Below are 57,671 nucleotides of genomic sequence, written 5' to 3' on the forward strand. Positions count from 1 at the left end.
TATGGGGTAATGAAAACTGGTTGGTTAACAGTAAGTGGCAAGAAGTATTACTTAAACAGTGATGGATCAAGATTTAGCAATGGCTGGAAATCAATCAGCGGTAAATACTACTACTTCGATAAAAACGGTGTAGTAAAAACTGGTTGGTTAACAGTAAGTGGTAAAAAGTACTACTTAAACGGCGATGGATCAAGATTTAACAATGGCTGGAAAAAAATAAGTGGTAAATACTATTACTTTAACAAATCTGGTGTAATGGCTGTAAATACGAAAATCGGTAAATATAAAGTTGGTAAAGACGGAGCAAGAAAGTAAGCTTTGAGCTTTTAAAAATCGATTAAAGCATAGGAAATCATGGGCATGTATTCGATACAAAATCGGATACATGCTTTTTGTTAGGATAGGATTAATGGATGAAAAGCAAAAAAACAAGGAAAAATTTCCTTGTTTTTTTAAAATACCAATTTAGCCTATTTTAGTTTTATGATTATTGTTCGTCGTCTCAAGCGCACTTCTTTTCTTACCATATAATATATAAACAACAAGTCCAATAGCCATCCATGCAATAAAACGAATAAATGTAATACCTGGAAGACTAGCAATTAAGTAAACTGAAAATCCAATCCCGATTAATGGAATAAGTGGAACCAAAGGTGTTTTGAATCCTCTTTTTAATTCAGGACGTTTTACACGTAATACAATGATAGAAGAACAAATTAAAATAAATGCAGTTAACGTTCCAATATTAACTAATTCTGCAACTTCGTTAATCGGTGTAACACCTGCTACAAATGCAGTAATTAAACCAATTAATAAAGTAGGACGATAAGGTGTTTTATATTTAGGATGTAATTTTGTAAACCACTTTGGTAATAGACCATCTCGGCTCATTGAGAACCAAATACGTGATCCTGCAAGCATGAATGAGAACAATACTGATAAAATCCCTGTAATTGCAGCGGCAGAAATGATTAAAGTAATCCACTTCATTCCAATATTACTAAAAGCCTTTGCTACAGGTGCTGCATTATTAAGTGTTTCATATGGAGCCATACCCGTAATAATAAGTGACATTGCAACATACAAGCATAAAGCAACGCCTAACGATATGATGACTGCAAGAGGTAAATCACGTTGTGGTCTTTTTGCTTCTTCTGCTGCTGTAGTTAGCGTGTCATAACCGAAAACAGCAAAGAATACTAGAGCTGCTCCACTCATTACTCCGTGGAAACCAAAAGGCATGAAAGGATGCCAGTTAGCTGTATCAATATGAAAACTTCCAACGCCAATAACTAATAGAATAATACCTAATTTAATTATAACCATTAAAGAGTTAAATTTAGAACCCATTTCAGTTCCAAATGTAAGTAAGCCTGCAATTCCCAGACTAACTAAAACTGCAATTAAGTCAACTTTATGACCTGCACCAGTACCAGGCGCGCCTTGAGCCCAAACAGGAAGGTGTACACCCATTTGTAGTAAAAATTCTTGCATATAGCCAGACCATCCAATAGCGACTACCGCAACTACTAATGCATACTCAAGTAACAAATCCCATCCAATTAACCAAGCAGTACCTTCTCCTAATACAGCATAACTGTAAGTATAGGCACTTCCAGCTACCGGTATTAAACCAGCAAACTCTGCATAACACAAGGCTGCAGCTGCACTAGCTAATCCGGCGATTATAAATGATAAGAGAACTGCAGGACCAGCGTGCTCTGCTGCTGCCACACCAGTTAATACAAAGATACCAACACCTATAATGCCTCCTAAACCAATGGCAGTCAGTTGCCATAAACCTAGAACACGATTAAGCCCGGTATTTTTAGCTCCATCCATTTGAAGCTGTTCAATAGACTTTTTTCTGAAGAAAGCATTCATCTAAGACTCCCCCTTTTTTATGAATAATCTGTATTTTTAATAAATAACTACACACAAACTAAAATTGAGTGTAGAGTAATTAATTAGTTTGCAACGGGAGAGGTGTACTAATTCCCAGATTCTTTGAAAAAAAACAGTAATAAAATGAAAGATATGATTTTTTTCCAAATATTACCGTAAGCGTTTTCTAATGTAAATAAAAAAAATAATAGAATAGAATGATATATTGGAAAAATTATCCTATACTACTATCATATTTTTTGTATTGTAACATAGTTCAATAATACTAGGCAATAATAGTATGAATGTTTTTAATATTATATTTTAATCAAAAAGTATTTAATTTCTAACTAAATTTAGTGAAAGAATATGAGAAAATACATAGGTTTATCAAAGGGTTCTAAGACTTTTTCAGTAGATTTTTTTCATCTAGTTTTTTGTTGAAGAGAAAAACATAAAATTAAAAATTATTTTTTTGATGTTGAAATTAGAATATTCAGAAATAATAAAATTTTAATTAATAAATTGCAAAAGAGCGCATAAAAAGGACTATTTTAAAAAACATAACAAATATTTCTCATTTTCTAAAAAATATCCTTGAAAGACTTTTTAAAACAATAGACAATAGATATAGAGGAGTCGAATTAACTGTTTTTTGCATGATAAGGAAGGGGTATATTGATGGAATCGGCGAAAAGAATTGATGAGGAAAAAGAACAGGCAAAAGCAATAACGCCACGTCAGAAAAAATTTATTATAATAGGGATCATTATTCTTTTAATCGTTTCTGTGATTCTTAGTTTAGTAGTACTTGAAATTAAAAAAAGTAAATCTAAAACATTACAGTTTGTCAGTCCAACAGTAAAAAGTTTTACTAAAACTGAAACTGTATCTGGTCGTGTTGTACAAAGTCATACTGATACAATTTATGTAAATCCAGGTAAAGGATCAATAAACGAGATCTTTGTTAAAGAAGGAGATACTGTCACAAAAGGACAAAAACTTTTTTCCTACGAGGATCCAACGATAGCGGCTGAACTTGGACAAGCAGAAGTAAATAAGAAGCTAGCAGAAACAACTGTTACACAGAAGAAAGAGCAAGTTGAATCTTTAGAGCAGGATATTCAAAACGCTAATTTAGAGACGACATCCGATCCAACTGATAAAACGAAAACAGATACAACTAAAACAAAAACAAAAACAGATACTACTGCAACGGATACATCAGTGATTCAATCACTGCAAATCGAACTAAATAAAGTAAAAGAAGAACTAAATGCAGCTGAGCTAAAGGTAGAACAATATACACTTGAGGCTGAAAAACTAAAAGCTCAACAAGAATCACTAACTGTAAATAGCAAAAATGATGGTGTAATACTGAACTTGAACCAAAAAATTGGTCAAGGTTTTAAAGCAACAGACAAACAGCAAATTTCAATTATGCAAATTGCTTCAAATGAACCATTCCAAATTGAAGGAAAGCTAACAGAAGAAGAGAAAGCAAAAATTGAACCTGGCCAAGCAATTAAGGTTACATCAAAGGTTGTTGCCAATAAGAGCTGGAAAGGAAGTATTTCAGAAGTTAGCAACTTTCCAATGAATAATACATCCTCTAATCAAGAAAAGAATACAAAACAAGCGACTGTTCCATATTACTCTTTTAGAGCAACACTAGATTCTCAAGAGACCTTATACCCTGGTTATGAAACAAAGCTTACTGTTGTCGTAGAGTCAAAGGATTTATTAGCCGTACCTGAAACGAGTATCAAAGGATCAGGAAAATCGACTTACGTGTATACACTAAAAAAAGGCAAAATCTATAAACAAACTGTCAAAACTGGCCAAAAATCTGGAAAATACGTTGCAATTCTAAAAGGATTAAAGGAAGGGGATAAAGTAGGAAAGAATCCTAGCTGGACTGTCCGACCTGGTACTAAGATTGATTTAAATAAGAAATAGAAGAGACGATCACTGAAGTAAATTTATTTTACTAAAGTGATCGTCTATTTATTTTCATGAAATCATAGGCAATAAAAAGAGAGAACTTTAGAAGTTCCCTCTTACTTTATTATGATATAAAAGCGTTTACAAAAAATTATGCATTTATTTTTTGCGGAGGAAATGGAACAGCACGCAGTTCAGACGCTTCTTCTTTAATAGCAAATAAATACGCGATCAATCCTAGTAAAGCAGTAATAATTAACATGAAAATTGAAGTAGTAAAGCTGCCTCCCGATGAGTCGCGTAACCAACCCATGATATAGCTAGAAAAGCCACCCATTAGGTTTGTAAATCCGATTAAACCTGCTGCGCGACCAGCAGTTTCTTGAGTTGAATATTTTACTAAAAACATATTACTTAGATGGAAGACACCACCTTGACATCCCATTGCAAGTCCCATGCAAACCCCTGCTAATATTGGGTTTGGAACAAAAACTGCTGTAGTTAAAAAGATAATCGTTAGTGAAAATAAGATAGTTGCCATTAAACTCGGACGTCTTGTTTTATCTGCTAGAAAGCCACATGCAAGAACAAACCCAAGTGCAAATAACCACGATAAGGAAGTGATGCTCGTCATACCTTCTTTCGCAAACCCTTTTGCCTCGATTAAGTAAGTTGGCAACCAAATGCTTATTCCAAAGAAGAGGAAAGAACAGACTAACATACCAAACCAGACAATCCAGAAACGATAATCCTGTATGAAATTTTTATTTCCATTTGAACTTCTTGCATGTTCTTTTGAATCAACTGGACGATGGATGAAAGCCAGCTCTTCTTTACTAACCCACGGATGCTCTGCAGGTGTGTTTCTTGTAAGAAAAATAAACATTGGAATATTAATTACTAGGTTAAATCCAGCTAGCATAAAGAAAGCTGCTTGCCAATGAAGTGATGAAATAACAAGTACTAATATAACTGCCCCAATTGCTGGTCCTAAATAGTTACCCGTAAGCCAAGAGGCTTGAGCACGACCTAATTCTCGTTTGTTGAACCAAGCGGAAATAAATTTTCCTGAAACAGGAATCATCATTCCTTCTCCAAAACCGAGAATAATTCGACTTATTAAAAATGCTTCATATGTAGTGGAGAGACCTGATGAAAACATAGTAAGAGTCCAAACAAATAATCCAGCTATAGCCGTTTTTCTCGCGCCAAATTTATCAATAATGAATCCCCAAAAAAGATTCGAAACGCCATAAGCAATCGTAAAAACAAATGAAAGAAGACCAATTTTTGCATTTTTGTCAATACCTGTCATACCAAGTGCTTTTAAGAATTCTGGATCTGTTTGTATGACTGAAATGCCTACTTTATCAATTTGTCCGAAGAACCAAAAGAAAAAGATTGGTAAAGCAATTAAAAACCATCTTTTTTGTCTATGTAGCATTAAAGTTCTCTCTCCTTTAAAATCAATTAATTTCGTTAAACATTTGGGAGGAAAAAGCAGAATCTACGATACCTAACAAATATGAAGTTCAAACAGACTTCACGTATTATTTTGGCTAAACCTTTATTATCAACTCCTTTTATTTTTTTGTTTTAAATATAAAACAGTGTTTCAATATTACTATATGAAACTCTTTTAAAGATAAAATAATTAGAAAAGTTTGTCAATTGAGAAATTATTGAAAAAATTTTCCAATTTCACGTTCAAATAGCATTAATCCAGCGTTTTTCTAAGTCTTAAAAAATAGAATTATTGACAATAAATTCTGACAAATCTATAATTCAAATTGAAAAAATGTTTTTTATATGAAACAAATTAGTTTTAATACCCCTAGGGGTTACATAATTTAGTAGAATTAGCGGAGGTACTGTGGATGCCAATTAGTCATTTAAAAGATTTATCGATTCATTATCAAGAGTCAGGTAAAGGACAAGCATTAGTTATTCTACATGGTTTGGGAAACAATTCTCAGTCATGGAAGCATCAATTAAGTGAACTGAATGAGCATTATCGAGTGATTGTTTGGGATGCTCCAGGTTATGGGTTGAGTTCCGATTTAAAAGAGGAGTTTCATGAATTTTCTCAGTTTGCGAATGTACTAAAAGAATTTTTGGATAGTCTAGGGCTAGATTCTATTAATTTACTTGGTCATTCAATGGGATCTGCTATTGCAATCGATTTTACAAGCCGTTTTCCGCATATGGTCAATTCACTTATTATTTCAGACGCAACACGGGGAGCAGCAGGACTAACTAAAGAGGATAACGAACAAAAACTACAAAATAGATTAAATTCGATTGATCATCTAGAACCAAGTGAACTTGCTAGAAAAAGAGTAAAAGCATTACTGTCTCCGAATGCATCGTCTGAAATAGTCAAAGAGGCAGAACGCATCATGTCACAAGTACGTCCATCTGGTTATCGTTCTGTTTCATACTCTTTATCAAACTTAAACCAAATGGAGATTCTATCTTCAATATCTGTCCCAACTCTTGTTATGTGTGGGGAATTAGATCAAGTAACACCAGTAAGTGAATCACAAATATTTCACGAGTTGATTCCGAATTCAGAATTTGTTATTGTTCCAAATACAGGGCATTTATGCTATCAAGAAGACCCTAAACTATTTAACCAATTCGTGGTAAACTTTTTAAAGAAACAACCAATAGGTCATAAATAATAAAAATAGTTTTTCAAGCTGCGACAATATGTATTAGGAGAGGTTTGCTCAATGGATAATGTAGAGAAAGAAAAATATAGCGCAAATTCATTAGTAAGAGGTTTAGAAATTATTAAGCTTTTTAATGAGGAACATCCTAGTTTGTCACTTTCTGAGATTGCAAAAAAGCTAGGTGTAAGCAGAACAGTACCTTATCGTTTACTTTACACACTTCAGTCAATCGGATACTTAACACAGGACGAAAATACGAAGCAATATTCGCTAACTCCAAAGGTTCTAGAATTAGGGTTCAGTTATATAAATAGCTTGAAAATACCTGAAATTGCACAACCATATATGGAGTCATTACGTGATGAAATCGGTGCATCTTGTCATTTATCAATCCTAGACGGACATGAAGTTGTTTATGTGGGTAGCGCTCCTGTTAGAGGTGTATCAGCAGTCAATGTGAACATTGGTTTAAGACTACCGGCTCATGCAACAGCAAATGGAAAGCTACTTCTTGCATACGAACCAAAAGAAAGTCTTATGCAGCTGTTCCAAGTTACAAATTTAACCCCATATACAGATAAGACTTTGACAACTCCTGGTGAGTTTATGGAGCAATTAGATAATATACGTCAAAATGGCTACTCTATAACGAGTGGAGAGTTTCATCAAGGTATTCATTCGATCGCTGCTCCAATTTACGGTAGAACAGGGAAGGTTTTAGCGGCATTGAATATTGTAGCTACTGAATTATCCTATCAGGAAGATTTTATGAATAAAGTTGCATTGCCTAAACTTCTGGATGTCTCTGTTTTACTATCAAACTATATGGGCTACAATGGCAGAGTTACAACTTAGGTAATATCGTTAAAATGATAAATATGGATTCCTACACAATGGGAATCCATATTTTTTTTGCTCAAAAAACTAGTTATAAACCTTGTAAATACAATATTTTAGTAGTGTTTTACTTTTGTGACATATCGAAATTTTCTAAAAACTATATTGACACAAATACTAATTCATTCTAGAATTATTTTATAGATAAAACACTGTTTTGTATTTGAAACAAAAAGGCAATTAAATACAAAACATTTTGTTTAAAAAAAGAACAAACAATACAGGGAGGATTTTTAAAATGACAAATGAAACTTTTTCAGTTAAAGAATTTGAAAAAAAATACGTGGCCCGCTTAGAAGACCGTACGCTTGATTGGAATGTATTAAAGTTTCAAGAGGAAATTGATCCTAGGTATAAACGTGCTCAAATGCGTTATATTGGACGCGGTGCGACAGCGAATAATGACTCAAATGTAGTTGCAGCTGAACATTTTACATTAAGTACAATGGTTCTACCTCCTGGCTGCATTGGACCTTTACACCTACACGATGATGTAGAAGAAGTGTTCTTCATTCTTGAGGGAGAAGTTACAGCTTTAATTCAAGAAGTTGGTAAAGATGAAGTTCATGAAATTAAATTAAATGCTAGAGATTGTATCAGTTCACCTCCTGGAGTTCATCGCGGCATTCGAAATGACGGAGATACTGAAGCACGTATGTTAGTTATGCTTGGCGCAGTGAAACCAAATCTTCCAACATATCCAGAAGGAAGCGCTCTTGAAGAACTTCGCAAACAACGCGCTAAAGAAAGAGAAGCAATCATCAAAGGTTAATTAAAAAAATTGAAAAGGGACAGCTGCATTTTGGATAATTTTTGCAGCTGCCTTTTTCAATAGAGTTAATAAAAGAAAGGCTTAATATAGATCGTTATCAAATTATTGGGAGGGATTATTGATGCTAGGAATTACTCATTTAAGACATATCAGTTTGATCACACCAAACTTTGAGGAACAAGTAAATTTTTATGAAAAGGTTTGGGGGTTAGATCGTGTAGATGTTTCAGATGACAATCATATTGCTTATTTTCGAGGAGCAGGTCCTGAACATCATATTCTAAGCCTTCGAAAAGGAGAAAGAGCCGGTTTACATCATATCGCATTTGGAATGGTTGATAAAAATGCAGTCGATCGTGCAGCGGAAATATTACATTCTAAAGGTATACATATCATCGAAGAGCCAGGTTATTTGGACGAAGCTGGTGGAGGATACGGACTTCGATTTGTTGATCCAGAAAATCGCGTAATCGAGCTTTCTGCTTGGGTGGAGGTTCAAACGTCCATTTGGAACAATAAAAACGTGGACCCGGTGAAATTAAACCATGTAGTCATGAACACAAAGGATTTAGATATGATCGTCGAGTTTTATACAGACGTGCTTGGCTTTAAAGTAACAGATTGGAGCGAGCACCAAATGTCTTTCTTAAGATGCAATCGAAAACATCACTCTATTGCATTCAACCAAGATGCACACGCTTCAGTGAATCATATTGCTTACGAAGTTGATTCGGTAGATGAACTAATGCGTGGCATTAGTAATGTTAGGAAGGCCGGACTAAGTGAGCTATGGGGTCCAGGTCGACATGGTCCTGGTAATAATATCTTCTGTTATTTTCAAGATCTTGGTGGGTTTGTCATGGAATACACATGCTATCTTGAAACGATTGAAGATGAGTCCGAGTGGAGAGCACGCGTATGGAAACGTGTGCCACATTTAATGGATCAATGGGGAATTGCTGGCCCACCAAAGCCAGAAGCTCGTAAAGCGATGGGCGGAGAACCAGACACCGGTTGGGTCGATACAGAAGTTAAAGTACGTTCATAATTTTAAAATAAACATTCGGAACTAAAAGTATAAAATGATCGGCTATGAAAAGGGGTGACGAGAATGGATTTAGGTTTAAAAGGAAAAGTTGCAGTCATTATGGGTGGAACTTCTGGTGTTGGACTAAAGACAGCGGAATTATTTTTAGGAGAAGGTGCTAAAGTAGCAATTTGCGGTAGAAGCAAAGAGCGCGCAGATAAAGCATTAAATCATTTACTCTCATATGGTGACCGAGAAGATCTATTTGCTTCGACTTGTGATGTTACATCAAAAGAGGAAGTTAATGCATTTATACAACAAACAGCAGAAAAGTTTGGCGGAATTGATACGTTAGTAAACGCAGCTGGTCAAAGTGTAATGGGGTATTTTTTCGATATTACAGATGAGCAGTGGCAGGAACAAATTCAGTTGAAATATTTTGCAATTATTTATGCAGTACGTGCAGCTCACCCTCATTTAGTGAAAAGAGGAGGAGGACGAATTATTAATATAAATGCCACTCTTGCAAAAGAGCCTGAGCGTCATATGGTCGCAACAGCAGCCACTCGTGCGGGACTTTTAAATTTAAGTAAAACATTGTCTCAAGAATTAGCATCAGACAATATTTTAGTAAATTCAGTAAGTCTTGGTTTAATTCGAACAGATCAATGGGAGCGAAGAAGATTGAAAAATGCTCCTGATATGGATCCTGAAGAATATTATAGAGATCTTGCGATAAAACGAAATATTCCACTAGGTCGTGTTGGCGAAGCAGAAGAAGTTGCAAGTGTAATAGTCTTTCTTGCTTCAGACAAAGCAAGCTATGTAGCCGGTTCTACAATTGAAACTGCAGGTGCGATCGGTAAAGCACTTTAAATAAATTATTAGACAAAGGTAGGATACCAAGATGAAAAAACAAGAGGAAATCGTATTTACAACTGCGGATGCCGTTGTAAAAGAGCTAGTTCAAGCTGGAGTAGAAGTCGCTTTTGGGATCGTAAGTATTCATAATATGCCAATCTATGACGCGATCCTTAGGGATGGGAGTATAAAATTAATTTGTTCACGTGGTGAAAGCGGAGCAGTAAACATGGCAGACGGTTATGCACGCGCGACTGGAAAATTAGGTGTTGTTATTACTAGCACAGGTACAGGAGCAGGAAATGCAGCTGGTTCATTAGTAGAAGCTTGGGCGGCTGGCGTACCACTTCTTCATCTGACTGGAGAAGTAGCATCACCTTATCTTGGAACTGGTAAAGGATATATACATGAATGTAAAGACCAATTATCAATGATGAGCGGTGCATGTAAAAATGCTGTAAGACTAAGAAGACCAGATCAAACAGCAGGAGTAGTAAGAAAAGCAATTGAAGAAGCATTAACTGCTCCAACAGGACCTGTTTCATTAGAAATTCCAATCGACTTTCAATCAGCAATAATCGAGGATGTTTCGATCGATAAAGTGCAAATAGATGTTTATAAACAGCAATTAACAACTGTCATACCGGAAACAGCAATCTCAAAAATTATGGAAGCACGTCGTCCAGTTATTTGGGCTGGTGGCGGTGTAATTTCTGCTAATGCATCAAAAGAATTAACAAATTTAGCAGAAATTATTGGTGCAGCTGTTATAACTAGTCAGTCAGGAAAAGGCTCGATACCAGAAGATCACGAGCAATGTATCGGTCATTTTGCAGCCAATGGGTCTACTAAAGAGTTTTTGAAAAATGCAGATTTATTAATTAGTGTCGGAGTACGCTTCAGAGGAAATGAGACTTCAAACTGGAAAGTAACTGTCCCTGAAGAACATATTTCGATTGATGCAGATTTTAATGCAATTAATCGCAACTATAAAGCAACATTTGGGTTAGTTGGAGATGCAAAGGATATATTATCAGCTCTAATTAATAAAATCGATGGAAAATCCGTTTCAGTTTTACCTTCTTATATAGAAGAAGTACGCAACTTAAGAAATGAAGTACGAGGACAACTTCGTAAAACACTTGGTCCATTTGAACAATTCGTAGATGGAATGAGAGAGATTTTACCGAGAGATACAATTTTAGTTCGAGATGTAACGGTTCAAGCAAATGTATGGGGAAGTAGAATATTCGATATTTACGAACCTAGAACATCTATTCACGCATCTGGTGGGGGAATCGGTCAAGGTCTTCCTACTGCTATTGGTGCACAAGTAGGTCGTCCACATCAAACAGTCGTACTAATGGCTGGTGATGGCGGATTTATGGTTAACGTAGGTGAAATGGTGACTGCAGCTGAAGAAAATCTGCCAATTATTATCGTGTTATTTGATGATTCCGGTTATGGAGTACTTCGAAATATTCAAGAAGCAGCATACGGACGCCAAGTAGCAGTAAATTTATTGAGTCCAGATTTTGTAAAACTAGCAGAGTCAATGCATTTTGAAGCTACACGTATTGGTTCAGGAGACGAATTTGTTAGAGAAATAAAGAAGGCAACTGAAAGAAGAAGACCAACAATGATCGTTGTCGATATGGAAGCAGTCGGACCTATGGCAATACCATTCGGTGGACCTCCAGGAGCAGCAGAAAGCTTTAAGCCAAAAAAATTATAAAGGAGGATTCCATATGATTTCGATATATCCAGTTGTATCAGGAAGATATCTCATAAATGGTGAATGGAAAGAAATAAATGAAACAGCTAATATTATTAATCCCGCAAATAAATCAGAAGTAATCGGCAAAGTTGCGTTATGTACAGAGGAAATCGTAAACGAAGCTATTGATGCAGCATCAAAAGCATTTGAATCTTGGTCGCAAAGTGAAGTTCAAGATCGTGTAGAAAGAATGAAGACAGCAGCTTATGAACTTTCTAAAATTATTGAAGAAAATGTTTCGTTATTTGTACGTGAAAATGGAAAAACACTTGTAGAAGCAAAGAAAGACTTATTACGCTGTGTTGAAGTGATGAATGGTGGAGCAGATGAACTACTTAAATGGTGGAATCCGGAGTTACTTCCAGGCAATCAAAAAGTTCAAGTAAGAAGAAGAGCAAGAGGGGTTGCAGCAGTCATTACACCTTGGAATTCACCAATGATTTTAACATTTAAGCGAGTAATCCCAGCAGTTTTAGCAGGGAATACAGTTGTTGTAAAACCAGCGACAAATTGCCCACTAACAATTATGACTTGTTTAAAAGTAGTGGCGGAACATTTTCCACCTGGCGTTATTAATATTGTAACAGGTTCAGGAAAAGTAATTGGTGACAAACTATGTTCTGATTCACGAGTTCGTACGGTTGCCTTCGTTGGAAGTACACAGACAGGTAAAGATATTATGAAGAAGTCTGCTGGAAATCTTCAAAAAGTATATATGGAGCTTGGTGGGAATGACCCGGCGATTATTTTAGAGGATGCTAACTTAGATGACGAAGCAATTACAAGATTAAGAATGAGTATTTTACGGGCGGCTGGCCAAGTATGCTCAGCTATTAAACGCGTATATGTACATGAATCTAGATATGTTGAAGTAGTAAAAAAATTAAAGAAAGAATTTGAGCGAATTGTTGTAGGTGATGGTATTCAACCTGATGTAACGATGGGTCCATTAAATAATAAAGCTCAATATGACTATGTGAATGCATTAATTGAACGTACTGAAAAAGCGGGTGCAAATGTAATAACAGCTGGAATTCAACTGAACCCTGAAATGTGGGAACAAGGATATTACATCTTACCAACAATCGTAACAGGCATTGACCAGCAAAGTGAAATCGTTCGTGCAGAACAATTTGGTCCAGTCATTCCTATTTTACCTTTTTCAACAATTGACGAAGCGATCAAACTAGCAAATGATAGTGAATTTGGTTTAAGGGCATCTGTTTGGACTGAGAATGAAGAATTGGCAATTGAAATGGCAGATCGTTTAGAAGCAGGCGCTGTTTTTCATAATAACCATACAATCTTTAGCGATTTAGCACTGGATTTCCCTGGGTTAAAAGAAAGTGGTGTATCAAGAGAAACAAGACACTGTGGATTGGAATTCTTTGCAGATTCATACGGATTTGCAAATTGAGGAAGGTGAATAGACATGAAACTAGGTCTAATCGGGTGTGGTAATATTGGTCAATTCCTACTTCAAGCAATTAATAAAGATGGCATGTTACCCGGCGGAAAGATTGTTTCAATTTATACACGCTGCGAAGAATCAGCAGTTCAATTGGCGAAAGATTTTGAAACAGAATCATATACAGATGTGGAAGCGCTCCTTCATTCTGATGTAGATTTAGTCATTGAAGCTGCAACAGTTGAAGCAGCAGAGATGTACGCTATAAAAGTTCTTGAGTCTGGAAAAGACCTTTTGTTAAGTAGTATTGGGGTAATGGCTGATTCTTCTTTTGAAGACAGAGTTCGAGAGGTTTGTATTAGGAAAGGTGTAAACGTTTACCTACCTTCAGGAGCAATCGGCGGTTTAGATATTTTAAAGTCAGCAAAAGCTGTAAATGGTTTAAACGCGGTTTCAATTACAACTAGAAAACCACCTGGAGCATTATCCGGGGAGGCATTAGAAAAAGAAATGGTTTTGTTTGAAGGTTCTGCAGCAGAAGCAATTAAGCTATACCCAAGAAATATAAATGTAGCAATCGTATTATCATTAGCGGGACTAGGCTCTAACAAAACGAAAGTAAAAATTATTGCTGATCCGAGTGTGATAAAAAATAGCCATACAATTGAAGCTTCTGGTGCGTTCGGGAAACTAAAACTTGAGATCGAAAATGATCCGATGCCAAATAATCCTAAAACAAGTTATTTAGCAGCATTAAGCGTATTGGCGAAATTACAAAACAAAGATAACTATGTACAAGTCGGGTAATCGAAATATGAAGGGAGAGTGCGAGCGTGATTATAACAGAGAAAACTTTAGATGAATTGTCAAAAGAGCAACTAGTAAATTACTTATCCGATACGGTCAAACCAGATGAAGGAAGCATCCCTGCATATCTTCTAGGAGACAAGGCGGTTTACGAGTTAGAGCATGAAAAAGTATTTTTAAAAACATGGGTTTTTCTTGGTCATGAATCTGAAGTTCCAAATTCCGGTGATTTTATGACACGTGAACTGGCAGGCTACTCGATCATTATCTCACGAGATAGTAATGGAGAAATCAATGCATTTTACAATATGTGTACTCACCGTGGTATGAAGTTATGTAGAGCTGACAAAGGAAACAAGACTTTATTTACATGTCCATATCATGGATTTAACTTTAAAAATACAGGTGAACTAGTTGGTGTTCCACTTCAAAAAGATATTTATGGAGATCGACTTGACCGATCTAAAATGGGCCTTCACCAAGTAAAGCTAGAATCATACAAAGGGTTATTATTCGGAAATTGGGATGAAAATGCAGAACCTCTTGAAGAATTTCTTGGCGATTTTAAGTGGTATTTAGATATTGTAGTAGGTCGTGCTGAGATGGAAGTAATTGGAGCGCCACAACGTTTTATTGTGAAATCAAATTGGAAGGTCGGTTCTGATAACTTTGTAGGTGATTCCTATCATACAATGGTGACTCACGGTTCAATTGCTAAATTAGGAATGGTACCAAATGCAACATACTCAAAGCGCGGTTTCCAAATCCATACTGAAAACGGACATGGATTAAACCTTGGTACACCAAACCCGGACTTTGCTTTCCCTGAAGAATTGAAAGATGAATATAAAAGTAATTTATCAGAGGAACAATATGAAGTTCTATCAAACTTGAAAAATATGATTGGTAATGCTTTTCCAAACATGTCATTTTTAATATCTCACACAAAAATTAAGGGCGAATTAATTTCGAATACTTCAATTAGAATGTGGAGACCTATTAGTCACAATAAAATGGAAGTCATTGCGTGGTTGCTAGTAGAGAAAAATGCTTCTCAGGAATGGAAGAATCGATCAAGAGATTCTTTTATCTTAACATTTAGTCCATCTGGTATTTTTGAACAAGATGATACTGAAGTATTTACGGACATCACAGAAGCAGCCCAAGGTACAATGCCATTTCAAAAGAATTTGACTTATAACTATACAATGGGACTACATCGTGAGCCTGTCGATTTTATCGGCCCAGGTGTAGTTTATGACGATAAATTTACAGAAGCAAGTCAACGTAATTTCTATAAGTACTGGCTTGAATTAATGACAAAGTAATAAAGGGGGGATGAAGGAAATGAATACCGAAAAATTATTAGCAAAATTAGAGTTTGAACAGTGGCTAATTGATGAAGCACAATTACTTGATGATATTGAATTTGAAGATTGGTTTAGCTTAATGCACTCAAATTTAATCTATCAAATGCCTGTACGCGTCAATAAAGAAGGAACTGAGCGCCCGGATTATTCAACTGAGATGTTTACGTTTAATGATGATATTGAACTATTAAAGCTTCGAGTGGATCGATTGAAAACTGATTATGCATGGGCGGAAATTCCTCCTTCAAGAACCCGCCGTTTTGTAAGCAATGTGAGCGTAAAAGAGCTAGTTAAAGAAGAAAAGGCAGTAGTTAAGAGCTATTTACTTATTTATCGAAGTCGTAGCACAGATATTCACCACGATTTAATTTCAGGAGAACGCAATGACGAGTTTACATACGAGGATGGGCAATGGAAGCTTTCCAAGCGAGTATTTATTGTAGACCAAACAACAATTAATACTAGAAATCTTGCAATCTTTGTTTAATAGAGGAGGCTAAAAACAGGTAATATTATTTTATAAAAATTTATAAAAATATCACAATTTGTTCTAATTGAATTTCACCCATTGTGTTTAAATGTACATGAGGTGAGTAAGTTGATATTTGATTCAATCGGTGTAACTGAACAAACGATTAAAAATTGGCATAAAAAAATGATTCTTGCGAGGAGAATCAGATTAAGACCAACTACAGAACAAGAAATAATATTATGGAAATCAGTTGGTACAGCTCGGTGGGCATATAACTGGGCATTGACTAAGCAAGAAGAAAATTATAAAACTGGTGGAAAATATATTCCTGATGGCATATTAAGAAAAGAATTAACTGTATTAAAAAAAACCGACGAATTTGCTTGGTTGTATGAAGTATCGAATAATATTACAAAACAAGCAATAAAAGACCTTTGTGAAGCGTATAAAAAGTTCTTTAAAGGGTTATCTGATAAACCACGATTCAAAAGTAGAAGAAAATCAAAATCATCTTTTTATAACGATAATGCTAAGTTGAAAGTAGAAGGAAAGAAAGTATTGATTGAGAAAGTTGGTTGGGTTGTAGTTTCTGAATCTATACCAGATGAAAAATACTATAATCCTAGAATCAGTCACGACGGAAAATACTGGTATCTTTCTGTTGGAATTGAAGAATCAAAACCAATAGTTGAACTGACGAATGTCTCACTTGGAATTGATGTTGGAATTAAAGAATTAGCCGTTTGTTCAGATGGTACTAGGAAGAAAAATAGTAACAAAACGAGAACTGTTAGAAGGACAGAGAAACGACTACGTAGGTTGCAACGTCAAGTTTCTCGTAAATATGAAATGAATAAGGAGGGAAACCGTTTCGCCAAAACAAGCAACATACTAAAAATCGAAAAGAAGATACAACACCTCCATAGAAGATTGACAAATATCAGACTAAATCATCTTCATCAATCCACGAGCGAAATCGTGAAAACCAAACCTTATCGCATCGTAATGGAAACTTTAAATATCAAGGGAATGATGAAGAATAAGCACTTGTCAAAAGCTATTGCGAAGCAGTGTTTATGTAAATTCAAACGCCAAATTCAATACAAATGTGAAAAATATGGCATTGAATTTGTTGAAGCTGATAGGTGGTTTCCATCTTCTAAAACGTGTTCAAGTTGTGGATATATAAAAAACGATTTAAAACTATCCGACCGAGTATTTAAATGTGAATGTGGTCATGAAATCGATCGAGATTTTAATGCAGCAATCAACTTGTCACGATATAATTTAGTAATTTGACACATAGACGTCACTACTGATATGTAGGATTCGTTGTATCCGAATTTACGCCCTTGGAGTGTTAAATTAAACGAAAGTAGTTTCAGCAAAATCGGGCACGTAGAACAGGGAAGTAAACAAAATCTATAGAAATAATAGGTTTTTATTGGTTTTTATAAGTTTTTGGCAACGGCTAAGTTATGTTATTAAAAGATAAAGTAGTGTTAATTACAGGCGGCGCATCAGGAATAGGTGCAGCTGTTACAAGACGTTTTATTCAAGAAGGAGCAAAGGTAAGTATTATTGGTCGCTCACTTGAAACACTCGAGCAAATGAAAGAAGAATTTAATGACAATCTCCTAATCATTCAAGGTGATGTAAGTAAATATGAAGACAATGAACGAGCTGTAAAAGCTACTGTTGAACAGTTTGGTAAACTAGATGTCTTTATTGCAAATGCTGGCGTTTTTGATGGATTTGCTAAATTTGCTGACGTGACACCTGAGGCTCTTTCAGAAGCATACGATTTTCTTTTAAATATAAATGTAAAAGGATCATTTTTTGGTGCAAAAGCAGCGCTAGAAGAATTACAAAAAACAAATGGTAATATTATTTTTACGGTATCAGGTGCAAGCTTCTACCCAGATGGGGGTGGGGTTTGGTACACAGCTAGTAAACATGCTCAAATCGGTTTAATGCGTCAGCTTGCATTTGAACTAGCACCAGATATTCGCGTAAATGCAGTAGCACCAGGAGGGACTTTAACCGCACTAACAGTGATCCCGCCTTTACGAAATTTTACGAAATCCGTAGACAATGAAACGAAAGCAAGCAATATAAAAAGACGAAATCCACTACAACTAGCACAAATGCCTGAAGATCATGTTGCAGCATATGTACTTTTAGCTTCTGATCAGTCGCGTGCTATTACAGGAGAAGTGATTTCTAGTGATGGTGGATTATCAGTTCGTGGACTTGGCTAAGGAAGAGTTTTGAGATTGAAAACTACTTATAGATGAGGCCCCCAAAAAGGTAATTAAATTTCCTTAAGGGGGTTTATTTTAGTTCTGGAAAAGAAAATAAAGAGAATAATAAATATATTAAAAGACCCTCACAGGCTAATTAATACCACTCTAAAACCGATCTCTTTTTTTGTGGTTTCCTTTTATTTAACTTATTATGGTCACTTTTTAACGATCAAGATGCGAAAAAAAGCAAACGGTTCAAACTCATTATGACCATTTGCTTTTTTGTTTTTAAATTTATTAATTATTTTTTTATAATAGCAAGTTAAGAATTTTTCTTAGGTAGCACAGCCATCATCGGATAAAATTCTGTTGTCATAATACCAGCAATTACGGCTGGATCTTCTTTTATCAGTTTTGGGACTTGGTTCTCATTTTCTACTTCAATTATAGCAATACCATGTGGTGCTGAAGGATTGCGGACAGGTCCAAAGACTAAAGCGATCCCCTGGGTTTGCTTTTCCGTCCAATAAGCAATATGCTGCGCCATGATATCTCGTTCTTCAACAGTCATATCCATTGGAAAAGTTGTTCTAGGGGGAGTAGACTTTAGCATAAAGTGCATTTTAACTGAATCATTAATTGTGGTGTTGTCTGACATTTTTTAATGACCTCCATTAAATGTGAATTTCTATTACGACACTGAGCTTCAATTATTTCACAAGTTAAGTTTGAACACAATGAACAAGCTTTAGAGTATGTGAAAGAAATACGAACAAAATATGTACTTTTTTCATAAAGTTGTGAATTTTGCTTAATTATTGCTAGAACTGGCTTAATTATTCCCAAAACTGGCACAATTATTGTTAAAACCAGCTCAATTATTCCCAATACAGGCACAATTACTCCTAATACCAGCTCAATTTCATCATATCTCGCTCAAATATCAACAAATTTGGTCGATCCACCGCTTAATTTTGTTAAAAACTATGTTCAAACTAATAGGAATCTTGATAAACACACCCACTTCTAAAAAAACACTAAAAAACTACTAAGACTACAAAGTTCCTCGCAGGTTTTCACAAGTTTTATGGGATAACCTCTTTTTTAAATCTATTCTTCCACTACTTCCCACTCATCATCAAGGACAAGTTCATCATTTTCATCACGAATGTAAGCTGTACCCGGTGCAGAGTTAAGTAATGGAATGATATCATGATCGAAATTACATATAGTGTTTAATTGATATACTGAATGATTATCAGAATTAATCATATATTCATCACTTTCATCACCTGCCAAAAATCTCCAACCACTATCTGGATTACCATTTTGGTATGGTTCTTCTCTATACATAAATCCTACCTTACATCCATCTACTGTTATTCGATCAGATGCAATACATCCTTCATTTGAATTAATTAATCTTTTAATCTTATCTTTTGATATGTAGAAGTTCTTTTCAATCTTTTTGAACCCAGCCATGTTATCCCCCATATAAAAATACATTTATTCTTTCAGCTAACTAAATAATAGCATATAGTCGCAATAGCATTTTTGTTTAGTTAAATGGGGGCATTCAAATGCATAAAAGCCTACAAAATTCCCCTCATTTCTAACTCGAAAGAGAAATTTCATAAGCTTCTTTATAAAAAAATATTAAAAATTACCGTCTACAATTCATTAAAACCAAGAACGTCTTTTACAGCTCTTAATTAGATTCCACATTTCTCTTTGATGAGAAGGATTTTTTGGATCTACGTTACAATTCATTAACCACTCACAAGCGTTCTCGCGTTCTTCTTCAGTTATTGATACTTTACAACACTCCGATAGTCTGTCAATCATACTGCATGCACCTTCTCGGGATTTTAAATCATTACAACGAAATGAACGACAAATATTAAAAATACGTGGAAAATGACGAGGATCACAAACTTTACTACAAAATTCTCTCATTAAAACTGGGTCAAGATTTCCCATAAAGACACTCCTTTATTGTTTAAACCATTAACTATAATGACATACGCTCATATATTTTTTTAAAGAAACAGTGTATTATATGCAGTCAGGGAAAATAAGGACAAGGCGTTTAACTAGAAAATGTAAATTAGTCACTTGTCTTATATTTTTTTAGATAATGGCTTAAAGTCAATAAGGGCCAAATTGATTGGTAACTATGATAATTTATATAGAAATGACCTGGTAAACCGCCACCAGTTGGGTAGGTCAATCGCTTGTCATGGATCTTTAACCAGTTTAAAATATTTGCTATTCCATCTTCAATTTCCTTAGTAGGGTAATCGTTGATCGAGATGAGGGTGTCGACTACCCATGATGTATGCACAACGGTAGAAAATGATAGTGGTATATACATTCTCTCTATATCGCTTTTACAAGATTCTCCCCAACCACCGTCATCCTTTTTAATAGTAAGTAACCAGTTATTAGCTTTTTGAATACTAGGGTGATTTGAAGGGATTCCGACTGCCTTCATACCAGTAATGGCGGCCCATGTTCCGTAAATATATGAAATTCCCCATCGACCGTACCAGGAACCATCCTCGTTTTGATTATTGATTAACCAATTAACTCCGTCTTCAATTCTTGGATGATTCATATTTAATTTTAATTTTGAACCTAAAAATTCGATTGTTCGACCAGTTAAATCTGCCGTTGATGGATCAATAGCAGTATCAACAAAGTTTTGAATAGGGAAGAAGAGTTTTAAGTATTTACTACTGTTTTTTTCAAATGATGCCCATCCACCATCTTTATTCTGCATTTCAAATAACCATTTCACGCCAGCGTTCCACGAATTTCTATAATCATCATCGATCAAGGATAGATTTGTTGTCGCTCTTAGGACTGCTTGTGTATCATCTACATCTGGATTTTGGGTATTACTATCTGAAAATCCCCATCCTCCTAAACCAATTGTATGTTCATTCTCGACAATCTTAAGTTGTAGAGAAAGTAAGTAGTTAGAAGAGGAACGAATTGCTTCATCATTTAATGTCACATCTGCCTCTTGTAAAGCGTAACTAGTGAGTGCTGTATCCCATATAGTAGAAGGGGAATTTTGGATATGATGGGAATTATCCAACTCAAATAGAAATGATTTTATGCCTAAAACAGCATTTTGAATTATGGGCGAAGTAACTTCATAACCTAACGAAAGAAGTGCATAAATAGCAATAAACGTCGCGCTAGCATAACTAGACAGTGTCCCATCCTTTTCGATATTTTGAATAATATATTGTTCGGCCTTTTTAATTCCTATTTTTGAAAATGTCTTAATAAAAGGAGTTTTAAAGGCAGGGAACCTCCGTTTTTTGCTAATCTTTTTAAATTTATTGTTTGTAAACAAATGTTGTATAGTAGGTGTCCATTTATTTTTCGTCGTAAACTTTTTATGCCCTAATATTAAAAGTGGGGCAAAGTGAAATCGAACGTAAGAACTAAATTTAAAGAAGGACAAAGGGAAAGATTTAGGTAAGTTCATTAAAAGAAGAGGAAATGGAAAAAAACTGGGCCATGGGTACAATTCATGTAAAGCAAGCATAAATTTTGTTGAGACGTGTACACTTTCTAATCCTCCATTTTGACGAATAAACTCTTCTGCTTTCCCCATTTTTTCATTCGAAATTTCGATATAACCTGAAAATAGTAGGGCTGTGTAAGCCTCCACCGTTACAGATAAATTTCCTGAATCATCATCAAAAAGCTTCCAAGCACCGCTTGAGTCTTGTTTTATTAATAAACGATTTACTAGTTTCATAATTAAATCTTCATCGTTATATTCGATTGTTCTTAAAATAATAATCATGTAGGCATCTGTCATAGGACCACTTTCGAAACAATATCTCCACGAACCATCATCGCACTGATCCAACTTAATCTTATCTATTAGACCGTCTATTTCAGCTCTAATCTTCTCTGATAAAACCATTTTCAATCTTCACCGCCAACTGATCTTACTACAAATTTTTTATATAAATATGTATATGGTTATCAGTTAAAGCCGGTAACTGATGGTATAAATCTTTTGTTAAGAAACTAATGCGGCCAACTAGTTTTTTTAAACAGATGTTTAAGTTTAAAAAAAATAAAAAGGAAGTATTTCAGAAAGCAAGAATACTAAAAAATAGCCTCTATTTAAATTTCCAATATTTAGTAGATAGGCCTTTTAGTTTTTATATAAAAAAGGGGTGGGGATAAGATGGATCGAGATTATTTAATTAAACCATTGCTTGGTAAGCATTACCCTATGATTTCTCATGGGGAGGGTGTGTACTTATTTGATAAAGATGGAAATCGGTATATCGATGGTTCATCTGGTGCAATTACCGTAGGGATTGGTCATGGTGTTGAAGAGATTATTAATGTGATGACTGAACAAGCAAAACAAGTATCATTCGTCTACCGTTCACAATTTACAAGTGAACCTGCTGAGAAGCTAGCAAAGAAGCTAAGTGAAATTACTCAAGGTGATTTAAACTGGACGTTCTTTGTGAATAGCGGGACGGAAGCAACAGAAACTGCTATGAAACTAGCAATACAGCATTACCAGGAGAAAGGAAAAAAAGGTAAGAATAAAATCCTTTCACGATGGATGAGTTACCATGGCATAACAATTGGTGCTTTATCTATGTCGGGGCACCCTTTACGTCGTCAGCGATTTGTTCCAATATTGGAAGATTATCCATCAGTTTCACCACCATATTGCTATCGTTGTCCGCACGGCTTAGAACACCCATCTTGTGATTTAGCATGTGCATCTGAACTAGAAACAGCCATCGATCGAATTGGTCCTGAGCATATTGCAGCATTTATTGCTGAGCCAATAATCGGTGCTGCAGGTGGTGCAATCGTACCATCTAAAGGTTACTACCAAAGAATAAAAGCCATTTGTGAAAAATATGATATTTTACTAATTTCAGACGAGGTTATGACTGGCCTTGGTCGTACTGGAAAAATGTTTGCAATGGAGCACTGGGGTGTCCAGCCTGATATCGTGACACTTGGAAAAGGGTTAACTTCTGGGTACACACCAATGGCTGCAACGATTGCGAGCGATCGAGTGATTGAACCCATTATGCAAGGCTCAAAACTTGTAATGAGTGGGCATACATTTAGTGCAAACCCATTATCAGCTGCAGTTTCTTTAGCTGTTATCGAATATGTTGAGAAACATAATTTAGTACAAGCTGCAGAAGAAAAAGGTAATTATTTAATGAATAAACTCCAAGGATTAAAAGAGAAATTTTCAATCATTGGGGATGTTCGAGGAAAAGGTTTATTAATCGGCATCGAATTTATAAGTAACATAAAATCAAGTGCGTTTATTCAAAAAGTAATGAATAAAGGTTTGCTATTATACCCTTCTGTTGCGGGAAAAAACGGAAAAGAAGATTCAGCCTTCATGATTGCGCCACCTTTAACCATTACTTATGGAGAACTGGATGAATTACTTCAAATTCTTACGGAAAGTTTAACAGAATTGGAAATGGAACAATCCCAATTAACGTATACAGCTAAGGGGGAAAGTGTATGAATCTAGTTGAAAATACTTATAAAAAAATAGCAACAATGGAACAAATTCTTCCTTTTTTTCATGATGAAATGACACTAATGGTTGGAGGTTTTGGAGGAGTCGGTTCACCGCCAACTTTACTTCAAGCATTATTGGAAAGTGAAATAAAGGATATTGACTTAATTTGCAATGATACTGGATTTCCGGATATTGGCATCGGAAGGATGGTAAGAAATGAAAGAGTTAGATCAATCGTTACTTCTCATATTGGATCAAATCCGTTTGCAGGAAAGTTAATGACAGAAGGTAAGCTCAAAGTTGAATTTTCTCCACAAGGTACTCTAGCGGAGCGTATCCGTGCAGGCGGTATGGGACTTGGAGGAGTGCTAGTCGATGTAGGTCTTGATAGTATGGCAGAAGAAGGCAAAGAAAAAGTATTTGTAAAAGGTAAACAATTTCTAGTTGAAGAAGCTCTTAATGCAGAAGTCAGTATTATTTTTGCAAAGAAAGCTGATTCATTTGGAAATTTGGTTTTTGACAAGAGTGCAAGGAATATGAATCCTCATATGGCTATGGCCGGGGATATTACGATTGTTGAGGCAGAAGAAATTGTTCCACTTGGCGCGCTGAATCCAGAGGAAATTGTAACTCCAGGTGTGTTTGTTGATTACATAATTTCATCAGAAGGAGTGAACTGGAAATGGGCATGGGAATAGACTTTCGTCAAAAAATTGCGAAACGAGCTGCAAAGGAAATTAAAAACGGAATGATTGTAAATTTAGGGATTGGAATTCCATCCATCGTTCCTGATTACTTACCGGAAGATGTTCATGTTATGTTCCATGCTGAAAATGGAGTTATGGGAATCGGGCCGAGTCCTGAAAAAGGAAAAGAAGATGAAAATTTATGTAATGCAGGTGGTTTCCCAATTACTGCCATAAAAGGTGCTAGTTATTTCGATAGTGCTACAGCATTTGGAATTATACGCAGAGGTTTACTAGATTTAACTGTTTTAGGTGCGCTACAAGTAAGCGAAAATGGAGACTTGGCAAACTGGATTGTACCTGGAAAACGTGTACCGGGAATTGGTGGAGCAATGGATTTAGCTCAAAAGGCTAAAAGAGTAATTGTCGTGATGAATCATACGGATAAAGCTGGGAATCCAAAAATCGTGAAAGAGTGTAGTTTACCATTAACTTCTAAATCTTGTGTGGATTTAATCATAACGGAAATGGCTGTTATTGAAGTTGTTAATAATTCATTAGTGCTTAAAGAATTAATGAGTCCATATACTGTAGAGGATGTAATCAAACACACTGGTGCTGATCTAAAAATCAGTAAAGATTTAAAAATGTTTATATAGAAAAGAGTGAAGAGGATGAGTCATTACAAAAAAGTTATTCAAGACTATATTAGCGAACATAAAGATAAAACAATTGAACTACTTAGACAACTAGTAATGGAAAACAGCGTCTCTGGTAATGAGAGTAAGGCACAAGCAATTGTCCTTGAAAAATTAAGAGAGCTTGAATTAGATTTAGACGTTTGGGAACCCGATTTAAAGGAAATGAAAGAGCATCCGTATTTTATTTCTACAAGAGACAGTTTTGCTGGTAGCCCTAATATTGTTGCTACGCTTAAAGGAACGAGCGGAGGAAGGTCTATGATCTTAAATGGTCATATTGATGTCGTTCCAGAAGGGAATATTCAGCAATGGACTTACCCACCTTACAGTGCAACTATAGTAGATAACAAGCTTTATGGCCGTGGAGCAACTGATATGAAGGGCGGAAATGTCGCGTTAATTTTAGCGGTTGAAGCGATAAAAAGAAGTGGAATTACATTAAAAGGTAATGTTTATTTTCAAAGCGTAATTGAAGAAGAAAGTGGAGGTGCTGGAACACTTGCAACAATCTTGCGAGGATATTCAGCTGATGGTGTTATTATCCCTGAACCAACAAATATGAAGTTCTTCATTAAGCAACAAGGTTCTATGTGGTTCCGTCTGAAAGTGAAAGGGAAAGTAGCACACGGAGGTACTCGTTACGAAGGTGTAAGCGCTATCGAAAAAAGCATGTTAATCGTTCAACAAATTCAAAAACTAGAGCAACTACGTAATGAACGAATAGCTGATCCTTTATACGATGGAGTACCAATTCCAATTCCTATTAATATAGGAACAATTCATGGTGGAACATGGCCATCTTCTGTATCAGATTTAGTTACTTTAGAAGGAAGATTTGGCGTGGCACCAAATGAAAAATTAGAAGATGCGAGAGAAGAATTTGAGAATTGGATTTATAATATTAAAAACCTTGATGATTGGTTCGTTGAAAATCCTGTAGAAGTAGAATGGTTTGGAGCAAGATGGGTCCCAGGTTCTGTTGAAGCTGATAGTGAATTAGTGCAAACTTTGCAACAAAACTATCGCGAAACAATGAATCAAAGTCCAATAGTGGAAGCTGCGCCTTGGGGAACAGATGGAGGATTATTTACACAAATTTTAAATATTCCAATGATCGTTTTTGGACCAGGTGAGACAAAAGTAGCTCACTATCCAGATGAGTTTATTGATTTAGATCAACTGTTTTTAACAGCAGAGATCATTGCTTGTACATTAATTGATTGGTGTGGAGTAGAGGACCAACATGAAAGTGAGGGAGCATATGAAAACGAAAAAGTATTATGAAACAGTAAAAATTAAACAGGAAAACTATTATTTTGAAGGTGCTTTAGATCACTTTAATGAGCGAATTCGAGTTGATTACTATTTAGGTAATGTATCGTTATTAATAGAGAGAGTAGAAAAACTAGCAAAAGAATATAAATATACAAAGTTAATTATTAAAGCAAGAAGTGAACACTTATATTCCTTCTTACAATCGGGGTATATGATTGAATCTGCACTGAAGGGATATTTTCAAGGAAGTGATGGCTTCTTTGTTACGAAATATGCTAGCCAGGAAAGAAGAAATAGTCTTTATTGGGCTGCTGGGGATGACATTTTAGATGCTGTCTTAAAAAGTGATCGATCAAAAGAAAAAGTAATTCCTGATGAGTATGTTATACGAAGAGCTGAAAAAAATGACTCAAAAAAACTAGCAAAATTATATGGTCAAGTTTTTAAAGTATATCCAACTCCTTTAAATGAGCCTACTTATGTAGAAAAGTCGATGGATGAAGGGACTATTTATTGGATTTACGAAATGGATGGAAATATTGTAAGTGCAGCTTCAGCTGAAATTGACTTCGGACAAAGAAATGCCGAGCTTACAAATTGTGCAACGCTAGAGGAGCATCGTAAGCATGGGCTAATGAAGGAACTGATGAAGAAGCTAGAACAGGACTTAGTAAGCGAAGCTATTTATTGTTCATATACGATTGCGAGATCATTATCGTATGGAATGAATGCAGCCTTTCATCAATTAGGCTATATGTATACTGGAAGAATGGCAAACAACTGCTATATTTTTGATAAATTAGAAGATATGAACGTTTGGGTGAAAGATCTTTCGAAAGTAGTCTCTTAATGTCAAACTGCCGAAAATTGAGCGATGAATTGCTAAGTTTTCGGCAGTGAAAGGAAGGGTAGAAAATGAACGCAACAATTCCAACTAATCAAATGATTAGTGCCATATTAAATAGTATCGATGAATCAATTCACGCAGTCGACAATAATGGAATGACGATATTTTATAATCAAGTTGCGGCTGACCACGATGGAGTTTCAGTTGAAGAGGTTCTAGGAAAGCATGTGCTAGAAGCTTTCCCTTCTTTAACGAAAGAAACCAGCACCCTACTGAAGGTACTAGAAACAAGGCAAGCTATTATTAGGCAGCCCCAACGTTATGAAAATATAAAGGGCCAATTCATTGACACAGTTAACACGACTATTCCGATCATTTTAGATGATCAGCTTATAGGTGCGGTTGAAATTGCAAAGGATTATTCCACCATTAAATCGCTCGGCGAAAAGGTTTTAGATTTACAAGCGAGAATAAAACCGCAAGTTAAACAAGGCAAAACAAAACAAATCCATTCTTATACAATCTCAGATATATTAACGGATGATCCTGCTTTAATAGCTGTTAAAAATCAAGTTGAGAAGGTAGCGAATGCTGATTCTGCGGTACTTGTAGTTGGTGAAACTGGAACTGGTAAAGAACTTTTTGTCCAGTCAATTCACCATTGCTCAAGTAGAAGTGAAGCCCCTTTTATAGCTCAAAACTGTGCTGCGCTACCAGAATCATTACTAGAAAGTATTTTATTTGGTACGACAAAAGGCAGTTATACGGGCGCAATCGATCGAGCTGGATTATTTGAACTAGCCGATGGCGGAAGTTTATTTTTAGATGAACTTAATTCAATGCCTTTGGAGCTCCAAGCCAAATTACTAAGAGTTCTTGAGGATGGTGTAGTTCGCCGAATAGGTGATCAAAAGACTCGGAAAGTGAATGTGAGAGTAATTGCTGCAATTAATGAATCACCGTTAGATTGCGTTCAAAATGGCATTATGCGACCGGATTTATATTATCGTTTGAATGTATTTTCATTGTTCATCCCACCTTTAAGAGAAAGGAATTATGATATAGAATTGCTGACTTCCCATTTTGTCGAGCAATTTAATGAACGCTTTTCGAAGAATGTTCGTAATGTAGAGCATACGGTGTTTGAGTTATTTCACCAGTATAATTGGCCAGGGAATGTCCGAGAACTAAAGCATACGATTGAGCATGCTATGATTATGGCAGAAGGGCATACGCTTACTGTTAAACATCTTCCTATTCAATTGCAACAAATTAAGAAAAGTACTGAAACAAAAGGAGGAGTTCAGCCATTACGTTCTGCAATGCAGGAAATGGAAATTTCACTAATAAAACAAGCATTGCTACAAACAAACGCTAATATTCAACAAGCTGCTGCACTTCTAGAAATACCTAGGCAGACTCTTCAATATAAGATTCAAAAGTTAAATATCTTAGTATAAATCCTATTTCAACCATCTGAAAATGATCGTTTTATATAGCCAAGCCGCCTAAATTTAGGCGGTTTTACTATTGCTGCTACATATTTCGAATAATACTAGCTTTAAGTTTTAACATAAAAAAATAAAATAACAGGCTGAATAGTGTGAATTTTCTATATTTCGAGTGGGTTTATTAAAAAAATGTAAATTTTTGGCACGGCTCTTGCTATATATTAAAACAAACAGTTTGAAAGGGGATGTAAGTATGGTAAATGCAGTCTATGCTCCAAAAAGACACTGGAAAGAAATCGAATTGTGGAAAGATGTAACAGATGAACAATGGAATGATTGGGTTTGGCAACTTACAAATACCATCAAATCATTGGATGAGTTAAAGCAAGTAATTAACCTCACGCCAGAAGAAGAAGATGGAGTAAGAATTGCGACAAAGACAATTCCACTAAATATTACTCCATATTATGCGTCATTAATGAATCCGGATGACCCACGTTGTCCTGTTCGTATGCAATCAGTTCCAATCTCTGCGGAGATTCATAAAACGAAGTATGATTTAGAGGATCCTCTTCATGAGGATGAAGATTCACCAGTACCAGGTTTAACACATCGTTATCCTGATCGTGTGCTATTTTTAGTAACAAATCAGTGTTCAATGTATTGTCGCTATTGTACTAGACGTCGTTTTTCAGGACAAATTGGAATGGGAGTACCAAAAAAACAACTAGATGCTGCTATTAATTACATTAGCAAAAATCCTGAAGTACGAGATGTTCTAATTTCAGGTGGAGACGGTCTTTTAATTAACGATAATATTTTAGAGTACATCTTAAAAAATTTACGAGAGATTCCACATGTGGAAATTATCCGTATTGGTACTAGAGCACCTGTAGTATTCCCGCAACGTATTACTGAAAACCTTTGTAACATCTTAAAAAAATATCATCCAGTTTGGCTAAATACGCACTTTAATACATCAATTGAAATTACAGAGGAATCGAAACGAGCTTGCGAAATGCTTGCAAATGCTGGTGTACCGTTAGGAAATCAAGCTGTAATCTTGGCTGGTATTAACGACAGTGTACCAATCATGAAAAAGCTAATGCATGATTTAGTTAAAATCCGTGTAAGACCATATTATATTTATCAATGTGATTTATCAGAAGGAATTGGACACTTCCGTGCACCTGTATCAAAAGGTTTAGAAATCATGGAAGGACTAAGAGGCCATACTTCAGGATATGCAGTACCAACATTTGTAGTAGACGCTCCAGGTGGCGGAGGGAAAATTGCTCTCCAACCGAATTACTTAATTTCACAAAGTGCTGATAAAGTAGTACTTCGTAATTTTGAAGGTGTAATTACTACTTATCCAGAGCCACAAAATTATGTACCAGGTAGAGCTGAAGCATACTTTAAAGAAATTTATCCTAATATGGAAGAAAAGCGTTCCAATGCAGGAATTGCAGGATTAATGAATGAAACAAAATTCAATCTTGTTCCTGAAGGATTACAACGTATGGAAGCTCGTAAAACATATTCGACAAACCCAGAGCATGCTTCTTTAAAGGATAAGCGTGAAAAACGTGATGAATTGAAAGAAAAGAAATTCCAAGCACAGCTTACAAAAATTCAAGTTAGCGAAAAGCTAGTAGCGAGTGCACCATCAAATGGTGATGCAAAATGACGACATGTCAGTGGTGTGAATCAGCTAACATAGTCGAATCAACAAATACGGTCTACTGGGAACTTCCTGATGGAACAAAGGCAATTGAGATTAAAGAAACACCATGTGTTGTATGCCAGAATTGTAATATAACTTATCAAACAGATGATACAGTTGGTGCAATTGAGGAGCAATTATTTTTAATTAATACAAAGCTTATAGGAAAAACAGTTTCTTATAATGAGTTGATCGAGCAACCGAGGTTGTTAAAGAGAAATTACTTTGATTTTTCCAAATAAAAAAATGAGAAGCGACCATTCGCTTCTCATTTTCTCTAATCATTAAACATTTCTTCCTTAATCCCTGCAGATGGACGTTTGGAAAAAGCTAAGAAGCATAAAATCATCTAATCAAAAAACGACTGAAAAGGAGTATTTTAATGAAAAATACGGTCAATACAATAACAGTCATTGATTCCGAGGATCATATTTCTTCTATGCCTCAAGAGTTAAAGCGTGGATTAAAACCACGTCATATTACAATGATTTCGCTAGGTGGAACAATTGGAACAGGTCTATTTTTGGCGAGTGGGGGTGCTATCCATAATGCGGGACCAGGTGGTGTTCTCTTAGCCTACGTGGCAATTGGTATAATGGTGTACTTTTTAATGACAAGTCTTGCTGAGATGGCTACATACATGCCAGTTGCAGGTTCTTTTAGTACATACGCAACTAAATTCGTAGATCCCGCACTTGGTTTTGCACTTGGTTGGAATTACTGGTATAACTGGGCAATTACAATAGCGGCTGAATTAGCTGCCGTTACGATGATTATGAAGTTCTGGCTACCACACACATCATCGCTATTATGGAGTTCATTATTTTTAGCTATTATCTTCCTATTAAACTATTTGTCTGTTAAAGGATTTGGAGAGTCAGAGTATTGGTTTTCTTTAATAAAAGTAGTTACGGTTATCATTTTTTTAGTTGCAGGATGTTTAATGATTTTTGGCATTATTGGTGGACAAGCAGTAGGATTTAAAAATTTTACAGTTGGAGATGCTCCTTTTCATGGAGGCTTTATGGCAACACTCGGGATTTTTATGGCTGCCGGCTTCTCCTTTCAAGGTACAGAGTTATTAGGAGTAGCAGCTGGGGAGAGTGAAGAACCTCAGAAAAACATTCCTCGTGCAGCTCGTCAAATATTTTGGCGTATTTTATTATTTTACGTGTTGTCTGTTTTTGTAATAGGTTTACTTATTCCATACACTAATCAAAATTTAGCAAGCGGTGACGTTACTGTTAGCCCATTTACGCTAGTCTTCGATAAAGCTGGCATAGCCTTTGCCGCATCCGTAATGAATGCAGTTATACTAACGGCGGTTTTATCAGCTGGGAATTCAGGAATGTATGCTTCGGCTCGAATGCTATGGGATATGGCGCGCCAAGGAAAAGCTCCAAAAGCATTAGGTAAGTTAAACAAAAGAGGTGTACCTGTTAATGCATTAATCATTACAGCAGCAGTTGGTACATTAGCATTTTTAGCATCCTTATATGGTGACGGAGTTGTTTATATCTGGTTACTTAATGCTTCAGGTATGTCCGGTTTTATTGCTTGGCTCGGTATAGCCATTTGTCATTATCGATTCCGCAAAGCTTATGTAGCACAAGGTAAGAATTTAAATGATCTTCCATTTAAAGCAAAGTGGTTCCCATTTGGTCCAATATTTGCATTTGTACTCTGTGGAATCGTTATTCTAGGTCAAAACTATTCAGCATTTATGGGGAAAGCGATTGACTGGAACGGTGTACTAGTTTCATATATTGGTTTGCCGCTTTTCCTTATTTTATGGATCGGTTATAAACTAATTAAAAGGACAAAAATTGTTCGACTTGAAGAGTGTGATTTGGAGAATTGACCTTTCACATATTTGATTAGATAAAAAGAATTTTAGTATAGAGAAAACCATTTTTGAGATGCAATTCGTATATGAATTAGCATCTTGGTACCAAAATGTCATTCAAACGAATGGATCACAGCTTGATTAAATATTGATAAAAGAAATAACGTACTATTTGTTTTGAATATGTACGTTATTTTTTTATTAATCTATTATTTCGAAAATATACTAATGAGTAAGAAAAAAGCAAATTGGAGATAAAAATGAACTCATAAGTCTTCATGGGTAAGAAAAACAGCGGAAATAAGAGAATAATTAACTCATGAGGGTTCATGAGTAAGAAAAAAGGCAAGATGATGGTAAAAATGAACTCATAAGGGGTTCATGAGTAAGAAAAAAAGCGAAAATAAGAGAATAATGAACTCATAAGGGGTTCATGAGTAAGAAAAAGAGCGAAAGTAAGAGGATAATGAACTCATGAGGGGTTCATGAGTAAGAAAAAGAGCAAAATGATGATAAAAATGAACTCATAAGGCTTCATGAGTAAGAAAAAAAGCAAAATGGTGATAAAAACGAACTCATAAGGGGCTCATGAGTAAGAAAAACAGCGAAAATAAGAAAATAATTAACTCATAAGGGGTTCATGAGTAAGAAAAAAAGCAAGATGATGATAAAAATGAACTCATAAGGCTTCATGAGTAAGAAAAAAAGCAAAATGGTGATAAAAACGAACTCATAAGGGGTTCATGAGTAAGAAAAAAAGCAAAATGATCATAAAAACATACTCATAAGGGTTCATGAGTAAGATAAAAACATACGCATAGCAGGCCGTAGTGGAAACCAACTTCTATCAATTATGTTTCAACAGTCTAAAAGCCGTTCCCCTATTAAGAGAAACGGCTTTATTCTAGTTAAAACTTAAGTTTCAATTTTTAAATTTAAACATCCAAATCCTTCTCCAAATTAATACCAATTTTCCCTTGTTGTATTCTTGATCTGAAAACAGTCCAATAAATAACAATCCCAGCTAGGAATAAATAAAGTATAACTTTAGTAGTTGGTAAAAAGTCTTTTGGAAGTGTTAAAATGCCAACTTCAAATACTAACCATATAATCGCTAGAATCGTAACGGGAAGTCGCCATTTTCCTAATTTGAAACCATCCGTATCCGGTAAAGTTTTAATTTTAGTAGCATAAGCGACTACAGTAAGTAAGTAAATAATGGCTGGAAGTGCCGCAGAAGTACCTATTAATAATGATAGTTTCCCAAAATAGAATACGGCAATGATGCCTAAAATAGAAACTAAAATAATAGCATTGTACGGTACATTATGTTTTTTATCTACTTTCTTAAATACATTTGAAGCAAAAAACACATTGTCTCTTGCCAGCGCATAAATAAGACGTGAAGCGGAAGCCATAATAATTAATCCGCAAGCAAAAATAGACACGATTACTAACGCAAGAAAGAAGTCCGCAACTGCAGTACCTAGACGTGATTGTAGAATATCAGAGATAGGCGAAGTAGAAGTCATAATGCTATTAATATCTTTAATGCCTGATGTAACGATAATTAAGAATATAAAGCCGATTAACCCTGCAAGTAACATTGAGAAAACAATAGCTTTAGGTACGGTCTTTTTAGCATCAACCGTTTCCTCAGCCAGATTTGCAGCTGCTTCAAAGCCTACTAGTGTATACGAACCCATTACTACAGCTAGTACAAATGCTGTAAAATAGCCACCATTTGAGCCAACTTTGTGAGCAGTATAAGTTAATAATGAAAAATCTGCTCCTTTAAAGAATAAGACAAAACTTAATATGATAATAATCCCAATAAAGCCGATTACTTCTGTATATACAGCTGAATTGTTAATGAGTGTAGCAATTCTTACGCCAAAAATATTTAATAAAGCTTGTATAACAATTGTAATTAGAACAACAGTTGTAAGAACTGTAGTTGTACTTTTAATGCCAAATAAATCAAGAAAAATAGGCGCAACGCCGTAATCAACAGTAGGTACAACAATAACTAAGTAACATAATGCAGCCCAACCAGTAAACCAACCAAATCCTCGATTAGTCAAACGGCTGACCCATTGGTATACGTAGCCACTTAAAGGAATTTTGCTGGACAAATCTGCAAAAATTAAAGCAACAAGCAAATGTCCTACCATAACAAATGGCCAAGTCCAAATCCCCGCCGGTCCAGCTGCTCCTAAAGCAAGACTATAGGAGCTAAAAATACCAGTCGTAATTGAGATAAACGAGAATGCTACTGCAAATGAGCTGAAAAATTTTAAAGATCGCTGTAATTCCTGTTTGTAGTTAAAAGATTGTAAAGCATCTGGATCAAAACCTTGTTTACTCATAAATCATCTCCTTAAAATTTATTTACAGAATTTTCTTATAATTTAACCCGTAGTTAGTCGGCTTTGAATAACTAAAAGTTTTATTATTGATATGTAAGAATTCAGCACAGAATGATGTTTTACATTCAATAATGCAACTTTCGTGCCAGTCTAAAGTTGTAACTATAATCTTGAAATTTGTAATAGAAGGGAAGTAACGTTTATGGGGGATTGAATAATGTATGCAACAGTGAATAAGTCATTATGTTTTAAATTAAAGAGTGTCACTATTCTAGAATTTGCATACTAAAAACCCACAAGGAATTTACCTTGTGGGCAATCTTCATTTATAGGACTCTTCTTTTTGTAAATTTTCATTTTTTAATTTTAGGGCTACTAAACTCGCAAAGTCATGAATAATAGTTGCTGCTAAAAGAGAGGTAATTTGAGTAGGATCATAAGGCGGTAAGACTTCTACAAGGTCAAATCCAATAAAATTGAAATCTGTTAAAGACCGAATCATTTGTAATGTCTCAAAGCTATTTGGGCCACCGACTTCAAGCGTACCTGTTCCAGGTGCACAGGAAGGGTCTACAAAATCAATATCAAAGCTTAGGAAGCATGGTGTATCACCAATTTTTGCTTTTACTTCATTAATTACATCTTCAATTCCACGAGATTTTAACTCAGGTGTTGTAATGACTTTATACCCGAGCTCAGTACTAGCATCAATATCCCCTGGATGATTAAGTGTTCCTCTAATTCCGATTTGAAATACTTTGTCATTTTGTAATAATCCTTCTTCGTATGCACGTATGAAGGGAGAACCGTGCCAATACTTTTCATCATAATAAGTGTCCCAAGTATCCGTATGAGAATCAAAGTGGATTAAGGCAACTGGCCCATATATTTTTTTTGCGGCGCGCAAATTAGCCAAAGTAACGGAATGATCTCCACCAAGTCCTATAGGAATAATTCCTTGCTGCATTAAATCAAAGACTGCTTTTTCTATGAGTTCGTAACTTCTATGGATATTATGTGGAATAACTGAAACATCGCCGATATCAATTGCATTGCAATCATCAAATGGAAAAACCTTATGAATAGGATGATATGGAAATAAAGTCATAGAAGCTTGTCGAATAGCTTGAGGAGCAAAGCGAGCTCCGACACGAAATGATGCTGCAGTGTCATAAGGCATCCCAATGATTGCCAACTTAGTATTTTCACGTGATGAAGGTAAACGCATAAATGTACCCGATGTACAAAATTCTGGTTTAACTTCAGGGGATAAAGGATATTGCATTCAAATTACCTCCATATTTTTATTTATAATCTAGTTTTAGCAAATTTCATGCCAGTTTTTTTTAGTAGATAACCTAGAATTCGCATGAGATAGCATCATTTGTAAATATGAGTGTTTGAATAATGTATGCAGGACTGAATAATGAACAGGTTGATCTTTAATGCAATTTCTGTTGGAAGAAATTTACAACTTTCTATTAATGCTTACTAGTTTCAATAGTTAGTAGTTGTTCTTTATAACGTTTACATAAATTTAATATTTTGGCATAAAACTTGCACCTCTAAATAATAGTTATTTAAATATTCAAAAAAAGGAGGTTTCTGTCGGAAAACTAAGAATTATAAGTAAGTGGTAATAACGGTGTAAGCGCTTAATCTAAAACGAAGGGGATATGATAGGTGGAAAATAAAACACAGTTAAAAAGATCCTTAAAGTTATGGCAAGTAGTTATGATGGGGTTAGCCTATATGACCCCTATGGTTGTATTCGACACATTCGGAATTGTATCTGATCTAACAAATGGTCACGTACCAACTGCATATATTGTAGCTTTAATTGGCATGTTATTTACAGCGGTAAGCTATGGCAAGCTTGTAAGAGTATTTCCTGATGCTGGTTCTGCTTATACATACACCCAGAAAGCAATTAGTGGTCACTTAGGCTTTCTTGTCGGGTGGTCATCTTTACTAGATTACTTGTTTTTACCAATGGTAAATGCTTTATTAACTAAAATTTACCTGAATGCACTTTTTCCTAATGTTCCAACTTGGATTTGGGTTGTTGGTTTTGTAGGGCTAGTTACATTCTTAAACTTAAGAAGTATAAATATGCTAGCGAATTTCAATACCTTCTTTGTATTGGTACAGCTTGCAATTATGGTTGTCTTTATCATTCTAGTAATCCAAGGCTTACATCGTGGAGAGGGATATGGGGAATTCAGCATAAAACCATTATTTAATGAAGGAATACATTTTGGCTCATTAGTAACCGGTGCAACAATTCTATGTTTCTCATTTTTAGGATTTGACGCTGTTTCTACTTTATCAGAAGAAACGATTAATCCAGCAAAAACGATTCCTAAAGCTATTCTTTACACAGCTCTTTGGGGAGGAGTAATCTTCACAGTTACTTCATTTTTCATTCAATTATACTATCCTGACATATCAAGATTTAAGCATCCAGATGCTGCATCACCTGAGATTGCATTATATGTAGGTGGTAAATTATTTCAGTCCATTTTCCTATGTATTACCTTTATTAATACACTAGCTTCTGCATTAGCATCACATGCAAGTGTCTCACGTCTGTTATATGTAATGGGACGTGATAAAGTTTTTCCAGATAAATGGTTTGGATTTATTCATCCAAAATGGAAAACACCAATATTTAACGTCATTTTCGTTGGTGTAATTTCGTTATCAGCAATCTTTTTTAACTTAGTAACAGCCACTGCATTAATTAACTTTGGAGCATTAATGGCATTTACTTTTGTTAATTTATCCGTTATTAATCATTTCTATATTCGAGGAAAACAGAGATCAATTAAAGGCTTCTTTTCATACTTGATCTTGCCTCTAATTGGAGCTGCATCTGTAGCGATTCTATGGTTCAATATTGAAAAAAGCTCATTAATTATGGGAACGGTTTGGTTCGCCGTTGGGTTATTATATTTAATTTACCTAACTAAAGCATTCCAAATTGCTCCACCCAAATATGAGGAAGAAGCAGCAGTATAATAAACTTGAAAAGCCACAATGGAATTGATTCCCTTGTGGCTTTTTTGCGTTCTTCTTAAGATGAGCTCAAATTTCTGGATAATCAATTTATGCCTAGTTTTGCCAACTTATCAACGAGCTTTCGTGTTATATCAACGAATTTAACCATTATATCAACGGACTTTAACGTTATATCAACCAAGTTCACATCTTTATCAACATTGTTCAATTAATGTTCGGTTTTATAATTTGAAATCCAGTATAAAGAAGCGGCCCACCTTACAAATGACATATCGTGTTCGCAACCCGCATCCCGCCGATCCTCTCAAACATCAAATAATTCAATTTTGAATAATTCTTAATGCAAAACTGAATAATTCATGCATTTAAACATATTTCCACTAATCATTCAAATTTGAATCTTAAAGAAAAAAGGTAATCGAAAAAAATATTAAAAGAAATTAAAGTCTATTAAAAGGCTCTCTAATAAGCTTTTATGAGATTTATCCCGTTAAAAAATCGGAATTGAAATTAAGTTGGCACAGGAATTGCTATTTAATTTTTAAAAATAATTAATGAGGTGTATAAAATGAGTTCAAATTTAAAAGCAGAGCAAACTGAAAAAATTAGTGAGCAGATTGAAATAGATGATTCCCTTCAAGAGTTTAGAGAAACATTAAATGAAGCAATCGGGATAATGAACTATCCGAGCCAAGTATTTGATTTTCTTAAAACACCAATGAGATTTTTAGAATTTAGTATTCCTGTTCAAATGGATAATGGAGAGACGAAAGTATTTCAAGGATATCGAGCACAACATAATGATGCACTAGGACCTACAAAAGGGGGAATCAGATTTCATCCTGATGTAACGCCAGAGGAAGTAAAAGCATTGGCTGGTTGGATGAGTTTGAAATGTAGTATTACTGATTTACCTTATGGAGGAGCAAAAGGTGGAGTTGTTTGTGATCCAAGACTTTTGAGTATGAACGAGCTAGAAAAATTAAGTAGAGGTTATGTAAGAGCAGTAAGCCAAATTGTAGGACCTACAAAGGATATTCCAGCACCTGATATGTATACAAATGCGCAAGTAATGGCTTGGATGCTAGATGAATATGACCACATTAGAGAGTTTGATTCTCCAAGTTTTATTACTGGTAAGCCGCTTACTTTAGGGGGGTCAGTAGGACGTGAAACGGCTACATCAAAAGGAGTATTTTATGCGCTTGAGTTAGTTAGTGAATTAAAGAAAATTGAAATAAAAAATATGAAGGTTATTATTCAAGGGTTTGGAAATGTTGGTAGTTATTTAGCGCAATATTTATTCGAAGCTGGAGCAAAGGTTGTTGGAGTTTCAGATGTTCTTGGTGGAGTTTACGATCCAGAAGGTTTAGACATACCGTATCTTTTAGAAAATAGAGATTCATTTGGAGTTGTTTCAAGCTTATTTAAAAATGCAATTTCTAATCAAGAGCTATTAGAAAAAGAATGTGATGTTTTAATACCAGCTGCAATAAGCGGAGTTATTAATAACCGTAATGCTGATAAATTGAAATGTAAAATTGTTGTTGAAGCAGCAAATGGACCGACTACGAAAGAAGCTTTAGAAATTCTTGATCAAAAAGAAATTTTAGTAGTTCCAGATATTTTAGCGAATTCAGGCGGAGTGGTCGTTTCGTATTTTGAATGGTGTCAGAATATGCAAGGTTATTATTGGACAGAGAGTACTGTAGATGAGAGATTAAAAGAAAAAATGACAGATAGCTTTTTAAAAGTTTATAAAACTTCACAAAAATATGATGTGAATATGAAGATAGCGGCTTATATCGAAGGAATTCGTAAAATCGCTGAAGCTTGCCGATTGAGAGGTTGGGTAAAATACTAAACTTAAAGGAGAGATCCAGATGATTGATATTATTTCTGAATCAGCAGAAAGTCAGCTTGTACACCATTATTGTTTATTAACACAAAATAATAGATATGATTTATCGATTGCATTTTCAAGTCACTTTTATGGAAAATCAATGGTTACATCCATTCAATCTAGTAAAATGGCGTTATTATGTTTAGAGGATATTCACTCTGAACATTATTGGGCTCCAAAACTAGGAATTGCTGACGAGGATATCTCAGAAATACAAACTTTCTTTAGTATGGTTCTACAATCAAAACACATTTGCGAGTTATAATATGAGGCTTTATTTTCACAAAAAGGAGTGAGCTCAATGAATTATGGGGTCATCGTCTGTGACTACTATGGAACAGTTGAAGAAACAGCCATTCAAAAAGATTCAAGAATTTATGAATGGGAGCCGTTATTTTATGTAAAAACTTCGGATGGAATGATGAAAGTAATCCACCAAGGAATTTGCGGTGAAATTGTTTCATTGGAAGTCTCAGATGGAGACAAAGTAGTTCCGGGAATGGTTCTTGCTTATGTTAAAGAGGATTTGTTTGTTTCAGCTAGCGATTAAGTAGAGTTGAATTAAACTTTCTCTATCTTAGGGAATGTAAAAAGGGCGTCTCATCAAGTAGACTGAAGAGACTGCCTTTTCTTTTTGTTTAAATTTAACTAGATTAGCAATTTCTAATTTTAGATTTTTGTGATAAATTTTAAAATTCTGCTAAAATAAGAATGTATATGGTTTAGACATAAGGGGGGAAAGACATGTTATCAATAAATGAGAAACAGATAAGACCAGTCATCACAATAGATATTGATCAATTTAAGGAAAATGATGAAATCGATTTATCCAAAATAAATGAACCCTTTTTATTCTTACGTAAGCAAAAACAGATTTTTGGTTATGTTCAATTCAATAATATTATTCAAGGTAATGATAAAAAGAAAAATATAGCAATTTCAAAGATTACTAGTTCAGCTCAATCAATTCATAGTGTCTGTAGTATTAGTGGGCAAGTTTCATTAACAGATCTATTTCAAATTATTGGTGAACCAATCTCGATTGTAAAAGAAGATCAAGACATGCCAATAGGTTACATACTTCGAGAAGATATATTGGCCGAGCTATTCAAACAAGATAGTAAAAGTGTAGATTTATTAAAAAGTATTTTAACATCGATACCGATGGGGACGTTTGTAGTAGATAAAAATAAAGTGATTATTAATTGCAATGATGCTGGGTTAAAAATGATTAAATCAACATCAGAAAAGGTAATTAATACAAAAGCAGAAATTATTTTTAGTGGTGAACAAATTGATAATGTATTTTCTACAGGTAAAACAATTCTTAATCAGATTCAAATAAATGATGATGTGGGAATTCTTGTTGATTATAGCCCAATTTTCGTAGATAACGAAATTGAAGGGGTTGTTATAGTTGTACAAGATCTTCCGATGGTGGAAGAAATGGCATCTGAAATTGAATATGTTAAAGACTTAAACAAAGATTTGAATGCTATTTTATCTAGTATTTACGATGAAATACTTGTAGTTAACCATAAGGGAGAGTTAATTCGTTACAGCGAGAATATCATTCCTGGATTTTGGAATGTAGATTTAAAGGAATTACTTGGAAAAAGTATTTTAGAGTTTGAAAATCAAGGACTCTTTACGCCGTCGGTAACAAAATTAGTTTTAGAAAAAAAGAAAAAAGTTTCAATTGTTCAGGAAGCGATAAACGGACGTAAAGTACTTGCTGTAGGAAACCCAGTCTTTGGTGAAAAAGGAGAAATTGAACGTATTATTATTGCTTCTAGAGATATTACTGAAACTTCGCGCCTTAAAACTGAGTTAAAGGAAATGAAGAAGATATCTGAGCAATATAAAAAAGAACTTGAAGACATTAAAAGCAAAGATCGTTTTGTTAAAAAACTGATTTACTGTAGCCCAAAAATGGAGCAAATTATAAATCAAGCAAAAAAAATTGCTGATTTTTCTTCAACTGTATTACTACATGGAGAGTCAGGAGTAGGGAAAGAAGTAATTGCACAGGCTATTCATCAGTTGGGAAATCGTTCTTCAAAACCATTTCTAAAGTTAAACTGCGGTGCGATACCTGAAAATCTTTTGGAAAGTGAACTTTTTGGTTATCTTAAAGGAGCATTTACAGGAGCGGATCAAAATAAAGATGGTTACTTTAAGCAAGCAGATGAAGGTGTTTTATTTTTAGATGAAATTGGTGAAATGCCATTACATTTACAAGTTAAATTACTTAGAGTACTTCAAGAGCAAGAAGTTATCCCAGTTGGAAGCACAAAGCCAATTAAGGTTAATGTTCAAATTATTGCAGCGACTAATAAAAGATTAGAAAAAATGGTTGAAGAACGTACATTTAGAGAGGATTTATATTATCGTCTAAATGTGATTCCATTAAATATTCCACCATTAAGAGAAAGAATTGAAGATATTTCGTTATTATCTTTTTCTTTCTTACAGCAATTAAATGAAAAATATAATAAGAGTTTCCATCTTACTCCAGATGCAATTAATGTATTAGAATTTTACTCATGGCCAGGAAACGTCAGAGAGCTTCAAAATATTATTGAAAGATTAGTTGTTTCAGCTGAGGATCAAATCATTAATGCAGAGGATGTTAATCAATTTTTACCAAATAGCTATGATTTTAATAAATCAAAACCTGTTATTAATAAAGTCATTCCTCTTCAAGAAGCAATTGATTATGTTGAGGAGCAACTCATCGTGCTTGCAATGAAGCAATATAAAACGACTACAAAAGCTGCACAGGTTTTAGGAATTAGTCAGTCTTCTGTTAGTCGTAAATATCAAAAAATAATGAATGAAAAGAATATGAATAGTGATTTTATGTCATTTAAATAAAAAACGCACCTAGTGCGTTTTTTTACATGTTGTTGAAAAAAGAACTTGTCAATTAAATAAAAATATTTTTCAATTTAAAGGAAGCTGTATAAAGTTGATTTCCACTACAGGTTGCCCGCTTCCATGGGGCGAGACCTGAGCCTCCTTTAGCGCGCCTGCGGGGTCTTTAGGCTTCCCGCATTTCCCATAGGAGTCGAGCACCCTTTCGTTCCAAACAACCTCTTCAAGAAAAAAAGCATACGATAAAGTACTTTATTAATACCCTTAAATTAGAGAAAAGTATTATTAAATTTCTCCCCGTATGAATGCCAATCTCGATCTAATAAACTTTAATTTGACCGTTGCCTTCTAACTTTTAACATCTTGAATATTTTAAAATCTGAAAAAATAAAAGAAATTAACTAGAATACTGTAGGTTATTGGTAATATAGTATTTCAAAAAAATGGTCATTAAAACCATCAAGATAACATCATTAATAAATTATAACTTTATCGTCTAATGTTTCGACTAGTGTAGGATTTAACTATTGACTGCTTTATATTTCAACACTCTAATAAAAAAACGCACCTAGTGCGTTTTTTTTATTTATCTAATTCCCCTATATTTTCAACATAACTATCAATTACATCAGTCATACTAACTTGATCTCTCGAGATACTAGATGCCATGAATACAATGATGAGTCCCACTGCAATACAAGTTCCAGCAAGTAACATACAATTTCCTCCTTTCATGGTGTTCTAGCCTATGCACTAAATTTTCTTAATATGTCGTTTTACAATAATAGTTTTTAAAACGTTTTATAGCTTCCAAGTTTTTGCGAGTTTCAAAGATTATGCAAATAGTAATAGTGTTATGCAAAAATGAATAATATTTGTACAGAGTATTCAGTTAAAAGCTTGCGAATTAGGTTTTTAAAAGTTGGCACAGTTCTTGCAAACTATTAAATTGTTAAGAAATTAAGGAGGGTTTATATCTAATGGTCGATGTTCAATTTAAAACAATTGATTTAAAGATGTTTATTAATGGTGAATGGAAAGATTCTAGCAATCATGAGAAACGCCCTGTGATTAACCCAGCAACTGGAGAAATCATTGCATATGCTCCAGAAGGAACGATTGAAGATGCGAAAGAAGCAATTGATGTTGCTCGTAAAGCATTCAATGATGGAAGATGGTCGGATTTATCTGCTCAAGAGAGAGCAACTTACTTATTTAAAATTGCTGACAAAATAGAAGAGTACCAAGAGGAATTAACTAAGCTTGAGACATTAGATAATGGAAAAACAAATCGTGAAGCAGGTTTTGATGTGGCCGATGCAGCAGCATGTTTCCGTTATTATGCAGGATTAATTACAAAGCCAGATGGGTTTACTTATCATGTAGCAGATCCCATGCAGGCAATGGTTGTTCGTGAACCGGTCGGAGTATGTGGATTAATTGTTCCTTGGAACTACCCATTATTAATGAGTGTTTGGAAAATTGCTCCAGCATTAGCTGCAGGAAATTCGATCGTTTTCAAACCATCAGAAGTAACCCCAGTTACTCCTAAAAAATTATTTGAGATTTTTGAAGAGGTTGGTCTTCCACACGGTGTTGCTAACATGGTGATGGGTGCTGGCCCAATAGTTGGAAATGAAATTGCTGCGAACCCTGATGTAGATATGGTTTCATTCACGGGTGGAACAAAAACTGGTAAACATATTATGAAAACAGCAGCTGATACGATGAAAAAAGTATCTCTTGAGCTTGGTGGTAAATCTCCAAATATCATTTTTGCTGATGCAGATTTTGAAACGGCAGTAGATTATGCTCTATTTGGAATTTATGCAGGTTCGGGTCAAGTTTGTTCATCTGGTTCAAGGATTTTAGTTGAAGAATCGATTTATGATCGTTTCGTTGAGCGATTTGTAGAGCGTGCTAAAAAAATTAAAGTAGGTCCTGGAAATGTAGCTGAAAATGAAATGGGACCACTAGTTAGTAAAGAGCATTTAGAAAAGGTTTTAAGCTATATACAAATTGGTAAAGAAGAAGGCGCTAGAATTGCTTGTGGCGGAAATCGTATCGAGAGAGATGGATTAGAAAAAGGATACTTCGTTGAACCAACTGTATTTGTGGATGTAGAACAAAATATGCGCATCGTTCAAGAAGAAATTTTTGGACCAGTAGTATGTATTCAAAAATTTAAGTCTGAAGAAGAAGCATTAAAGCTTGCAAACGGAACTGTATATGGTTTAGCGGGTGCAGTGTTTAGTAAAGATGGAGCGAAAGCTTTAAGAGTCATTAAAAAGCTACGTTCGGGGATTACGTGGATTAATGCCTACCATCCAACTTATAATGAAGCGCCTTGGGGTGGTTACAAACAAAGTGGTGTAGGACGTAGCCTAGGTACATTCGGATTAGAAGAGTTCCAAGAGATTAAGCAAATTAATATTAATTTACAAGTTGAACCAATTGGCTGGTTTGCAGAATAAAGTAGGTCAAAATTTAACTAAAAACAATAACTAAAAACGACTATAGGAGTGGAAAAAATGAGTATCAATTTAAAAAACGAATTAAAAACTGAAGAAAAAAATGTAACCGAGTACATTAATAAGGTTTTAAGTTTAATAGAAAAAGAGACTGTCACAGAAGAAGACGCAGCATGGATCACGAAGGAAACAGTTGATGGCTTTAGAGAGCATGTAAACCCAGGTTTCCTTGCTTACCGTAAAACAGTTACCGAAGGCGGTCAATTTGCTTCTGTTGAGTGGTCGGATAGCGGATCATGCTTTAAAGACGTAAATGGAAAAGAGTATATTGACTGTTTAGGCGGATTTGGAATTTATAATGTTGGACACCGTCATCCAAAAGTTATTAAAGCTGTTACAGATCAGTTAAAAAGACAGGCACTTCATAGCCAGGATTTATTAGATCCATTACGTGCAATGCTTGCTAAAATTTTAGCAGAAATTACACCAGGTGATTTAAAATACTCGTTCTTTACAAATAGTGGTACTGAAAGTGTAGAAGCAGCATTAAAACTTGCAAAAATGTATAGTGAACGCAGTACGTTCATTTCAACTACACGTGCATTCCATGGAAAAAGCTTAGGTTCTTTATCAGGTACTGCAAAAGGCATGTTCCGTAAACCGTTTTTACCGCTAATTCCTGGATTCCGTCATGTTCCATTTGGAGACATTGACATGATGAGAAAAACATTTGAAACATGTTCTTTAGTAGGTGAAGATGTTGCAGCAGTAATCCTTGAGCCAATTCAAGGTGAAGGTGGAATTATTCTTCCTCCTCCAAACTATTTAAAAGAAGTTCGTGAGTTATGTGATGAGTACGGTGCTCTATTAATTTTTGATGAAGTACAAACAGGTATGGGCCGTACAGGTAAAATGTTTGCTGCTGAATTATATGAAGTAGTACCAGACATTATCTGTCTTGCAAAAGCATTTGGTGGTGGAGTTATGCCAGCTGGTGCGGTTGTTGCAAAAGAAGAAGTATTTAAAAGCTGGTTCCCAAATCCATTTATGCATACAACAACATTTGGTGGAAATCCATTAGCGTGTGCTGCTGCTATTGCTACAATCAGCGTACTACTTGAAGAAAAATTACCTGAAAGAGCAGAAGTAGTCGGAGCTTATTTCTTAGAAAAATTAAAAGAAGCTGCAAAAGGGCATGAAGATAAAGTTTTAGAAATTCGTGGTCAAGGTTTAATGATCGGAATCGAGTTCCATCAAGATGAAATTGGTTATGAAGTTTCTAAAGGTATGTTCGATAAAGGTATCTTAGTTGCTGGTACATTAATCAACTCAAAAACAATTCGTATCGAGCCTTCATTAAAAATTAGCTATGAAGAGGTTGATACGGTAGTAAGTTCATTTAAAGAAATTTTAGCTACTATTCAAGCTTAATTTAAAAAGTATGTCAAGTTCAGACTGCCCGCAAAACGCTCGCTTTCTTCGTTGCTTCGTCTGATAGCGGTGCTCATTAGACTTCGCGCCTAGGAAGTCAAGCGTTTTCAATCAGTCTAAAATAAGATTTTTGGACATTCGTCTACCGATAGAAAAAATCGTTATAGATAGGATGGTGTAATAATGGCAGATCGAAAATTTGTTAAAATTCAAACCTCAATTCCAGGACCGAAATCACAAGAGTTGCTTTCTCGAAGAAATAAAGTGGTTCCAAAAGCAATTAGTAATAATAGTGAAGCATTCGTAAAAAAGGCAAAGGGTGCGCTTGTTGAGGATATTGATGGCAATACATTTATTGACTTTGCAGGTGCAATTGGCACGTTAAATGTTGGGCATTCACATCCTCGAGTAGTGAGAGCTTTACAAGGACAAGCCGGTGATTATATTCATACAGGCTTTAACGTCATGATGTATGATTCTTATATTCATCTTGCAGAAAGACTGGCTGAGCTTTCTCCTGGAGATTTCGATAAACAAGTAGCATTTTTCAATAGTGGTGCAGAAGCAGTTGAAAACGCAGTGAAAATTGCTAGGAAATATACAAAACGTCAAGGCATCATTTCGTTTACTAGAGGATTCCATGGTCGTACTTTAATGACGATGACAATGACTAGTAAAGTTAAGCCTTACAAATATGGATTTGGACCATTTGCTCCTGAAGTGTATAAAGCACCTTATCCATACGTATATCGTCGTCCGGATCAAATGACTGAAAAAGAATATAGTCAATTCATCATTGAACAATTTGAACAGTTTCTAATTGCAGAGGTTGCACCGGAAACAATCGCTGCTGTTGTAATGGAACCAATTCAAGGTGAGGGTGGCTTTATTGTTCCAGATATTGATTTTGTTAAAAGAGTTAGAGAAATTTGTACGCAATATGGAATATTGTTTGTGGCAGATGAAATTCAAACAGGATTCGCTAGAACAGGTAAGTACTTTGCAATCGAACACTTTGGTATCGAACCTGATTTAATTACAATTTCAAAATCAATGGGTGCAGGAGTACCCATTAGTGGAGTAATCGGAAGAAAAGAAATAATGGAAGCTTCTGATAGCGGAGAATTAGGTGGCACATACTCAGGTAGCCCGCTTGGATGTCGTGCAGCGCTGGCAGTACTCGATATCATTGAAGAAGAGGAATTAAATGATCGAGCTGTTGTCATTGGTGAAAAAGTTAACGAGAAAATGCGCAGGTGGGCAGAACAGTTTGAACAAATCGGTGATATTCGAGGAATTGGCGCAATGTGTGCAATGGAGATCGTTACAAACAAAAAGGATAAAACACCGGATAAAACTACAGTTGGAAAGATTGTAAAAGAAGCAAATAACAGAGGGTTAATGATATTAAGTGCAGGAATCTTTGGGAACGTGATTCGTTTGTTAATGCCACTAACGATTACGGATGAACAGCTTGAAGAAGGACTAGATATTTTAAGAGAGTCGATTGAAGCAGTATTCGTACCAGAATTTCAATTGGAGGTAAACCCATGAGCCAAATTAAAGAAAAATATGAAGTCTACCCAATGTATATAGACGGTACATGGGTTGGCACTGACCATGAATACTATACAAAAGTTACAAATCCTGCAACTGGAGCGGTCGTAGGTGCAATTCCAACAGGTGGTACATACGAAGCAAAATTAGCTGTTGATGCTGCACATAAAGCCTTTAAGACTTGGTCAAAAAAGACGGCAGAAGAAAGATACCATTTATTAATGAATTGGTATCGCCTTATTGACGAAAAGAAAGAAGAAATTGCAAGATTAATGACAATTGAACAAGGTAAACCGTTAAAAGAAGCATTAGGTGAGACTGTTTATGCAAATGGTTTTATTTCTTGGTATGCAGAAGAAGGGAAACGTGTATATGGGGAAACGATCCCTGCATCACAGCCTAATAAACGAATTCTTGTTAGAAAAGAACCTGTAGGAGTTGTTGCAGCAATTACACCGTGGAACTTTCCAGCAGCAATGATTACTAGAAAAGTTGCGCCTGCTCTTGCGGCTGGTTGTACGACTGTTATTAAACCAGCAACACAAACACCTTTAACAGCATTAAAGCTAGCAGAGCTTGCTCATGAAGCGGGAATTCCAAAAGGTGTAATTAATGTTGTTACTGGTAAATCTACAGAAATTGGTGACGCATGGTTAAAAGATCCAAGAGTAACGAAAATTACATTCACTGGTTCTACTGAAGTTGGTAAAACGCTAATGAGAGGTGCAGCTGAGAATGTCAAAAAAGTTTCGCTAGAGCTTGGTGGAAATGCGCCATTTATTGTGATGGATGATGCTGATTTATCAAAAGCAGCAGTTGGTCTAGTTCAATCTAAATTCCGCAATGCAGGGCAAACTTGTATATGTACAAATCGTATTTATGTACAAGAAAGTGTAGCTGAAAAATTTACGGACCTTTTTACAAAAGAACTAGAAAAATTAAAAGTTGGTAATGGATTAGAAGAAGGTATTGATGTTGGTCCACTAATTGATCATTCAGCTTTAGAAAAGGTAAAAACATTAGTCGAGGATGCTACTAAAAATGGTGGGAAGGTAGTATTTTGTGGAAATAAACCTTCCGAGGAAAATGGATATTATTATGCACCAACTATTTTAACTGGAATTATAGATGAAATGGCCTGTATGAAGGAAGAAATTTTTGGTCCTCTTGCACCGATTGCTACTTTTAAAACGGAAGAAGAGGTAATCGAAAGAGCAAATAATTCAAATTACGGTCTAGCTGCATATGTGTATACGGAGAACTTAAGTCGTTCATTCCGCATTACAGAAGCACTTGAATATGGAATTATTGGTCTAAATGATGCCCTACCTTCAGCTGTACAAGTTCCATTTGGCGGTTATAAAGAGAGTGGTCTTGGAAGAGAAGGCGGCCATTTTGGAATCGAGGAATTCCTAGAAGTTAAATATATTTCAATTGGGTTAGACATCTAATAAATCTACTGTTCATACAAAGCGCAGTTGTAAGCCAGTTAAACATTCAATGCAGGCTATTGTATTTGAACGTTTACTGGCTTATTAACTAGATTAATAGAGGTGGGAAAATTGCCGGGTGCATTACATGGAGTAAAAATCATTGATTTAACAAGAGTGCTAGCCGGTCCCTTTTGTACGATGATCCTCGGGGATTTAGGGGCAGAGGTCATAAAAGTAGAAAGCATCAATAATGGTGATGAAACAAGGGGGTGGGGACCACCTTTCGTAGAAGGCGAAAGCGCTTATTATTTATGCGCAAACCGTAATAAGCAAGGCATTACTTTGAACTTAAAAAATGAGCAAGGTAAAGAAATTTTAAAAAAGTTAATTTCAGAGGCTGATGTAGTCGTACAAAATTTCAAACCTGGAACATTGTCGAAGCTAGGCTTTGGCTATGAAGATTTGAAAAAAATAAAAGAAGACATCATATTAGCATCCATTAGTGGATTTGGCAGTGAAGGACCGAATTCATATCTACCAGGATATGATTATATTATTCAAGCAATGTCCGGTTTAATGAGTATTACAGGTGAGAAAGAAGCGGAGCCAACAAAAGTAGGTGTAGCCATTTCAGATGTTTTAACTGGTCTATTTACATGTATTGGGATTCTTGCTTCACTGCAACACCGAAGTCGTACAGGAGAAGGTCAGGAAATCGATATTTCATTGTTTGACTCCCAACTAGCTGCTTTAGTAAATGTAGCTAGTAATTATTTATGCAGTGGAATTGTACCTGAACGAATGGGAAACCAACATCCAAATATTGTGCCATACCAAGTCTTTACCGCGAGTGACGGTGAATTAGTCATAGCAGTTGGTAACGATGCGCAGTTTAAAAGATTTGCTTTACTAATTGATGAACCAATTTTGTTAGATGATACATATAAGACAAACACTAGTCGTTTACAGCATCGAAAACAAATAGAGCAATTAATTCAAAATAAGCTAAAAACAAAAACTAAAAATGAGTGGAAGGCATTATTAGACCAAGTTGGAATCCCGAATGGACCAATTAATAATGTAAGTGAAGCTCTCCAGTCTGAACAAGCTAAATCAAGAGAGATGGTGTTGGGTGTAAATCATCCATTTATAAAGGACCTAAAATTAGTCGGATCACCATTAAAATTATCAAAAACACCAGTTGAAGTAGTAAGACACCCGCCTCTACATGGCGAACATACTGATGAAATAATGAGCAAGCTAGGTTATTCCCGAATTGAAATAGAAGAAATGAAATTAAATAAAACAATTTGAGGAGGAAATAAGAATGGATTTTTCATTATCAGAAGAACAAATCAGCGTAAGGAAAGTAGTCAGGTCAATTGTAGACAGAGAAATTATCCCTTTTATGAAAGAATGGGATGAAAAAGGACACTTTGAAGCAAATATTTTAAAGCGACTAGCTGATTTACAATTAATGGGTGTATGTATTCCAGAACAATACGGTGGAGTAGGTATGGATTATAATACATTAGCGATTGTATGTGAGGAATTAGAACGTGGAGATACGGCATTCCGAACTGCTGTTTCTGTTCATACAGGGTTAAATAGTATGACATTGCTACAATGGGGTACAGAAGAACAAAAGAAAAAATATTTAGTGCCTCAAGCTCAAGGGAAAAAAATAGGAGCATTTGGATTAACTGAACCTAATGCCGGTTCGGATGTAGTTGCAATGACAACTACTGCTGTAAAAGATGGCGATAGCTATATTCTAAATGGATCTAAAACATGGATCTCATTATGTGATGTAGCGGACCATTTCTTAATTTTTGCTAAAACAAACCATGACCTAAAGCATCACGGTATATCTTGTTTTATTGTAGAACGTACATTTGAAGGCGTTTCCACAAAAGCAATCAAAGGAAAAATGGGTATTAGAGCAGGAAATACAGGCGAAGTATTTTTAGATGATGTAAGAGTACCTGCTGAAAACAGATTAGGCTTTGAAGGTGAAGGATTTAAAATTGCAATGTCAGCACTAGATAACGGTAGATTTACAGTAGCAGCTGGTGCTTGTGGACTAATTCAAGCATCACTTGAAGCAAGTGTAAAATACTGCCACGAACGAAAAACATTCGGCAAAGAAATCGGAAAGCATCAACTAGTACAGCAAATGATCGCAAAAATGTCATCAAATCTAGAAATCTCAAGGCTATTAGTATACAAAGCAGGCTGGTTAAAAAATAATGGTAAACGTAACACAAGAGAAACTTCACTAGCAAAATGGATTTCATGTAATGCTGCAAACGAAGCAGCAAACGATGCAGTTCAAATTCATGGTGCATACGGATTCTCAAACGAATTCCCAGTAGAGCGCTACTTAAGAAACTCAAAAGCACCTGTAATTTACGAAGGAACTAGAGAAATCCACACGATTATGCAGGCTGAATACGATCTAGGTTATAGAGAAGATAAAGTTTTAAGAAAAATGCTTCCATCTTGGCCATTTGAAGAAGTTTCAGTTGAAGTGGTGAAGTCTTAATTTAAGGTTTTCTAAACATAAAAGGACCGGGCGATTGTTGCCCGGTTTTCTTAATTTCTTTTTCTATTATTCGTTTGCCAATTTTTCAATTTGGTCATAATGTGACTTATTATTAAAGCCTTCTCTTTCAATTCATAAGCTATTACAAGCAAAATAAGGATGTTCTAGCCAATCTGGTTATTAGTTTGTAGAGCTTTATCAATTACTTTTTCGAGATTAATACTGGGACTATTTATTTGTCTGGCGGTGTATTTTTACATTATAGTTATATTGGTCATTTAACTTCAACTGAGGATAAAAAGGGGAGACGAGAATCCTGTAGTGGAAATCAACGAACCTACTTTTTATAGCAACAAAAACTGGTTTCATATTCAGATATTAAAAGGAGTAGTTAATAAAAATGAACATAACAACAATCGGTTTCTCAAAAAAATCTTTAAGAACCTTTTCATCAATGCTCCAACAAAATAACGTCACACATCTAATTGATACTAGACTACATAACACATCACAACTAGCAGGATACGCAAAAAAAGATGACCTTCAATTTGTAATGACCCTATTAAATATTCAATACACCCATGACACAGACTTAGCACCAACAGAAGAATTACTTAAAGCAATTAAGAAAAAAGAAATCACATGGAATGACTTCGAAAAAGACTTTTTGAACTTAATGCAAAATCGTAAAATCGAAACAAAAATCAACGAATTTACAAGTAATGGCGTTCCATGCTTCTTATGTAGCGAAGAAAAACCACACCACTGTCACCGCAAATTAGTCGTAGAGTACTTAAGAGAATTTGATCATCGTTTTGAAATTATTCATTTATAAATGCATAAAAGTGAGTAGCTTTTTACAAGATACCATTCAAATCCGAAAAATAAATAAAGAATGTCCATTAAAGACAGTCTTATTAAAATGATTAAATGTGAGTACGTAATTTATTTTGTATTTGCTGTAAGACATCCTCAACATGATCCACTTCTAAAATGATTTTATCGTACTTGTGATTGTTTAAAGTTAAAACTAAATTACCATTGTGGGTACTTGTAGCCATAAAATAATTTACACCGTCTTTTTTAAAATATCCATATTTACTTGCGCCTACATGTGTACCGTATATTTTCCATAGAAATTGATGGACATCCTCTATTGAAACGTCCTTGATTTCACGATAGGGCACTTCGATTTTATGTTTTAATCCTAGTACTAATTCAAATCCAGAAAGTGTAATAACTAATTGATTTTCTTCAAATAAAATAGTTTTCATAAACATCACTCCTTAATTCTTATACGAATGAGAATCGAATTTCGTTCATTTTTTTAAAATCTCAATTTCAAGATCAAATTTTTAATATTAAACACATAAAAATGAGCGATCGTTGTGACGGAATCGCTCCTCCATACAAAATTAAACAAACGTTTAATTAAACTAAAATACTCTAAATCAGACGATGTAACTCGCTTACAAAATACCCAGTAAGTCCAAATTTGGTACGCAAGCTTTGATAAAATACGGAAAAAATTGAATGATAGATAATTTTTTTTCATAGCTAGAAAAGTGCTAGGGAATGATATCTATCAAGAGATAAGAATTATTTACTATTTTCTAAGAGGTACGAGACATGGATCCGAAAGTACAAACTTATTTTGAAGACTTAGAATCAAAAGACAAGAATTTGCAATACGAAGCTTTTAACTATATTATTTCCGCTACAAAAGAGAAAGTGGATTGGGCATATGAAGTATGGGATCGATTAAAATTGGAGCTAACAAATAGGGGGAATCACCAAAGATCAAGAGCTGCACAATTTCTTTCAAATTTAGCAATTAGTGATCCAGAGAAGAGAATGCTAAATGATTTTCCTGCGATTTGGCACGTTACATATGATCCGAAATTTGTTACGGCAAGACATACTTTACAGTCAATATGGAGAGTAGGTTTAGCTGGTCCAGAGCAAAGAGCAATCGTGATAGAACACCTAGTAAATCGATTTTTAAATTGTCAGGAAGAAAAAAACCATACACTGATTCGTTACGATATCATTCAATGCATGAGAAATCTGTATGATGCAGTTAAGAATGAAGAGATTAAGCAAAAGGCTTTAGCGTTGATTGAAGCAGAAAAGGATCCAAAATATCGAAAAAAATATATGACAGTGTGGAAATAAAGCACATTTAAAGTGAACCGAAAAATTTAGACAAATAGTTTTATGCTACTAAAGAGGAGGGGAATCTTTAACTTAATAGTAAAAAGAGTTAAAAAAGGAAAGAGTTTAATCTAACGACAAATGATTTATGCGAGTTAATTTCGAAAGGGATTATGATAAGTAAAATAATGATTTTAGAAATTGGAGTGGAAAAAGGAGGCTGACTCAAAAGCCCTATTTGATTACTTACTTTGTATACCTATTCTAGGTATCCTTATTTATATTTTTACAACAAATACAAATAGAAATGATTTTTATGACGGTATTGGTATGGTTATAGTTTCAGTAATATTATTATTGAGGTCTATTGAACATTTTTTATTGAAAAAGAAAGATTATTTTTATTATTACGTAATATTTGCAGTTTTTGTATTCTTATTAGGATTAGACAATATTCTAAGATAAAAAAATTCCACATTCCTTATCCAACTAATGCATGTATTAGTCGAACAAGGAATTAATAAATACCTTTATAAATTTAAAATCATTAATTAATTAATTAAAGTATGATTCATGTTACTTATTAAAGTTTAATCAAAATTTGAACCCATATCACATTGCTAACATGATCTAGTCGATGTACTATGCAGTAAACAACGTTTAAGAATTAGCTAAAATAAAAAAACGCCTAAACAGGCGTTTACAAATTTTTACGATTTACATTAATTCCATCATAACTAAATAATACAGCTTTTCCATCCATTCTTGTCTCGATATGAGTCTTTCTTCCCCATAATTGGTATAAATATGGCAAAACTTTCTCTAGATATTTAACGTCTAATTCAGTCTCTTCAAATGAATGCTTTAAATATAATTCACCATTTTTTTGATAGTCCCCATCATTTACAGTTATATAAGGATATCCTCCATTCGTACGCATATTTACCAATTGATCACGTACATTCACCCAGTTTTTATCATTAATCTTATATTCTTTTCCTTGTTTTTTAAACAAGTACAAGTCTTTGTTCATCACAAATTCCTTTGATAAATAGTTTCTAATAAAACTAGTATCTGATTCAAGCTCACGTACTTCAAAAATTTTTTCAGTTCCTGAACCAACTTTTACCCCATTTTGTTTCATTTCTTCAGACGGATTGTTATATCTTTCTTCAATATGCTCAAACATTTTTAGTCCAAAATAGTAAGGGTTTATACTTGTTTTTGAGGGCTGTACTACACTTGCATTTAATTTTGCATATTCAATTGATTCACCTGATGTTAAATCTAACTCTCTCATAATACGTTGATGCCAAAGACTAGCCCATCCTTCATTCATAATTTTTGTTTCGAGCTGTGGCCAAAAATATAACATTTCCTCTCGTAACATTGTTAAAATGTCTCGTTGCCACTCTTCTAATTCGCGACTAAAATGTTGAATAAATAGTAAAAGATCCTTTTCAGGTTGTGGTGGGAATTTCTTTTTTCGAGGTTTTACAGGAGTAATATTTTCTTTTTTATTATCCAAGTTCCATAAATCATCATATGGTCCTACTCGAGGAAGAGGAATGATCATTTCATCTTCTAACTGCCACGATAATCTATTTCTTACGATAGAAGGGTCAATATGTTCTTGGATAGCTATAACTGCATTCAAAAATTCTTCTACTAACTTTTTTCCATATTTTTGTTCATATTGTTTAATTCTTTCAGCTGTTGCAGCCATGCTTTCGACCATATCTCGATTTGTATTGCTAAATCGCACATTATTTTTAAAGAAATCGCTATGAGCGAGTACATGGGCAACTATCAATTTATTTTGAATCAGGCTATTGGTATCAAGTAAAAATGCATAACATGGGTTAGAGTTAATCACTAATTCATAAATCTTACTTAATCCTAGATCATACTGCAACTTCATTTTATAGAATTTTTTTCCAAAGTTCCAATGTGAATATCTAGTTGGCATTCCGTACGCACCAAACGTGTAAATAATATCAGATGGGCATATTTCATACCTCATTGGAAAATATTCAAGCCCAAATCCTTTTGCAATTTCAGTAATTTCATCTATTGCATACTCTAATTTACGTAAATTATTTGAGTCCATTATTATTCCCCCTACTATGTGTAATGACAATGTATGATAATTTTTGACGATATATACTATGGAGTTTAAATTAATAATTTCTACATAAAATTTTTAGCTTAAATGAATTTACAAGACAAAACCTCTTTTATGTGGAATTAATCTAATTTAGAAGGGAAATGTGAAAAGGAAATATCTAGATTTATTTGGTGAAGTTTTTATGACCAATATACGTGCTGAAGCAATAGATGAATGGGAAAGAATTATTGAAGGTAAGATGGAATATGAAGAATGCCAAAAACTCTATAATAAGCATATTTAGAGCATGATCCGAACCAAAAAGAAATACTTTATGCGATTACTAAATGGGGAGAAAGATCTTAATCTTATTCAACATAATGGCAGAATAGTTGAATAAGAAATTTTAGAAATGGTGTATTTTCTCAAAATTAGATTTCTGTCAATTTACCATATAATAATAATTAAGAGTTTAACTTTATAAGAGGAGAAAAAATGATGAATCGAAAATTTTTAGCCATTTCAGGTGTTCTTTTAATGCTGCTATCGATCTTACCAGCGTTTAATATTGTTCGTGAACTATGGATTGACCATACGCTAGTAAACCGTTATGAGATAGAAGATGCTCTATTAGATGTGGACAACGAACATGACCATCATTTTGTTCCTGAATTCACTTTAAACAATCAAACTATCACATTTAAAGAAGAAAGAACTGGAAAAATCGCTCCTCGAACTCATTGGGATAAAACTGAACATGTAAAAGGTGGAGAGATTGTAAAGCTCCACATCCTAATCAATCATCAAGAAGTGACGAATCCGAATAAGATTTGGTTATCGAATTACGATCGAGGATTAAGGTACTTTTATTGGGTTGGTGTAGCCGTTGTAAAGGATCTTAAGTCAAAAACTAGTGAAATCAAAATTGTGCAACGATTAACAGGTGACAACGAGGAAGTGAGTAATAGTAAGTGGAAAGTCATCACCATTCACCAAGATAATCGGATAACGGAAGAGAAATTTTCGTATAAACACCGTGGTAAATATGCATTAGATGTTGGTGTGATCAATTTTACGAATACAAATAACTCCTTTAAACAATTGAGCTATCATTCAGATATCTTAAAAGGAGATGGCTATCCCTCTCTAATAGGATTTATATTTTTCCCTTTAATCTATCCATTCGGAACATTATTGTACAGTATTGTTGCACTGATTATTGCGTTGTTTATGCGACGTAAAGGCAATAATCTACAAATGTAACTAACGCAGTGCGATAGTTGCATACAAAGAGTACTTAATTGGTGCTCTTTTTTTATTGAAGTAAATGGCAGATTAGTTAAATAACGAATCACATTACTAATTGAAGAAAAGTTAAAATTTACGTATTTTAGCAAAATTAGAATTACGTCAATTTACCGTATTATGAAAATAGGAGTTTTATTAGAATTAATCAGTTTGAAGGAAGTAGAATTGCAACTTTCTCAAAATATTAAGAGGTGAAATATAGATAAAAAATCAGTAATCACCATTTGGTTAGTTTATATAACTCTAGATAGCATGAAAACTTTAGATATTTC

Annotated in this window: 49 protein-coding genes (1 of these 49 only partly in view); 38 read left to right on the forward strand and 11 right to left on the reverse strand. The window is 34.8% G+C overall.

Annotated elements, in window-relative coordinates:
* Window positions 1-315, forward strand: the final stretch of a protein-coding gene (locus tag COC46_RS12270) for a S8 family serine peptidase (RefSeq protein WP_098810002.1). The gene continues 4,491 nt to the left of window position 1, outside the view; the window shows 315 of its 4,806 coding nt (coding positions 4,492-4,806); its start codon lies beyond the left edge, outside the window; it ends in the stop codon at window positions 313-315.
* A gap of 150 nt (window positions 316-465) precedes the next feature.
* On the opposite strand, the gene COC46_RS12275 is transcribed toward COC46_RS12270, so the two are convergent.
* A complete protein-coding gene (locus tag COC46_RS12275) occupies window positions 466-1,884 on the reverse strand; it encodes an amino acid permease (protein ID WP_098810003.1) in 1,419 nt (472 codons plus the stop codon).
* Window positions 1,885-2,565: 681 nt separating this feature from the next.
* On the opposite strand from COC46_RS12275, the gene COC46_RS12280 reads away from it, so the two are divergent.
* Complete coding sequence (locus COC46_RS12280; RefSeq protein WP_098810004.1) at window positions 2,566-3,843, forward strand: efflux RND transporter periplasmic adaptor subunit; 1,278 nt, start codon at window positions 2,566-2,568, stop codon at window positions 3,841-3,843.
* 136 nt (window positions 3,844-3,979) lie between these two features.
* On the opposite strand, the gene COC46_RS12285 is transcribed toward COC46_RS12280, so the two are convergent.
* Window positions 3,980-5,272, reverse strand: coding sequence for an MFS transporter (locus COC46_RS12285; RefSeq protein ID WP_098810005.1), 1,293 nt, complete (start codon window positions 5,270-5,272; stop codon window positions 3,980-3,982).
* A gap of 433 nt (window positions 5,273-5,705) precedes the next feature.
* Between COC46_RS12285 and COC46_RS12290 the strand changes: the two genes are divergently transcribed.
* From COC46_RS12290 to COC46_RS12345, 12 genes are all read left to right on the forward strand, one after another.
* Window positions 5,706-6,512 carry an alpha/beta fold hydrolase gene (locus COC46_RS12290; RefSeq protein WP_098810006.1) on the forward strand — a complete coding sequence of 269 codons (807 nt, stop codon included), beginning with the start codon at window positions 5,706-5,708 and terminating at the stop codon, window positions 6,510-6,512.
* A 51-nt stretch (window positions 6,513-6,563) separates the two neighbouring features.
* The gene (locus COC46_RS12295; protein ID WP_098810007.1) at window positions 6,564-7,358 is read left to right on the forward strand and encodes an IclR family transcriptional regulator; all 795 of its coding nucleotides are present in this window, start codon (window positions 6,564-6,566) and stop codon (window positions 7,356-7,358) included.
* Between the two features lie 280 nt (window positions 7,359-7,638).
* Window positions 7,639-8,172, forward strand: a complete 534-nt coding sequence (locus COC46_RS12300) for a cupin domain-containing protein (protein ID WP_098810008.1) — start codon at window positions 7,639-7,641, stop codon at window positions 8,170-8,172.
* A 121-nt stretch (window positions 8,173-8,293) separates the two neighbouring features.
* Window positions 8,294-9,220, forward strand: coding sequence for a VOC family protein (locus COC46_RS12305; RefSeq protein WP_098810009.1), 927 nt, complete (start codon window positions 8,294-8,296; stop codon window positions 9,218-9,220).
* Window positions 9,221-9,283: 63 nt separating this feature from the next.
* Entirely contained in the window at window positions 9,284-10,075 is a 792-nt protein-coding gene (locus COC46_RS12310) for an SDR family oxidoreductase (RefSeq protein WP_098810010.1), read from the forward strand.
* A gap of 31 nt (window positions 10,076-10,106) precedes the next feature.
* Window positions 10,107-11,795, forward strand: a complete 1,689-nt coding sequence (locus COC46_RS12315) for a thiamine pyrophosphate-binding protein (RefSeq protein ID WP_098810011.1) — start codon at window positions 10,107-10,109, stop codon at window positions 11,793-11,795.
* A gap of 13 nt (window positions 11,796-11,808) precedes the next feature.
* Entirely contained in the window at window positions 11,809-13,254 is a 1,446-nt protein-coding gene (locus tag COC46_RS12320; RefSeq protein WP_098810012.1) for an aldehyde dehydrogenase family protein, read from the forward strand.
* A gap of 15 nt (window positions 13,255-13,269) precedes the next feature.
* Window positions 13,270-14,052, forward strand: a complete 783-nt coding sequence (gene nadX / locus COC46_RS12325) for an aspartate dehydrogenase (RefSeq protein WP_098810013.1) — start codon at window positions 13,270-13,272, stop codon at window positions 14,050-14,052.
* Between the two features lie 26 nt (window positions 14,053-14,078).
* Window positions 14,079-15,380 (forward strand): aromatic ring-hydroxylating oxygenase subunit alpha, encoded by a 1,302-nt coding sequence (locus COC46_RS12330; protein ID WP_098810014.1) that lies wholly within the window; start codon window positions 14,079-14,081, stop codon window positions 15,378-15,380.
* A gap of 19 nt (window positions 15,381-15,399) precedes the next feature.
* Complete coding sequence (locus tag COC46_RS12335; protein ID WP_098810015.1) at window positions 15,400-15,909, forward strand: aromatic-ring-hydroxylating dioxygenase subunit beta; 510 nt, start codon at window positions 15,400-15,402, stop codon at window positions 15,907-15,909.
* 168 nt (window positions 15,910-16,077) lie between these two features.
* Window positions 16,078-17,193 (forward strand): RNA-guided endonuclease InsQ/TnpB family protein, encoded by a 1,116-nt coding sequence (locus COC46_RS12340; protein ID WP_098810049.1) that lies wholly within the window; start codon window positions 16,078-16,080, stop codon window positions 17,191-17,193.
* 179 nt (window positions 17,194-17,372) lie between these two features.
* On the forward strand, window positions 17,373-18,155 hold the full coding sequence (locus COC46_RS12345; RefSeq protein ID WP_098810016.1) for an SDR family NAD(P)-dependent oxidoreductase: 783 nt from the start codon (window positions 17,373-17,375) through the stop codon (window positions 18,153-18,155).
* A gap of 307 nt (window positions 18,156-18,462) precedes the next feature.
* Here COC46_RS12345 and COC46_RS12350 read toward each other — a convergent pair whose 3' ends face one another.
* From COC46_RS12350 to COC46_RS12365, 4 genes are all read right to left on the reverse strand, one after another.
* Window positions 18,463-18,798 carry a YciI family protein gene (locus COC46_RS12350; protein WP_098810017.1) on the reverse strand — a complete coding sequence of 112 codons (336 nt, stop codon included), beginning with the start codon at window positions 18,796-18,798 and terminating at the stop codon, window positions 18,463-18,465.
* 452 nt (window positions 18,799-19,250) lie between these two features.
* Window positions 19,251-19,622 carry a DUF2185 domain-containing protein gene (locus COC46_RS12355; protein ID WP_218012464.1) on the reverse strand — a complete coding sequence of 124 codons (372 nt, stop codon included), beginning with the start codon at window positions 19,620-19,622 and terminating at the stop codon, window positions 19,251-19,253.
* 198 nt (window positions 19,623-19,820) lie between these two features.
* Complete coding sequence (locus tag COC46_RS12360) at window positions 19,821-20,120, reverse strand: hypothetical protein (protein WP_098810019.1); 300 nt, start codon at window positions 20,118-20,120, stop codon at window positions 19,821-19,823.
* 127 nt (window positions 20,121-20,247) lie between these two features.
* Window positions 20,248-22,089 carry a terpene cyclase/mutase family protein gene (locus COC46_RS12365; protein WP_098810020.1) on the reverse strand — a complete coding sequence of 614 codons (1,842 nt, stop codon included), beginning with the start codon at window positions 22,087-22,089 and terminating at the stop codon, window positions 20,248-20,250.
* 270 nt (window positions 22,090-22,359) lie between these two features.
* Between COC46_RS12365 and COC46_RS12370 the strand changes: the two genes are divergently transcribed.
* The 9 genes from COC46_RS12370 to COC46_RS12410 all read left to right on the forward strand — a co-directional run bounded on the left by COC46_RS12370 (window position 22,360) and on the right by COC46_RS12410 (window position 32,238).
* A complete protein-coding gene (locus COC46_RS12370; RefSeq protein WP_098810021.1) occupies window positions 22,360-23,694 on the forward strand; it encodes an aspartate aminotransferase family protein in 1,335 nt (444 codons plus the stop codon).
* The gene (locus COC46_RS12375) at window positions 23,691-24,389 is read left to right on the forward strand and encodes a CoA transferase subunit A (RefSeq protein ID WP_098810022.1); all 699 of its coding nucleotides are present in this window, start codon (window positions 23,691-23,693) and stop codon (window positions 24,387-24,389) included. The genes COC46_RS12370 and COC46_RS12375 overlap by 4 nt, the downstream gene beginning before the upstream one ends.
* A complete protein-coding gene (locus COC46_RS12380) occupies window positions 24,374-25,036 on the forward strand; it encodes a 3-oxoacid CoA-transferase subunit B (protein WP_098810023.1) in 663 nt (220 codons plus the stop codon). Before COC46_RS12375 ends, COC46_RS12380 begins: the two co-directional genes overlap by 16 nt.
* A 15-nt stretch (window positions 25,037-25,051) precedes the next feature.
* Window positions 25,052-26,362, forward strand: a complete 1,311-nt coding sequence (locus COC46_RS12385; RefSeq protein WP_098810024.1) for a peptidase — start codon at window positions 25,052-25,054, stop codon at window positions 26,360-26,362.
* A complete protein-coding gene (ablB, locus tag COC46_RS12390) occupies window positions 26,340-27,203 on the forward strand; it encodes a putative beta-lysine N-acetyltransferase (protein WP_098810025.1) in 864 nt (287 codons plus the stop codon). Before COC46_RS12385 ends, ablB begins: the two co-directional genes overlap by 23 nt.
* A gap of 65 nt (window positions 27,204-27,268) precedes the next feature.
* Window positions 27,269-28,660, forward strand: a complete 1,392-nt coding sequence (locus tag COC46_RS12395) for a sigma-54 interaction domain-containing protein (protein ID WP_098810026.1) — start codon at window positions 27,269-27,271, stop codon at window positions 28,658-28,660.
* A 244-nt stretch (window positions 28,661-28,904) separates the two neighbouring features.
* The gene (gene kamA, locus COC46_RS12400; protein WP_098810027.1) at window positions 28,905-30,341 is read left to right on the forward strand and encodes a lysine 2,3-aminomutase; all 1,437 of its coding nucleotides are present in this window, start codon (window positions 28,905-28,907) and stop codon (window positions 30,339-30,341) included.
* Window positions 30,338-30,619, forward strand: a complete 282-nt coding sequence (locus COC46_RS12405; protein WP_098810028.1) for a YokU family protein — start codon at window positions 30,338-30,340, stop codon at window positions 30,617-30,619. The genes kamA and COC46_RS12405 overlap by 4 nt, the downstream gene beginning before the upstream one ends.
* A 197-nt stretch (window positions 30,620-30,816) precedes the next feature.
* The gene (locus tag COC46_RS12410; RefSeq protein ID WP_141550895.1) at window positions 30,817-32,238 is read left to right on the forward strand and encodes an amino acid permease; all 1,422 of its coding nucleotides are present in this window, start codon (window positions 30,817-30,819) and stop codon (window positions 32,236-32,238) included.
* Window positions 32,239-33,158: 920 nt separating this feature from the next.
* Here COC46_RS12410 and COC46_RS12415 read toward each other — a convergent pair.
* Window positions 33,159-34,592 (reverse strand): APC family permease, encoded by a 1,434-nt coding sequence (locus tag COC46_RS12415; protein ID WP_098810030.1) that lies wholly within the window; start codon window positions 34,590-34,592, stop codon window positions 33,159-33,161.
* A gap of 322 nt (window positions 34,593-34,914) precedes the next feature.
* Window positions 34,915-35,877, reverse strand: coding sequence for an agmatinase (gene speB, locus COC46_RS12420; RefSeq protein WP_098810031.1), 963 nt, complete (start codon window positions 35,875-35,877; stop codon window positions 34,915-34,917).
* A gap of 398 nt (window positions 35,878-36,275) precedes the next feature.
* On the opposite strand from speB, the gene COC46_RS12425 reads away from it, so the two are divergent.
* The 5 genes from COC46_RS12425 to COC46_RS12445 all read left to right on the forward strand — a co-directional run bounded on the left by COC46_RS12425 (window position 36,276) and on the right by COC46_RS12445 (window position 42,393).
* Window positions 36,276-37,613 carry an APC family permease gene (locus COC46_RS12425; RefSeq protein WP_218012465.1) on the forward strand — a complete coding sequence of 446 codons (1,338 nt, stop codon included), beginning with the start codon at window positions 36,276-36,278 and terminating at the stop codon, window positions 37,611-37,613.
* A gap of 568 nt (window positions 37,614-38,181) precedes the next feature.
* Window positions 38,182-39,477 (forward strand): Glu/Leu/Phe/Val family dehydrogenase, encoded by a 1,296-nt coding sequence (locus COC46_RS12430; protein ID WP_098810032.1) that lies wholly within the window; start codon window positions 38,182-38,184, stop codon window positions 39,475-39,477.
* Window positions 39,478-39,496: 19 nt separating this feature from the next.
* Window positions 39,497-39,781 (forward strand): SAV0927 family protein, encoded by a 285-nt coding sequence (locus COC46_RS12435; RefSeq protein WP_098810033.1) that lies wholly within the window; start codon window positions 39,497-39,499, stop codon window positions 39,779-39,781.
* Window positions 39,782-39,817: 36 nt separating this feature from the next.
* Window positions 39,818-40,066, forward strand: a complete 249-nt coding sequence (locus COC46_RS12440) for a biotin/lipoyl attachment domain-containing protein (RefSeq protein WP_098810034.1) — start codon at window positions 39,818-39,820, stop codon at window positions 40,064-40,066.
* Between the two features lie 194 nt (window positions 40,067-40,260).
* A complete protein-coding gene (locus COC46_RS12445) occupies window positions 40,261-42,393 on the forward strand; it encodes a sigma 54-interacting transcriptional regulator (RefSeq protein ID WP_098810035.1) in 2,133 nt (710 codons plus the stop codon).
* Between the two features lie 582 nt (window positions 42,394-42,975).
* Here COC46_RS12445 and COC46_RS22720 read toward each other — a convergent pair.
* Window positions 42,976-43,110, reverse strand: coding sequence for a hypothetical protein (locus tag COC46_RS22720; protein ID WP_255294892.1), 135 nt, complete (start codon window positions 43,108-43,110; stop codon window positions 42,976-42,978).
* A gap of 263 nt (window positions 43,111-43,373) precedes the next feature.
* On the opposite strand from COC46_RS22720, the gene COC46_RS12450 reads away from it, so the two are divergent.
* From COC46_RS12450 to COC46_RS12480, 7 genes are all read left to right on the forward strand, one after another.
* Window positions 43,374-44,867, forward strand: coding sequence for an aldehyde dehydrogenase family protein (locus tag COC46_RS12450; RefSeq protein WP_098810036.1), 1,494 nt, complete (start codon window positions 43,374-43,376; stop codon window positions 44,865-44,867).
* Between the two features lie 57 nt (window positions 44,868-44,924).
* The gene (locus COC46_RS12455; RefSeq protein ID WP_098810037.1) at window positions 44,925-46,295 is read left to right on the forward strand and encodes a putrescine aminotransferase; all 1,371 of its coding nucleotides are present in this window, start codon (window positions 44,925-44,927) and stop codon (window positions 46,293-46,295) included.
* A gap of 183 nt (window positions 46,296-46,478) precedes the next feature.
* Entirely contained in the window at window positions 46,479-47,849 is a 1,371-nt protein-coding gene (gene gabT, locus COC46_RS12460; RefSeq protein ID WP_098810038.1) for a 4-aminobutyrate--2-oxoglutarate transaminase, read from the forward strand.
* A gap of 32 nt (window positions 47,850-47,881) precedes the next feature.
* On the forward strand, window positions 47,882-49,303 hold the full coding sequence (locus COC46_RS12465) for an NAD-dependent succinate-semialdehyde dehydrogenase (protein WP_098810051.1): 1,422 nt from the start codon (window positions 47,882-47,884) through the stop codon (window positions 49,301-49,303).
* A 111-nt stretch (window positions 49,304-49,414) separates the two neighbouring features.
* Window positions 49,415-50,599 carry a CaiB/BaiF CoA transferase family protein gene (locus tag COC46_RS12470; protein WP_098810039.1) on the forward strand — a complete coding sequence of 395 codons (1,185 nt, stop codon included), beginning with the start codon at window positions 49,415-49,417 and terminating at the stop codon, window positions 50,597-50,599.
* A 13-nt stretch (window positions 50,600-50,612) separates the two neighbouring features.
* Window positions 50,613-51,830 carry an acyl-CoA dehydrogenase family protein gene (locus tag COC46_RS12475; protein ID WP_098810040.1) on the forward strand — a complete coding sequence of 406 codons (1,218 nt, stop codon included), beginning with the start codon at window positions 50,613-50,615 and terminating at the stop codon, window positions 51,828-51,830.
* 400 nt (window positions 51,831-52,230) lie between these two features.
* Entirely contained in the window at window positions 52,231-52,665 is a 435-nt protein-coding gene (locus tag COC46_RS12480) for a DUF488 domain-containing protein (protein ID WP_098810041.1), read from the forward strand.
* 91 nt (window positions 52,666-52,756) lie between these two features.
* Here COC46_RS12480 and COC46_RS12485 read toward each other — a convergent pair whose 3' ends face one another.
* A complete protein-coding gene (locus tag COC46_RS12485; protein ID WP_098810042.1) occupies window positions 52,757-53,104 on the reverse strand; it encodes a PH domain-containing protein in 348 nt (115 codons plus the stop codon).
* Window positions 53,105-53,459: 355 nt separating this feature from the next.
* Between COC46_RS12485 and COC46_RS12490 the strand changes: the two genes are divergently transcribed.
* Window positions 53,460-54,005, forward strand: a complete 546-nt coding sequence (locus tag COC46_RS12490; RefSeq protein ID WP_098810043.1) for a hypothetical protein — start codon at window positions 53,460-53,462, stop codon at window positions 54,003-54,005.
* Window positions 54,006-54,684: 679 nt separating this feature from the next.
* Here COC46_RS12490 and COC46_RS12495 read toward each other — a convergent pair.
* Window positions 54,685-56,094 (reverse strand): SpoVR family protein, encoded by a 1,410-nt coding sequence (locus COC46_RS12495; RefSeq protein ID WP_098810044.1) that lies wholly within the window; start codon window positions 56,092-56,094, stop codon window positions 54,685-54,687.
* Between the two features lie 160 nt (window positions 56,095-56,254).
* Here COC46_RS12495 and COC46_RS22195 point away from each other — a divergent pair, with 160 nt between their 5' ends.
* Both COC46_RS22195 and COC46_RS12500 read left to right on the forward strand, forming a co-directional pair.
* A complete protein-coding gene (locus COC46_RS22195; RefSeq protein WP_176545139.1) occupies window positions 56,255-56,395 on the forward strand; it encodes a hypothetical protein in 141 nt (46 codons plus the stop codon).
* Window positions 56,396-56,589: 194 nt separating this feature from the next.
* Window positions 56,590-57,354: a hypothetical protein gene (locus tag COC46_RS12500; protein WP_098810045.1), complete on the forward strand. Its 765-nt coding sequence runs from the start codon at window positions 56,590-56,592 to the stop codon at window positions 57,352-57,354.
* Window positions 57,355-57,671 lie beyond the last annotated feature (317 nt).

Source organism: Bacillus sp. AFS041924, from assembly GCF_002577195.1.
GTDB lineage: Bacteria > Bacillota > Bacilli > Bacillales > Bacillaceae_G > Gottfriedia.

What these genes read in the sequence shown, in the direction of transcription:
- COC46_RS12350 (WP_098810017.1), bottom strand. Translation starts at nt 18,798, where the DNA reads ATGTCAGACAACACCACAATTAATGATTCAGTTAAAATGCACTTTATG.
- COC46_RS12430 (WP_098810032.1), top strand. Translation starts at nt 38,182, where the DNA reads ATGAGTTCAAATTTAAAAGCAGAGCAAACTGAAAAAATTAGTGAGCAG.
- COC46_RS12305 (WP_098810009.1), top strand. Translation starts at nt 8,294, where the DNA reads ATGCTAGGAATTACTCATTTAAGACATATCAGTTTGATCACACCAAAC.
- COC46_RS12300 (WP_098810008.1), top strand. Translation starts at nt 7,639, where the DNA reads ATGACAAATGAAACTTTTTCAGTTAAAGAATTTGAAAAAAAATACGTG.
- COC46_RS12365 (WP_098810020.1), bottom strand. Translation starts at nt 22,089, where the DNA reads ATGGTTTTATCAGAGAAGATTAGAGCTGAAATAGACGGTCTAATAGAT.
- COC46_RS12500 (WP_098810045.1), top strand. Translation starts at nt 56,590, where the DNA reads ATGAATCGAAAATTTTTAGCCATTTCAGGTGTTCTTTTAATGCTGCTA.
- COC46_RS12435 (WP_098810033.1), top strand. Translation starts at nt 39,497, where the DNA reads ATGATTGATATTATTTCTGAATCAGCAGAAAGTCAGCTTGTACACCAT.
- ablB (WP_098810025.1), top strand. Translation starts at nt 26,340, where the DNA reads ATGAAAACGAAAAAGTATTATGAAACAGTAAAAATTAAACAGGAAAAC.
- COC46_RS12375 (WP_098810022.1), top strand. Translation starts at nt 23,691, where the DNA reads ATGAATCTAGTTGAAAATACTTATAAAAAAATAGCAACAATGGAACAA.
- COC46_RS12355 (WP_218012464.1), bottom strand. Translation starts at nt 19,622, where the DNA reads ATGGCTGGGTTCAAAAAGATTGAAAAGAACTTCTACATATCAAAAGAT.
- COC46_RS12370 (WP_098810021.1), top strand. Translation starts at nt 22,360, where the DNA reads ATGGATCGAGATTATTTAATTAAACCATTGCTTGGTAAGCATTACCCT.
- COC46_RS12440 (WP_098810034.1), top strand. Translation starts at nt 39,818, where the DNA reads ATGAATTATGGGGTCATCGTCTGTGACTACTATGGAACAGTTGAAGAA.
- COC46_RS12340 (WP_098810049.1), top strand. Translation starts at nt 16,078, where the DNA reads ATGATTCTTGCGAGGAGAATCAGATTAAGACCAACTACAGAACAAGAA.
- COC46_RS12335 (WP_098810015.1), top strand. Translation starts at nt 15,400, where the DNA reads ATGAATACCGAAAAATTATTAGCAAAATTAGAGTTTGAACAGTGGCTA.
- COC46_RS12495 (WP_098810044.1), bottom strand. Translation starts at nt 56,094, where the DNA reads ATGGACTCAAATAATTTACGTAAATTAGAGTATGCAATAGATGAAATT.
- COC46_RS12360 (WP_098810019.1), bottom strand. Translation starts at nt 20,120, where the DNA reads ATGGGAAATCTTGACCCAGTTTTAATGAGAGAATTTTGTAGTAAAGTT.
- COC46_RS12280 (WP_098810004.1), top strand. Translation starts at nt 2,566, where the DNA reads ATGGAATCGGCGAAAAGAATTGATGAGGAAAAAGAACAGGCAAAAGCA.
- COC46_RS12395 (WP_098810026.1), top strand. Translation starts at nt 27,269, where the DNA reads ATGAACGCAACAATTCCAACTAATCAAATGATTAGTGCCATATTAAAT.
- COC46_RS12455 (WP_098810037.1), top strand. Translation starts at nt 44,925, where the DNA reads ATGAGTATCAATTTAAAAAACGAATTAAAAACTGAAGAAAAAAATGTA.
- COC46_RS12405 (WP_098810028.1), top strand. Translation starts at nt 30,338, where the DNA reads ATGACGACATGTCAGTGGTGTGAATCAGCTAACATAGTCGAATCAACA.
- COC46_RS12275 (WP_098810003.1), bottom strand. Translation starts at nt 1,884, where the DNA reads ATGAATGCTTTCTTCAGAAAAAAGTCTATTGAACAGCTTCAAATGGAT.
- speB (WP_098810031.1), bottom strand. Translation starts at nt 35,877, where the DNA reads ATGCAATATCCTTTATCCCCTGAAGTTAAACCAGAATTTTGTACATCG.
- COC46_RS12410 (WP_141550895.1), top strand. Translation starts at nt 30,817, where the DNA reads ATGCCTCAAGAGTTAAAGCGTGGATTAAAACCACGTCATATTACAATG.
- COC46_RS12490 (WP_098810043.1), top strand. Translation starts at nt 53,460, where the DNA reads ATGGATCCGAAAGTACAAACTTATTTTGAAGACTTAGAATCAAAAGAC.
- COC46_RS22720 (WP_255294892.1), bottom strand. Translation starts at nt 43,110, where the DNA reads ATGTTACTTGCTGGAACTTGTATTGCAGTGGGACTCATCATTGTATTC.
- COC46_RS12295 (WP_098810007.1), top strand. Translation starts at nt 6,564, where the DNA reads ATGGATAATGTAGAGAAAGAAAAATATAGCGCAAATTCATTAGTAAGA.
- COC46_RS12445 (WP_098810035.1), top strand. Translation starts at nt 40,261, where the DNA reads ATGTTATCAATAAATGAGAAACAGATAAGACCAGTCATCACAATAGAT.
- nadX (WP_098810013.1), top strand. Translation starts at nt 13,270, where the DNA reads ATGAAACTAGGTCTAATCGGGTGTGGTAATATTGGTCAATTCCTACTT.
- COC46_RS12310 (WP_098810010.1), top strand. Translation starts at nt 9,284, where the DNA reads ATGGATTTAGGTTTAAAAGGAAAAGTTGCAGTCATTATGGGTGGAACT.
- COC46_RS12415 (WP_098810030.1), bottom strand. Translation starts at nt 34,592, where the DNA reads ATGAGTAAACAAGGTTTTGATCCAGATGCTTTACAATCTTTTAACTAC.
- COC46_RS12315 (WP_098810011.1), top strand. Translation starts at nt 10,107, where the DNA reads ATGAAAAAACAAGAGGAAATCGTATTTACAACTGCGGATGCCGTTGTA.
- COC46_RS12385 (WP_098810024.1), top strand. Translation starts at nt 25,052, where the DNA reads ATGAGTCATTACAAAAAAGTTATTCAAGACTATATTAGCGAACATAAA.
- gabT (WP_098810038.1), top strand. Translation starts at nt 46,479, where the DNA reads ATGGCAGATCGAAAATTTGTTAAAATTCAAACCTCAATTCCAGGACCG.
- COC46_RS12475 (WP_098810040.1), top strand. Translation starts at nt 50,613, where the DNA reads ATGGATTTTTCATTATCAGAAGAACAAATCAGCGTAAGGAAAGTAGTC.
- COC46_RS12450 (WP_098810036.1), top strand. Translation starts at nt 43,374, where the DNA reads ATGGTCGATGTTCAATTTAAAACAATTGATTTAAAGATGTTTATTAAT.
- COC46_RS12320 (WP_098810012.1), top strand. Translation starts at nt 11,809, where the DNA reads ATGATTTCGATATATCCAGTTGTATCAGGAAGATATCTCATAAATGGT.
- COC46_RS12290 (WP_098810006.1), top strand. Translation starts at nt 5,706, where the DNA reads ATGCCAATTAGTCATTTAAAAGATTTATCGATTCATTATCAAGAGTCA.
- COC46_RS12285 (WP_098810005.1), bottom strand. Translation starts at nt 5,272, where the DNA reads ATGCTACATAGACAAAAAAGATGGTTTTTAATTGCTTTACCAATCTTT.
- COC46_RS12485 (WP_098810042.1), bottom strand. Translation starts at nt 53,104, where the DNA reads ATGAAAACTATTTTATTTGAAGAAAATCAATTAGTTATTACACTTTCT.
- COC46_RS12465 (WP_098810051.1), top strand. Translation starts at nt 47,882, where the DNA reads ATGTATATAGACGGTACATGGGTTGGCACTGACCATGAATACTATACA.
- kamA (WP_098810027.1), top strand. Translation starts at nt 28,905, where the DNA reads ATGGTAAATGCAGTCTATGCTCCAAAAAGACACTGGAAAGAAATCGAA.
- COC46_RS12480 (WP_098810041.1), top strand. Translation starts at nt 52,231, where the DNA reads ATGAACATAACAACAATCGGTTTCTCAAAAAAATCTTTAAGAACCTTT.
- COC46_RS12345 (WP_098810016.1), top strand. Translation starts at nt 17,373, where the DNA reads ATGTTATTAAAAGATAAAGTAGTGTTAATTACAGGCGGCGCATCAGGA.
- COC46_RS12380 (WP_098810023.1), top strand. Translation starts at nt 24,374, where the DNA reads ATGGGCATGGGAATAGACTTTCGTCAAAAAATTGCGAAACGAGCTGCA.